General features: G+C 63.7%; 47 protein-coding genes and 5 pseudogenes. 37 read left to right on the top strand and 15 right to left on the bottom strand.

Annotated elements, in window-relative coordinates:
- Positions 1-286 precede the first annotated feature (286 nt).
- The 10 genes from AC1DKD_RS15445 to AC1DKD_RS15400 all read left to right on the top strand — a co-directional run bounded on the left by AC1DKD_RS15445 (position 287) and on the right by AC1DKD_RS15400 (position 10,895).
- On the top strand, positions 287-877 hold the full coding sequence (locus AC1DKD_RS15445; RefSeq protein WP_441629692.1) for a DUF2889 domain-containing protein: 591 nt from the start codon (positions 287-289) through the stop codon (positions 875-877).
- A gap of 111 nt (positions 878-988) precedes the next feature.
- Complete coding sequence (locus AC1DKD_RS15440) at positions 989-2,155, top strand: thiolase domain-containing protein (RefSeq protein WP_477143425.1); 1,167 nt, start codon at positions 989-991, stop codon at positions 2,153-2,155.
- 32 nt (positions 2,156-2,187) lie between these two features.
- The gene (locus tag AC1DKD_RS15435) at positions 2,188-2,586 is read left to right on the top strand and encodes a Zn-ribbon domain-containing OB-fold protein (RefSeq protein ID WP_441629690.1); all 399 of its coding nucleotides are present in this window, start codon (positions 2,188-2,190) and stop codon (positions 2,584-2,586) included.
- A gap of 46 nt (positions 2,587-2,632) precedes the next feature.
- Entirely contained in the window at positions 2,633-4,732 is a 2,100-nt protein-coding gene (locus AC1DKD_RS15430) for an acetate--CoA ligase family protein (RefSeq protein WP_441629689.1), read from the top strand.
- Positions 4,733-5,249: 517 nt separating this feature from the next.
- Entirely contained in the window at positions 5,250-6,080 is an 831-nt protein-coding gene (locus AC1DKD_RS15425; protein ID WP_042885517.1) for an SDR family NAD(P)-dependent oxidoreductase, read from the top strand.
- 87 nt (positions 6,081-6,167) lie between these two features.
- Entirely contained in the window at positions 6,168-7,157 is a 990-nt protein-coding gene (locus AC1DKD_RS15420) for a Bug family tripartite tricarboxylate transporter substrate binding protein (RefSeq protein WP_045238238.1), read from the top strand.
- A gap of 167 nt (positions 7,158-7,324) precedes the next feature.
- A complete protein-coding gene (locus AC1DKD_RS15415; RefSeq protein ID WP_441629688.1) occupies positions 7,325-8,257 on the top strand; it encodes an SDR family oxidoreductase in 933 nt (310 codons plus the stop codon).
- Positions 8,258-8,285: 28 nt separating this feature from the next.
- Positions 8,286-8,729 carry a MaoC family dehydratase N-terminal domain-containing protein gene (locus AC1DKD_RS15410; protein ID WP_045238236.1) on the top strand — a complete coding sequence of 148 codons (444 nt, stop codon included), beginning with the start codon at positions 8,286-8,288 and terminating at the stop codon, positions 8,727-8,729.
- A gap of 13 nt (positions 8,730-8,742) precedes the next feature.
- Positions 8,743-9,162 carry a MaoC/PaaZ C-terminal domain-containing protein gene (locus AC1DKD_RS15405; RefSeq protein WP_045238235.1) on the top strand — a complete coding sequence of 140 codons (420 nt, stop codon included), beginning with the start codon at positions 8,743-8,745 and terminating at the stop codon, positions 9,160-9,162.
- Between the two features lie 35 nt (positions 9,163-9,197).
- Positions 9,198-10,895 carry a long-chain-fatty-acid--CoA ligase gene (locus tag AC1DKD_RS15400; RefSeq protein WP_441629687.1) on the top strand — a complete coding sequence of 566 codons (1,698 nt, stop codon included), beginning with the start codon at positions 9,198-9,200 and terminating at the stop codon, positions 10,893-10,895.
- Positions 10,896-10,994: 99 nt separating this feature from the next.
- On the opposite strand, the gene AC1DKD_RS15395 is transcribed toward AC1DKD_RS15400, so the two are convergent.
- From AC1DKD_RS15395 to AC1DKD_RS15365, 7 genes and pseudogenes are all read right to left on the bottom strand, one after another.
- Entirely contained in the window at positions 10,995-11,513 is a 519-nt protein-coding gene (locus AC1DKD_RS15395) for an IS110 family RNA-guided transposase (protein WP_441629724.1), read from the bottom strand.
- A 6-nt stretch (positions 11,514-11,519) separates the two neighbouring features.
- Complete coding sequence (locus AC1DKD_RS15390) at positions 11,520-11,663, bottom strand: hypothetical protein (protein WP_441629686.1); 144 nt, start codon at positions 11,661-11,663, stop codon at positions 11,520-11,522.
- Positions 11,664-11,935: 272 nt separating this feature from the next.
- Positions 11,936-12,065 (bottom strand): annotated as a pseudogene (locus AC1DKD_RS15385) (IS110 family transposase); the annotation flags it as partial.
- A 52-nt stretch (positions 12,066-12,117) separates the two neighbouring features.
- A pseudogene (locus AC1DKD_RS15380) lies at positions 12,118-12,312 on the bottom strand (transposase); the annotation flags it as partial.
- 159 nt (positions 12,313-12,471) lie between these two features.
- Complete coding sequence (locus tag AC1DKD_RS15375; RefSeq protein WP_045242023.1) at positions 12,472-13,659, bottom strand: lipid-transfer protein; 1,188 nt, start codon at positions 13,657-13,659, stop codon at positions 12,472-12,474.
- A gap of 45 nt (positions 13,660-13,704) precedes the next feature.
- Positions 13,705-14,844: an acyl-CoA dehydrogenase family protein gene (locus AC1DKD_RS15370; RefSeq protein ID WP_042887778.1), complete on the bottom strand. Its 1,140-nt coding sequence runs from the start codon at positions 14,842-14,844 to the stop codon at positions 13,705-13,707.
- Positions 14,845-14,972: 128 nt separating this feature from the next.
- Positions 14,973-17,735: a winged helix-turn-helix domain-containing protein gene (locus tag AC1DKD_RS15365; RefSeq protein ID WP_441629685.1), complete on the bottom strand. Its 2,763-nt coding sequence runs from the start codon at positions 17,733-17,735 to the stop codon at positions 14,973-14,975.
- Between the two features lie 480 nt (positions 17,736-18,215).
- Here AC1DKD_RS15365 and AC1DKD_RS15360 point away from each other — a divergent pair.
- Positions 18,216-18,494 (top strand): annotated as a pseudogene (locus AC1DKD_RS15360) (IS6 family transposase); the annotation flags it as partial.
- Between the two features lie 107 nt (positions 18,495-18,601).
- Here AC1DKD_RS15360 and AC1DKD_RS15355 read toward each other — a convergent pair.
- Positions 18,602-18,852, bottom strand: a pseudogene (locus AC1DKD_RS15355) (H-NS histone family protein).
- Between the two features lie 240 nt (positions 18,853-19,092).
- Here AC1DKD_RS15355 and AC1DKD_RS15350 point away from each other — a divergent pair.
- From AC1DKD_RS15350 to AC1DKD_RS15310, 9 genes are all read left to right on the top strand, one after another.
- Positions 19,093-20,997, top strand: coding sequence for an AMP-binding protein (locus AC1DKD_RS15350; protein WP_477143424.1), 1,905 nt, complete (start codon positions 19,093-19,095; stop codon positions 20,995-20,997).
- Positions 20,998-21,071: 74 nt separating this feature from the next.
- On the top strand, positions 21,072-22,208 hold the full coding sequence (locus tag AC1DKD_RS15345; protein WP_441630881.1) for an acyl-CoA dehydrogenase family protein: 1,137 nt from the start codon (positions 21,072-21,074) through the stop codon (positions 22,206-22,208).
- The gene (locus tag AC1DKD_RS15340; protein WP_441630879.1) at positions 22,209-23,324 is read left to right on the top strand and encodes an acyl-CoA dehydrogenase family protein; all 1,116 of its coding nucleotides are present in this window, start codon (positions 22,209-22,211) and stop codon (positions 23,322-23,324) included. It begins immediately after the preceding gene.
- A gap of 127 nt (positions 23,325-23,451) precedes the next feature.
- Positions 23,452-24,282, top strand: a complete 831-nt coding sequence (locus AC1DKD_RS15335; RefSeq protein ID WP_441630877.1) for an SDR family NAD(P)-dependent oxidoreductase — start codon at positions 23,452-23,454, stop codon at positions 24,280-24,282.
- A gap of 81 nt (positions 24,283-24,363) precedes the next feature.
- Positions 24,364-25,275: a Bug family tripartite tricarboxylate transporter substrate binding protein gene (locus tag AC1DKD_RS15330; RefSeq protein WP_441630875.1), complete on the top strand. Its 912-nt coding sequence runs from the start codon at positions 24,364-24,366 to the stop codon at positions 25,273-25,275.
- Between the two features lie 141 nt (positions 25,276-25,416).
- Positions 25,417-26,349, top strand: coding sequence for an SDR family oxidoreductase (locus AC1DKD_RS15325; protein WP_441630873.1), 933 nt, complete (start codon positions 25,417-25,419; stop codon positions 26,347-26,349).
- 66 nt (positions 26,350-26,415) lie between these two features.
- Positions 26,416-26,706, top strand: coding sequence for an FAS1-like dehydratase domain-containing protein (locus AC1DKD_RS15320; protein WP_441630871.1), 291 nt, complete (start codon positions 26,416-26,418; stop codon positions 26,704-26,706).
- Entirely contained in the window at positions 26,603-26,842 is a 240-nt protein-coding gene (locus AC1DKD_RS15315) for a hotdog family protein (RefSeq protein WP_441630891.1), read from the top strand. Before AC1DKD_RS15320 ends, AC1DKD_RS15315 begins: the two co-directional genes overlap by 104 nt.
- Positions 26,843-26,876: 34 nt before the next feature.
- A complete protein-coding gene (locus tag AC1DKD_RS15310) occupies positions 26,877-28,580 on the top strand; it encodes an AMP-binding protein (protein WP_441630869.1) in 1,704 nt (567 codons plus the stop codon).
- Between the two features lie 192 nt (positions 28,581-28,772).
- Here the strand turns inward: AC1DKD_RS15310 and AC1DKD_RS15305 are convergent.
- Positions 28,773-29,144 (bottom strand): annotated as a pseudogene (locus tag AC1DKD_RS15305) (thiolase C-terminal domain-containing protein); the annotation flags it as partial.
- Between the two features lie 56 nt (positions 29,145-29,200).
- Here AC1DKD_RS15305 and AC1DKD_RS15300 point away from each other — a divergent pair.
- Positions 29,201-29,893 (top strand): IS6 family transposase, encoded by a 693-nt coding sequence (locus AC1DKD_RS15300; protein WP_441630867.1) that lies wholly within the window; start codon positions 29,201-29,203, stop codon positions 29,891-29,893.
- 322 nt (positions 29,894-30,215) lie between these two features.
- Here AC1DKD_RS15300 and AC1DKD_RS15295 read toward each other — a convergent pair whose 3' ends face one another.
- The 4 genes from AC1DKD_RS15295 to AC1DKD_RS15280 are packed head-to-tail and all read right to left on the bottom strand — an operon-like array spanning position 30,216 to position 36,519.
- The gene (locus AC1DKD_RS15295) at positions 30,216-30,950 is read right to left on the bottom strand and encodes an MgtC/SapB family protein (protein ID WP_441630865.1); all 735 of its coding nucleotides are present in this window, start codon (positions 30,948-30,950) and stop codon (positions 30,216-30,218) included.
- Between the two features lie 12 nt (positions 30,951-30,962).
- Complete coding sequence (locus tag AC1DKD_RS15290) at positions 30,963-32,327, bottom strand: TolC family outer membrane protein (RefSeq protein WP_441630863.1); 1,365 nt, start codon at positions 32,325-32,327, stop codon at positions 30,963-30,965.
- A 17-nt stretch (positions 32,328-32,344) separates the two neighbouring features.
- Positions 32,345-35,410, bottom strand: a complete 3,066-nt coding sequence (locus AC1DKD_RS15285; RefSeq protein WP_441630861.1) for an efflux RND transporter permease subunit — start codon at positions 35,408-35,410, stop codon at positions 32,345-32,347.
- On the bottom strand, positions 35,407-36,519 hold the full coding sequence (locus AC1DKD_RS15280) for an efflux RND transporter periplasmic adaptor subunit (RefSeq protein ID WP_441630859.1): 1,113 nt from the start codon (positions 36,517-36,519) through the stop codon (positions 35,407-35,409). Before AC1DKD_RS15280 ends, AC1DKD_RS15285 begins: the two co-directional genes overlap by 4 nt.
- A gap of 467 nt (positions 36,520-36,986) precedes the next feature.
- Here AC1DKD_RS15280 and AC1DKD_RS15275 point away from each other — a divergent pair, with 467 nt between their 5' ends.
- Entirely contained in the window at positions 36,987-37,607 is a 621-nt protein-coding gene (locus AC1DKD_RS15275) for a TetR/AcrR family transcriptional regulator (protein ID WP_441630857.1), read from the top strand.
- A 6-nt stretch (positions 37,608-37,613) separates the two neighbouring features.
- On the opposite strand, the gene AC1DKD_RS15270 is transcribed toward AC1DKD_RS15275, so the two are convergent.
- Positions 37,614-38,261 (bottom strand): TetR/AcrR family transcriptional regulator, encoded by a 648-nt coding sequence (locus AC1DKD_RS15270; protein ID WP_441630855.1) that lies wholly within the window; start codon positions 38,259-38,261, stop codon positions 37,614-37,616.
- A 564-nt stretch (positions 38,262-38,825) separates the two neighbouring features.
- Between AC1DKD_RS15270 and AC1DKD_RS15265 the strand changes: the two genes are divergently transcribed.
- The 15 genes from AC1DKD_RS15265 to AC1DKD_RS15195 all read left to right on the top strand — a co-directional run bounded on the left by AC1DKD_RS15265 (position 38,826) and on the right by AC1DKD_RS15195 (position 53,351).
- Entirely contained in the window at positions 38,826-39,464 is a 639-nt protein-coding gene (locus AC1DKD_RS15265; protein ID WP_441630889.1) for a paraquat-inducible protein A, read from the top strand.
- The gene (locus AC1DKD_RS15260) at positions 39,461-40,135 is read left to right on the top strand and encodes a paraquat-inducible protein A (RefSeq protein ID WP_441630853.1); all 675 of its coding nucleotides are present in this window, start codon (positions 39,461-39,463) and stop codon (positions 40,133-40,135) included. The genes AC1DKD_RS15265 and AC1DKD_RS15260 overlap by 4 nt, the downstream gene beginning before the upstream one ends.
- Positions 40,119-41,750, top strand: a complete 1,632-nt coding sequence (locus AC1DKD_RS15255; protein WP_441630851.1) for a PqiB family protein — start codon at positions 40,119-40,121, stop codon at positions 41,748-41,750. Before AC1DKD_RS15260 ends, AC1DKD_RS15255 begins: the two co-directional genes overlap by 17 nt.
- On the top strand, positions 41,747-42,355 hold the full coding sequence (locus AC1DKD_RS15250) for a PqiC family protein (RefSeq protein ID WP_441630849.1): 609 nt from the start codon (positions 41,747-41,749) through the stop codon (positions 42,353-42,355). Before AC1DKD_RS15255 ends, AC1DKD_RS15250 begins: the two co-directional genes overlap by 4 nt.
- A gap of 294 nt (positions 42,356-42,649) precedes the next feature.
- Entirely contained in the window at positions 42,650-43,474 is an 825-nt protein-coding gene (locus AC1DKD_RS15245; RefSeq protein ID WP_441630847.1) for a GntR family transcriptional regulator, read from the top strand.
- A gap of 187 nt (positions 43,475-43,661) precedes the next feature.
- The gene (locus tag AC1DKD_RS15240; protein ID WP_441630845.1) at positions 43,662-43,877 is read left to right on the top strand and encodes an SDR family oxidoreductase; all 216 of its coding nucleotides are present in this window, start codon (positions 43,662-43,664) and stop codon (positions 43,875-43,877) included.
- Between the two features lie 92 nt (positions 43,878-43,969).
- Complete coding sequence (locus tag AC1DKD_RS15235; RefSeq protein WP_441630843.1) at positions 43,970-44,464, top strand: YbhB/YbcL family Raf kinase inhibitor-like protein; 495 nt, start codon at positions 43,970-43,972, stop codon at positions 44,462-44,464.
- 448 nt (positions 44,465-44,912) lie between these two features.
- Complete coding sequence (locus AC1DKD_RS15230; RefSeq protein WP_477143423.1) at positions 44,913-45,461, top strand: 2,4'-dihydroxyacetophenone dioxygenase family protein; 549 nt, start codon at positions 44,913-44,915, stop codon at positions 45,459-45,461.
- A gap of 143 nt (positions 45,462-45,604) precedes the next feature.
- Positions 45,605-46,699: an SMP-30/gluconolactonase/LRE family protein gene (locus AC1DKD_RS15225; protein WP_477143422.1), complete on the top strand. Its 1,095-nt coding sequence runs from the start codon at positions 45,605-45,607 to the stop codon at positions 46,697-46,699.
- A gap of 177 nt (positions 46,700-46,876) precedes the next feature.
- Positions 46,877-48,130: a CaiB/BaiF CoA transferase family protein gene (locus AC1DKD_RS15220; RefSeq protein WP_441630887.1), complete on the top strand. Its 1,254-nt coding sequence runs from the start codon at positions 46,877-46,879 to the stop codon at positions 48,128-48,130.
- Entirely contained in the window at positions 48,123-48,890 is a 768-nt protein-coding gene (locus AC1DKD_RS15215; protein ID WP_477143421.1) for an enoyl-CoA hydratase/isomerase family protein, read from the top strand. The genes AC1DKD_RS15220 and AC1DKD_RS15215 overlap by 8 nt, the downstream gene beginning before the upstream one ends.
- A 10-nt stretch (positions 48,891-48,900) precedes the next feature.
- Complete coding sequence (locus tag AC1DKD_RS15210; protein ID WP_441630836.1) at positions 48,901-50,691, top strand: acyclic terpene utilization AtuA family protein; 1,791 nt, start codon at positions 48,901-48,903, stop codon at positions 50,689-50,691.
- Complete coding sequence (locus tag AC1DKD_RS15205) at positions 50,688-51,503, top strand: GntR family transcriptional regulator (RefSeq protein ID WP_441630834.1); 816 nt, start codon at positions 50,688-50,690, stop codon at positions 51,501-51,503. Before AC1DKD_RS15210 ends, AC1DKD_RS15205 begins: the two co-directional genes overlap by 4 nt.
- Before the next feature lie 40 nt (positions 51,504-51,543).
- The gene (locus AC1DKD_RS15200) at positions 51,544-52,305 is read left to right on the top strand and encodes a cupin domain-containing protein (protein ID WP_441630832.1); all 762 of its coding nucleotides are present in this window, start codon (positions 51,544-51,546) and stop codon (positions 52,303-52,305) included.
- Positions 52,306-52,358: 53 nt separating this feature from the next.
- Entirely contained in the window at positions 52,359-53,351 is a 993-nt protein-coding gene (locus AC1DKD_RS15195; RefSeq protein ID WP_441630830.1) for a Bug family tripartite tricarboxylate transporter substrate binding protein, read from the top strand.
- A 245-nt stretch (positions 53,352-53,596) separates the two neighbouring features.
- On the opposite strand, the gene AC1DKD_RS15190 is transcribed toward AC1DKD_RS15195, so the two are convergent.
- A partial coding sequence (locus AC1DKD_RS15190) for an AAA family ATPase (protein WP_477143420.1) occupies positions 53,597-56,814 on the bottom strand: 3,218 nt, incomplete at its 5' end.

Raw genomic sequence — 56,814 nt, 5'->3', positions numbered from 1 at the left:
ACCGCATGCAGGGTGCCGATCGGCGCGCGCGAATCATCTGCTACGCGTCGGCGGCGGACCTTGGCGTCCACGTTGAACTGGCTGCCGAACACGCCCGGCAGGCGATGACGGGGGGCTCGGGTTTCCGATGCGCGTGCTGTTCTGGGCCGCCTACCGACGTATGCAGTCGGGGCGGCAACGGCGGCCGGGCGCCTGGCCCCGGCCTGACTGAGAGCCAGAAGCGACAAGCGAAGACATTCACCGGTGGGCGCCTCATTGACTACACCGGCACAGGAGATACAGCCACATGACCCTTCCCACCCGCAAGCCCCTGCATAGGCGGCAGATCACCTGCACCGCCTACCTGCGCGACGACGGCGTGATCGACATCGAAGCAGAGTTGAAAGACGTCTCGCCCGACGGCACGCACCTGCTGTTCAAGCAGGTGCCGCCCGGCGGCGCCATCCACCATATGCACGTCTCGGTGACGGTGGACATGGACCTCGTGATCCAAGACATCACCGCCCGCATGCTGAGCGGTCCGGCCGGCAGCTGCCCCGAAGTGGAACCGGCCTACGATGCGCTGCGCGGCCTGGCGCTGCGCGCGGGCTTCCGGCGCATGGTCAAGGAGCGCGTGGGCGGCGTGAAAGGCTGCACGCACATGACCGACCTGCTTGGCCCGATGGCCACCACGGCCGTGCAGAGCCGCTTCGCGCTCGACCGTGCCCGGCGCAATGGTCGCATGCCTGGCGATGAAGTCGGCTTCATGCCTAAGCCGGCGCTGATCGAGTCGTGCCACACCTATCGCGCGGAAAGCGCCGCCGTGAAGGTCATCTGGCCGCCGCACCGCCGCGTGCGCGACGCCGACACCCCAACCCAGGACTGCGCGCCCGCCTGAAAAGCGCTTCGCCTGCCCCGTGACAGCGCGAGCATGGCCGTGCGGGCCGGGCCCGCTCTCGTCCGCAAAACGTTTCATCCCCCGCCAACGTTTCGATTGAAGGAATCAAACATGAGCATCAAAGGCAAGGCATATATCGTCGGTGCCTATGAACATCCGACCCGCAAGGCACCGGACAAGTCAGTGGCCCAGCTTCACGCCGAAAGCGCGCGCGGCGCGCTCGAAGACGCCGGACTGACGCTGGCCGACGTTGATGGCTACTTCTGCGCCGGCGATGCACCCGGACTCGGCGTGCTGAACATGGTCGACTACCTCGGCCTGAAGCTGCGCCACGTCGACGCCACAGAGACCGGCGGCTCGTCGTACCTGGTGCATGTGTCGCACGCCACGCAGGCTATCGCCATGGGCAAGTGCAACGTGGCGCTGATCACGCTGGCCGGCCGCCCACGCTCCGAGGGTTCGAGCGGCACCAAACCGCGCGCCTGGGGCGCCAACATTCCCGACTCGCCCTTCGAGTTGCCATACAGCCCGGCCACCGTCAATTCGTATGGCATGGTCGCCATGCGCCATATGCATGAATATGGCACCACGCCCGAGCAACTGGCCTGGATCAAGGTGGCCGCGTCGCACCATGCGCAACACAACCCCCACGCCATGCTGCGCGACGTGGTGACCGTGGAAGACGTGCTGAACTCGCCGATGATCTCAGACCCGCTGCGCAAGCTCGACTGCTGCGTGGTGTCCGACGGCGGCGGCGCACTCATCGTCGCCCGCCCGGAGATCGCGGCCAAGCTGAACCGGCCGAGGATCAAGGTGCTGGGCGCGGGCGAGCATGTGAAGGGCCAGCTAGGCGGCCATGTGGACCTGACGTGGTCGGCGGCCAAGGTTTCGGGCGCCGCGGCATTCGCCGAAGCGGGCGTGGCACCCGGGGACATCAAGTACGCATCGATCTATGACAGCTTCACGATCACCGTACTGATGCAGCTCGAAGACCTCGGCTTCTGCAAAAAAGGCGAAGGCGGCRGATTCGTCATGGACGGCAACCTGATCTCCGGCGTTGGCAAGCTGCCGTTCAACACTGACGGGGGCGGTCTGTGCAACAACCACCCGGCCAATCGGGGCGGCATTACCAAGGTAATCGAGGCCGTGCGCCAGTTACGCGGTGAAGCGCACCCGGCCGTGCAGGTCAAGAACTGCGACCTAGCCCTGGCCCAAGGAACCGGCGGCCTGCTTGGCTCCCGCCACGGCAGCGCCACGCTGATCCTCGAACGCGAGTAGTCCACCTCACACAATGCATCCGCGCAATCCATATGAGCACTCCATACACTCCCCAAGTTCTGACGTCGCCCGAACAATCGCCGGAGAACGCCGAATTCTGGGCGGCTGCCGGCGAAGGCCGCCTGCTAGTGCGCCACTGCGAGCGCTGCGAAAAACCGCATTGGTATCCGCGCACGCTGTGCCCGTTCTGCATGGGCGAAACCTATTGGAAGGCGGCGTCCGGCCGGGGTACGATCTATTCGTACAGCGTCACGCGCCGTGCGGGCCCCACCCCGTTCTGCATGGCTTATGTCACGCTCGAGGAAGGCGTGACGATGATGACGCGCATCGTCGATTGCGACCTCGATACCGTGCGCATTGGCCAGAAGGTGCAGGTGACCTTCACGCCCACCGACAACGGCCCCCCCATGCCGACGTTCAAGCCGCTCTGATGTCCGCCTCCAACCGCCCTCGCAGATACACGCACACAACGCAGCCATGACCACCCTGTCCATTCCAGATTGCCTGCTTCACCCGAATTCGGTCGCCGTGATCGGCGCTTCCGACGATCCGATCCGCATTGGCGGCAGGCCAATAGCCTCGATGCTTGCCAAGGGCTTCGCTGGCCGCATCCTGCCGGTCAACCCGAACCGCGCTACGGTGCAGGGCCTGCCGGCCTATCCGTCGGTGGCCGCGCTTCCCGAAGTCCCGGACGTGGCGATCATCGCCGTGCCCGGCGAGCATGCGGTCACAGCGGTCCAGGCACTGGCCGACCGCGGCACGAAGGCGGCCATCATGTTTACGGCAGGCTTTGCCGAGGTCAACGATGAAGGCGCGGCCACGCAGGCTGAGATGGTTGCCATCGCGCGCCGGGCCGGCATGCGGCTGCTCGGGCCCAACACGCTGGGCATGGTCAACATGCACAACGGATTCGTTGGCAGCTTCTCGGGCTTTGCATCGGCGACCGGGTCACGGCCCGGCCGCGTGGGCATCGTCAGCCAGTCCGGCGCCTATGGTAGCCATTTGGTCACGTCGGCCATGGAAGCGGGTGTATTCCCGTCCAGCGTGGTCATGACCGGCAACGAGGCGGACCTGAACGTGGCCGATATCGTGCGCCTGTTCGCCGCGGACCCCAACACCGACGTGATTGCCGTCTACGCCGAGGGCATCAGCGACGGCCCGGGCCTGATAGAGGCATTCCGCGCAGCGCATGCCGCGCGCAAGCCCGTGGTGATGATGAAAGTGGGCCGCAGCGAAGTGGGCGGGGCCGCTGCACGTTCGCATACCGCATCGATTGCCGGTGATGACGCCGTGATTAGCGCCGTCCTCGACGAGCTGGGCGTGGTGCGGGTGCGTACCACCGAGGAAATGCTCGACATCCTGCGCCTGGCGGGGCGCCGCATCTTCCCGGCCAACAACTCGCTGGGCGTGGTGACCGTCAGCGGCGGCGCCGGCGTGATCGTCTCGGATGCCGCCGAGGAACTCGGCATCCCGATGCCCGAGATGCCAGCCGCCGCACAAGCCCGCATGCGCAAACTGCTGCCGATCTGCGCCGCACGCAATCCGGTGGACGTGACTGCCCAGTTCATCAACGACACCACGCTGGTCACGCCGTTCACGGAGTCGATGATGGCTGAAGGGGGCTACGCCACGCTGCTGGCGTTCTTCAGCTACGCGGCGGCCGTACCGGGCGTGGCCGATTCACTGCTGCAGCAACTGGGCGACGTGCGCAAGCGCTATCCGGATCGGCTCTACGTGCTGGTGGCCCGTGGCGATCCGACCATCCTCGCTCGCTTCGAGGAAGCCGGCTTCACGGTGTTCGGCGATCCGAGTCGGGCCGTGACCGCCATCGCCGCGATGGGCCGCTTCGGTGAGGCATTCGCAGGAAACACGTTGGCACCGGTGCCCCGGGTGACCAATGTCACGCTGCCGCGGCAGGCGCCGACCGAAGCGGAGGCCAAGGCGCTGCTGGCGAAAGCCGGCATCCCGAGCGCGCCTGAACGCGCTTGTGCCGACATGGAGGTTGCTGTGGCGGCCGCGCGCGAGATCGGATTCCCGGTCGTGCTAAAGATCCTGTCGCCCGACATTATTCATAAGTCCGAGATTGGCGGCGTGCTGCTGAACGTGGCCAACGAAGGCGCGGTGCGTGAAGGCTTTGCGCTGCTGCTGGACCGAGCCGCCAAGGCCATGCCCGACGCACGCATCGAGGGTGTGCTCGTGGCCAAGCAGATGAACGGCGGAGTGGAGTGCATCATGGGTATCAACCGCGACCCGGTGTTCGGCCCGATCGCCATGTTCGGGCTCGGTGGTGTGTTCGTCGAGGTGCTCAAGGACGTGGTGCTCCGCCGCTGCCCGTTCGGCCCGGACGTGGCCGAACAGATGATCCGCTCGATCAAGGGCGCACCACTGCTGCTCGGTGCGCGCGGACGGCCCGTGGCGGACATTGCCGCGCTGGCCCAGGCGCTGTCGCAGTTGTCCGCATTCGCCGTTGCCGCGGGCCCGCGCCTGCAGTCGATCGACCTGAAYCCGGTGCTGGCCATGCCGCACGGCCAGGGCGTCTACGCTGTGGATGCGGTGATCGGGGTGGACCCTGAGTGATGAGTGGCCTCCTCTCCGGGGTGTTGAGCGTCGAGGGGAGAAATTGGCCGCGAGCGTCAGCGCTCGCGGCACCCGTTGTCAATCAGTTACGGCTCGTATCGAGCGCCTCTGCGTTAGCGAGGGCCGGCGATCCGCCATGCCGAACCTCCACCCATGCCTGTGGGCCGGCCGGTGGTCGGAGAGAGCACAGCAGCGAGCCCGTCCATGGAGACTGGCGAGCGGCCTGTCGATCACGCAAACGGGCAAGCCGCTCGGCTATGGCGAGGTCTCGAACCTCATTCGCGCCAATCGTCACTGAAAAGGCACCGCGCCGCACCAGCAGCGCAATCGGCTCCGCGAGATGCATTAGGCACCCAGAGTCTTGGCGACGCTGCCCTGCCGGGCCTCGCTTACCTTTTGGCCCGTCCTACACCGTTCCCGTTGCCCACCACTCGCCAATCCGGGTAGTGCCTCAGCGCGTCGCGCTTGCAATCATTAAGCCACGCGATACGCGGACCCCACACTACGGAGAGTGTTCATGAGCAGGAAGCTGGAAGGCAAGGTTGCCATCGTCACGGGATCGGGCCGGGGCATTGGCCGCGCGGTAGCGCTGAAGTTTGCGAGCGAAGGTGCCAGGGTGATCGTCAACGATCTCGACCAGGCACCGGCCGACGAGGTGGTGGCCGAGATCGTGAAGACGGGCGGCACGGCTGTTGCGTTCGCGGGCAGCGTGGTGGCACCGGACTTTGGTTCGAACATCGTCAAGCTGGCACTCGACACATTCGGCGCGGTAGACATCATCGTCAACAACGCAGGCTATACCTGGGACAACGTGATTCAGAAGATGAGCGACGAGCAGTGGGATGCGATCGTCGATTGCCACCTCAAGGCGCCGTTCATGTTGCTGCGCGCGGCACAGCCCTATTTCCGGGAGGCCAGCAAGGCCGAGGCAGACGCTGGGCGCGAAGTGTTCCGCAAGGTCGTCAACATTTCGTCGGTCTCGGGCACGCAGGGCAATGCGGGCCAGGTCAACTACTCTGCTGCCAAGGCGGGCGTGATCGGCATGACCAAGACGCTGGCCAAGGAATGGGGCCGCATGAAGGTCAATGTGAACTGCGTGGCGTTCGGCGCCATCGAAACGCGCCTGACCCAGTCGACCACCGAGGACAAGACCGTGCAGGTGGAAGGTCGCGAGATCAAGGTGGGGGTGCATCCGGACCGCATCGCGGCAGCCGGGCGCGACACCCCGCTTGGCCGGTTCGGCACCGCCGAGGAAGCGGCCGGCGCGGTATACATGCTCTGCATCCCCGAATCGAACTACGTCAATGGCCAGACCATCATCTGTGGCGGCGGACGCGGCGGCTTCTGAGCGCGCGAAAACAGCAAGACAGCACGCGACGTTCCCGGAGCTTCCGCGGCACGTCGCTACCATAACAACGACACGGAGACAACGCCCATGACGAATATCGACAGAGCCCGACGCGCCCTCGCCTGGCTGGCGACCGGCGTCGCCATCACGCTGATTCCTGCGGGCGGTAGCGCCCTGGCACAGGGCTATCCCGAACGGCCGGTAAAGATCGTATCGCCCACGAGCCCCGGCACGGGCGTCGACGATTTCTCGCGGTTGCTGGCGAAGCACCTGACCGAGAAGCTCGGCAAGCCATTCTATGTGGAGAACCGCCCAGGCGGCAATTCGATCATCGCCACCGACTCTGTGGCCAAGGCAGCCCCCAACGGCTACACGCTGCTGCTGGCACTGTCGAGCGCCATGTCGGCCAACCCATTCCTGTTCAAGCAACTCCCTTACAGTCCCACGCGCGACTTCGTTCCTGTTGCGCGCCTGAGTTCGCTTCCTGTCACTGTAGTCGTCCCGGCCACCTCGCCGTACCGCACGCTTGGGCAGTTGATGGCCGCTGCGCGCGCCCAGCCCGGCAAGTTGAACTACGGCACCAGCAGTTCAGGCTACCGTGCGATGCTGGCGGCCATTAACGATGCCGGGAAAGCCAAGGCTGTCGATGTGCCCTACAAGGCCATGAGCACGTTGCTGCCCGATCTCATCGGTGGCGTGGTGGACTACACCGTGCTCGAGATTTCGGCGGCCGTGCCGCTGATCCAGTCAGGAAAGCTGCGCGCGCTGGCGGTCTCCAATACTGCCCGTGTCCCGGTAATCGCCGACGTGCCTACGCTGGCCGAGGCGGGCATGCCGGAAGCAACGGTCATTGGTTGGGTTGGACTTGCCGCCCCCGCGGGTACGCCCGCCGCCGTGGTGGACAAGCTCGCGGAGGCGGCGCTCGCGTTCGTCAACACGCCGGAAGCCAAAGCGCATTTCGCACAACGAGGCACCAGCGCCTATCCGCTGGGCCCGAAGGCATTCGCCAGCGCACTGGTTAGCGACCAGGCACAGTGGCAGCGCGTGATCTCAATGGCGGGCATCCTCGCCGAGTAGCGCGCCAGGCGATGCCGCTCCCGGCACGCCAATCGACTGCTCCATCCGGCTAGTGCGCCCTGTCTTGCCGCTGCAAATAATGAGGCACTGCGTATGCCGCGGCCCGGTGCCGGCGGCGTGCGCAACCGCACAACCCAATCTTGTGTCAACCAATGAAAGGAAGAGCTATGCAACAACTCTGCAAGGACCGCGTCGTTGTCATCACCGGCGCCGGTCGCGGCCTGGGCCGCGAATATGCGCTGGAATTCGCCCGCCACGGCGCGAAGGTTGTCGTGAACGATCTCGGCGCCTCTGCCGACGGTTCCAGCGTGGTTGCCGGTCCGGCACAGGATGTGGTGGACGAGATCCGCGCCATGGGCGGAGAGGCCATCGCCAACAATGCCGACGTGGCTGACTGGGACGGCGCCGGCAGCATGATCCAGAGCGCGATCGACACGTTCGGGGGCCTCGACGTGGTGGTCAACAACGCCGCCATCCTGCGCGACCGCATGCTCGTGAACATGCCGGTGGAAGACTGGGACGCCGTGATGCGCGTCCACCTGCGCGGCACGTTCGTGCCGATGCGCCATGCCAGCACCTACTGGCGCGACGAATCCAAGGCCGGCCGCCAGCGCCAGGCGCGCGTGATCAATACGTCGTCGTCGGCGGGCCTGTTCGGCAACATCGGCCAGACCTGCTACGGCGCGGCCAAGGCTGGCATCGCCGCCATGTCGAATATCGCCGCCGAAGAACTGAGCCGTTACGGCGTGACGGTCAACACAATTTACCCGAGTGGCGCCACGCGCCATACCGAGCACCTGCTCAAGAGCGGGCGGCTCAGCGTGTCGATCGACGCCGTGGAAGGCTTCGACGCTTTCGACCCGGCCAATGTGGCCCCGCTGATCGTCTGGCTTGGCAGCGAGCAGTCCGAAGGCGTCACGGGCCGCGTGTTCGGCAGCCGTGGCGGACGCATCACAGTGGCCGAAGGCTGGCATGCCGGCCCCCGCATCGAGAAGGCCGGGCGCTGGGAAGTGGCCGAACTGGGCGAGCGCATGCACGAACTGGTCTCGCGCGCCGCGCCGAGCGCCAACCTCGACGGTGTCATCCCCGGCCGCGCCTGATGGCGCAACCAGACCCACGGAGAACAAAATGCTCGACAAAAACCTGATCGGCCACAGCTTTGGCCAGCGCCAAGTCAACGTGGAAGAGTGGCCGGTGCGCTGGTACGCGAACGCGATCGGCGAAACCAATCCGGAGTACAGCAACGTGACCGCCGCTCAGGCCGCCGGCTTGCCTTCGCTGCGCGTGCCGCCCACCTTCCTGTCGTGCCTCGAAGGCTGGCTGTTCAAGACCTTCGACCTGCTCGCGATGGCGAAGATCGAGCCATCGCGCGTGCTCCATGCGGAGCAGCAGTACGACTACCACGCCCCGGTGCATGTCGGGGACACGCTGACCTACGAGCCAAAGATCGTCGATGTCTATGACAAGAAGGATGGCGCGCTCGAATTCCTGGTCAAGGAAACGCGCATTACCAACCAGCACGGCGCCCACGTGGCGGACTCGCGTACCGTGCTCGTACAACGCAGAGTCTGAAGGAGATTCCATCATGACGCAACGCAACCTCGCCGGCCTGAAGGTCGGTGACAGTATTCCGGACCTGCAACTGCCGGCGGTCAGCCGCCGCACACTGGCGGTCTACGCCGGCGCCTCGGGCGACCATCATCCGCTCCATATCGATTCGGACTACGCTAAGAAAAATGGCCTTGGCGACGTGTTCGCACACGGGATGCTTTCTGCCGCCTACCTGGGCCGTCTGGTTACCGACTGGGCCGGCCCCGCGCGGCTGCGCGGCCTGAAGATGCGCTTCACGGGCATCACGCACCTCTATGACGAGCCACGCTGCACCGGCCGCGTCACGGAGTGCTTCGAACACGCTGGCGAAGCAAGGCTGCGCGTGGAGATGCAGTGCGTGAACCAGAAGGGCGAGCAGAAGATCGTGGGCGAGGCCGTCGTCGCCGTGGTCTGACTTCCGATCCAAGCATTCATTCAGCAATCGTCCCCATGCCGCAACTAACACGACATTTCGCGCACTGGCCCGCCGGCGTACCCCGCTCGCTGGAGGTGGCGGACTGCAACCTGTTCTGCCACCTCGAGGAGTCTGCAACGCGCGTCCCTGACAAGCCGGCCGTCGTGTTCTACGGCCGTCGAATGACGTTCCACGATCTGCATGCCGCCGCGATGGCCTTGGCCGGCTATCTTCAGCATCGACTGTCGGTTCGGCAAGGGGACCGCGTACTGCTATTGATGCAGAACTGCCCTCAGTACATGATTGCCTTCTATGCCGTCATGCGCTGCGATGCCGTGGTCGTTGCCATGAATCCCATGAGTACGCGGGAGGAAATGGAGTACTACGCGCGCGACAGCGGCGCGCGCGTAGTGATCGCGACCCAGGACCTGATAGACCCCGTTACCGGCCTGCTCGAACAGGATGTGCTCGACGGCTGTGTAGTGGGCCTGGCGGGTGAGTTCGCCGGCAGGCCCGAGGACGTGCCCTATCTCGCCATCCCCGGCTTCGTCACCGAACCGCGGCAAGGTGCGATGCATCCGCGCATGCATGATTTCTCGCGGGCGTTGGCCGCTGGCATCGCGCCGCTGCCCGTGCGCGCCCGGGGCCGCGACCTCGCAGTGATCGGCTACACGTCCGGCACAACGGGCAAGCCCAAGGGTGCGATGCTCAGCCATGCCAACTTCGCCTACACGCTCGCGCATCGTGAGCACTGGCAATCGGACCGCGCCGATGAGGACGAGTTGCTGACGCTGCCAGTCAGCCACCTGGCTGGCATGCGCGCGATGAACCAGGCGGTGCGGCTGGGCCGCACCCTCGCAATGCTGGCGCGCTGGGATGCCAACGCCGCGCTGGAATTAATCGCAAGGCTGCGGCTGCGCTCATGGGCGGCCGTGCCTACGATGCTCGCGGAGTTATTCGCACGGCCCGATATCGACCAGCGTGACCTTTCCTCGCTGACGCGCATCTACGGCGGCGCGTCAGCCATGCCGGAGGCGCTGGCGCGCAGGATGCAATCGCGGCTCGGCATTCCATTTCTGGAAAGCTACGGCCTCACGGAGTTTTGCGGCATGTCGCACAGCAATCCGCCGCAGGCCCCAAGGCGACAGTGTGCCGGCGTTCCCGTGATCAACTGCGATGCCCGCGTGATTAATCCCGAAACGGGCGTCGAGTTAGCGACCAACGAGCCAGGCGAGATCGTCATGCATGGGCCGACCATGTTTGGCGGCTACTGGAACAAGCCGGAAGCGACGGCCGCGGCCTTCATCGAGCTCGACGGCAAGCGGTTCCTACGCAGCGGCGACCTCGGCTACCATGATGAGGACGGCTACTTCTATATTACGGATCGGCTCAAGCGCATGATTAATGTATCGGGCCTGAAGGTGTGGCCCGCCGAGATCGAATCGATCCTATACGGGCACCCAGCCGTGCAGGAAGCGTGCGTGATCTCCGCCTTCGACCCGCATCGCGGCGAAACGGTAAAGGCGCTCGTGGTGCTCCGCCCGGCTTCGCGCGGCACGGTCCAGCCACAGGCACTGGTCGACTGGGCCCGAGGGTGCATGTCTGCGTACAAGGTGCCGCGCACGGTGGAGTTTGTCGATAGCTTGCCAAAGACGTCGACGGGAAAAATCCTCTGGCGCGAAATGCAGTTGGAGCAGGACGAGCGGGATCGGGGGGCGCGGGGGCAAGTTTAAAGGTTGGGGGCTGTTCCTGATGCAGAGGCCGGCGTGGTATTTGCCGGCCTTTTTTGGTTCTCATATGAACGCGCCTGGTCTTTCCAGGTGAACGCAAGGTCAGGCTCGACAGAGGGTTGGTTGCAGACTCATACATGGCCCCACCCCTCTTTGCCGTATCTGGCGAATCTTGTTGTCATATCGCGCGATCTGTTCATCGAGTTGCTTGAGTCGCCCGTACATGTCGCACAGCGTTCCCTTGGTGAGTTCCGTCAACTCTGTGGTCGTGTCCGCGACGATCTCGGGGAGGTGCCGCTGTATTTGCAGCGAACTTTGAGCAATGACGATGCCGTATTCGGCAAGCAGGCCACGAATCTGATTGATCTGCGCGATGCGATCTCGCATCGGCAAGCTTCGGATCCGGTGCATGCATTGAACGTCTTGCTGTTCGATGCCATTGATTGCCACGTAACGCATCGTCGGACGAGAGGCCGCTTCGACGATTGCCTCGGCGTCATTGCAGTCGTTCTTCAGAGATTTGACAAACGGCTTCACGAACTTCGGAGCAATCATCTGGACCTGGTGTCCCATAGCCATGAAGCGACGCGCCCAGTAGTGGGCGCCGCCACATGCTTCCAGGACAATTCAACAGGCTGGCAGACGGACTATTGTCTCCCGCAGCTTTGAACGACTTACCCGGCGACGCAGCACCGGCTTGCCATGCTCGTCTACTCCATGGATTTGAAAGACGTTTTTCGCAAGATCGATACCAACAAGCGCGATGCTCATGATGGACTCCCAAGTAGCCTAATAGCTACGTTTCCATGCCCCCGTCTCTCGAGACTTCATGATCGCATGGAGTCTCGAGAGACGGGGGAGGGATGGGGCCATTCCAATATATCCGGCCTCATCGTGCAGGCCATGCCTGCGGGTCCTGATGGAATTCGCCGAGAGCCCTCTCACACCAAAGCAGGCTTGCGCTCTTGCAGTCCACCCTGTCACGCCATCATCTATCCGCTTCCCATCGCAACTTGCTGACGAGGATTCGTCAGGCGTACAAGCTACACCGGCTTCACTGACACGTGGTTCTTTTCAAATGTGGTTCCATGCACTAGCAGCGCACCAGGCAGTGCGAACCATTTTGTTGGCTAAGGCCACGGCGGCGACGTTGGTCGGTCGTCTCTGGCGCAGACGATCGCACCAGATTCCCTTCTCTTTCGATTGGAATTGCATCCGTGCGCGAGCGCTGGTAAACATCGCGGCGGATGCTAATGCCTCCGAGCTGCACCTTGCCCGCTGTAYCGGTCTGGCGAGGTACCAGGCCGAGGAAGGCGGCCAACTCTCTTCCTGACTTGAAGGCTTTGGCGTCTCCGGCGGTAGCAATTGGGGCAGTGGCCGTGAGCCTGCCAATGCCCGGGATGACGGCGACCGTTTGACAGTCCACCTGGCGCTTCTTGCAATCAGTCAATTGCCGTTCCAGCCGGTCATCTACCAGGTCTGTTCCCAGTACAAGCCTCCAGTGTCACCCTAGGCAAAAGAAAAGCCGCCGGACGCATTCAAGCGTCGCGGCGGCCGAAGTCCGACTCTGTACAGAAGCTTAGTTCTTGCCGTAGAGCGTCACCACGCAGGCGCCGCCCAGACCGATGTTGTGGGCGAGTGCGAGTCGCGCACCCTCCACCTGGCGCTTGTCGGCGCCGCCGCGCAACTGCTGCGTCAGCTCATAGCACTGCGCCAGGCCGGTGGCGCCTAGGGGGTGCCCCTTTGACAGTAGGCCGCCCGAAGGGTTGATGACGACCTTGCCGCCATAGGTGTTATCGCCGTCGCGGACGAACTTCTCGGCACCGCCTTCGGGGCAGAAGCCCAGCGTCTCGTAACTGATGACTTCGTTCTGCGCGAAGCAGTCGTGCAGTTCGCACACGTCGATATCTTCGGGACCCACGCCCGCTTTTTCGTAGACATTGCCCGCAGCGGCGCGCGTCATGTGCGAGCCAACCCAGCTCAGCATCGAAGGCGGATCGAACGCCTCGGGCGGATCGGTGGTCAGGGACTGCGCGAGAATCTGCACATCGGTGCGCAGGCCATGCTTGCGCGCAAATCGCTCCGAGACGACGATTGCCGCCGCCGCGCCGCAGGTGGGCGGGCACGCCATCAGCCGCGTCATGACACCGGGAACCATCACGGTGTCGGCCATCACCTCCCCGACGGTCAGTACCTTGCGGAACAGCGCCAGCGGGTTGTTGGCGGCATGCCGGCTCGCCTTGGCGCGCACCGCTGCGAACGTTTCCATGCTTGCGCCGTACTTCTCCATGTACTCGCGCCCGGCACCGCCGAAAGAGCGCAGCGCCTGGCCGAGGTGGCTCATGTCTTCGGTCAGCGACTTCAGCACGGGCAAGAAGCGCGTGCGCGGGGGCGGACGGTCGTCCCAGTGCATCTTCAGCGCGCCCGGCTGCATCTGTTCGAACCCGAGCGCCAGCACGCAGTCGGCGTCGCCCGATGCAACGGCCTTGCGGGCCAGGTATAGCGCCGTTGAGCCAGTGGAACAGTTGTTGTTGACGTTGACCACCGGGATGCCGGTCATGCCAACCTCGTACACCGTGGTCTGGCCGCAGGTGGAATCGCCGTAGACGTACCCGGCGTAGGCTTCTTGCAGTTGCTCGTAGCCGATGCCGGCGTCGGCCAGGGCCAGCCGCACGGCATCGGCACCCATCTCGAAGTAGTTCTTGCTGGCGCCCGGCTTCAGGAACGGGATCATGCCCACGCCGGCGACTATGACTTTCTCACTCATGGTTCAACCTGTTATTGAGATGGATTGCGGGAAATCGGTGGCGGTTCACAGCTTGCGTGAGATAAGGTCGCGCAGCACTTCGCTGGCGCCGCCCGCGATGCGGCAGACGCGGTAGTCCGTGAACGCGCGGGCGATCGGGTACTCAAGCATGTAGCCGTAGCCGCCATGGAGCTGGACCATGTCGTCGATGCATTTCCACAGCGTCTCAGTGGCGAAGAGCTTGGCGATAGCCGCTTCCTGGACGGTGAGCTTGCGCTTCATGTGCTCGCCGATGTAGTAGTCGACCATGGTCCGCACAGCTACCGATTGGGCCTTGACGTCGGCTAGCTTGAACTTGGTGTTCTGGAAATCCCAGACCGTCTGGTTGAAGGCGCGGCGGTCCTTGACGTAGTCCACCGTAATCTGCAGCAGCCGTTCGATGGCAATGGCGGCATAGATCGAGATCAGCAGGCGTTCCTGCGGCAGTTCCTGCATCAGGTATGCAAAGCCGCCGTTCTCGTCGCCGAGCCGGTTTTCCACGGGCACGCGCACATTGTCGAAGAACAGTTCGGCCGTGTCGGCGCCGGGCTGGCCCACCTTGTCGAGCTTGCGGCCGCGCTTGAACCCCGCGCGATTGGCCTCGACCATGATCAGGCTGACACCTTTGGCGCCCGCCGCCGGGTCCGTCTTGCAAACAAGCATGATCATGTCGCAGTTCAGGCCGTTGCTGATGAACGTCTTGCTGCCGTTGATTACGTACTCGTCGCCATCGCGCACTGCGGTGGTGCGGATGGCCTTGACGTCGGATCCGCCGCCCGGCTCGGTGATGCCCACCGCCATGATGGTCTTGCCAGCGCAGATATCGGGCAGCCATCGCTTTTTCTGCGCTTCGGTGCCTAGACGCACGATATAGGGCGCGATAATGTCCGAGTGGATCGAGAAGCCCGCACCCGAGATTCCTGCGCGATGCATCTCCTCCATGACCACCGCCGAGTGGCCAAAATCGCCGCCGCCGCCGCCGTATTCCACGGGGACCGACACGCAGAGCAGCCCTTCGCGGCCTGCCTTGAGCCAGGTATCGCGGTCTGTCTTGCCGGCCTTGTCCCACTCCGGCTGGCGCGGCGCGCACTCGCGCTCGAAGAACCTTCGCGCCATGGGACGCAGCATTTCATGGTCTTCCCGGAAGACCGTGCGATTCACTTCCACTGTCAAGCTCCTTTCCATGAGTAAGGTTCCGGCGGCGCGCTCCGATCCAGGCGCGCCTCTCGGATACCTCTCATGATGTCCAATCCAGCGTTGCAATTCACTAGCCGGATTGGGCAGCAAGGCGGCCGTCAGTGGGGTCTCGACGCCGAATCCATCTCAAGATCGCGCATGCGGGCCACCGCTTCGTCCCGCTCTGACACGCCGAGCTTGCTGTAGATCTTGCGCAGATGCCATTTGACCGTGTGGGACGTGACGCCCAGCACGCGCGCAATCTTCTTGTTTGGCATGGCCTGGGCGACCAGCGCCAGCACTTCGCGCTCCCGGACGTTGAGCACGTCCGTCGTGCCACCGGCATCGCGCAGGGCCGGCTGCGCGGCCGCTTCGCGCGTGCTGGCCGCCGCAGCCACGAGGCGCTTGGCGTAAAACGCCAGCACCGGGTCTAGCGCGTCAGGAGCCTGGGCTTCGAGCATGGCCGGGATCTGGTCCGACACGTCGAGCAGGCTGCGCATGAGGCCGAGCTGGTGGCCAAGCCGCAGTGCCTCGAGCAACTGCCGGCGCGCCGCATCGGCGTCTCCGCGTCCGTGGTAAGCCACCGCGAGCGCTGCGTGGGCGGCAGCCACCGCCGCGCCCCGCCCCGCAGCCCTGGCGTCTTCGAGCAGCGGCTTCAGGCAGGCAATAGCACCGTCGTAGTCCTCCCAGTGCAGGTCTGCCGCTGCACGTGCGGCGTCGGCCACACGCCGGATTTCGGCGCCGGTACCGCGTGCCGCCGTGGCGTACCGCCGGCCGAGCGCGGTCAGCGATTCCAGAACCTCGATGGCCTCGGTGGTCGCGCCCTGCTCCAGTAGCATGCGCAGCCGCAGCGCCAGCGCGTGGGCCTGCATGCGGTCGAGCCCGCGCCGGCTGGCATAGTCGTCGAGACGATCCAGTTGCTCGAGTGCCTCAAGGCGGTGGCCGAGCCGCCAATGCGCCGCCGCCACGGCCAGGAAGCCGCGCAGCGCCGCGTCAGGTACCGACGTCCGCTCCACCATGTCGAGGCATGGCTCCAGCTGCGTACACACTGCGTCGAGTTCGTTGAGCTCATAGATCACTTCGCCGAGCATCCCATCGACAACGGCGCCCACGTCGATGTAGAGCGTGTCGTGCCGGCCCACCTCGTGCTGCACCGCACGCAACGCGCGCTCGGCCTCCACAATGCGCCCTTCGAGGGACAGGCTCATACCAGACAGCGCTTGTCCCGTCATTCGGCGCGCCGGCGCCACGTTGCGCTCCGCGCCTTCCTGCAGCAGCGCGCGAGCCGCATCGTAGTCGCCATGGTGCATATGCATCCACGCCAGCAGGTGGGCGCGGCCGGCGAACGCGAACGCCTGGGCATCATCGGGGATCGCTTCGAGCAAGGGTGCGATAGCATGGATCGATTCGGAGTCGTCGCGTTGCAGCGCCAGCGCTGCCTGCAGGACGCGCACAGCAAAGCGCTCGCCCACGCCCAGCGCATCGAGGTCCGACTCGAACCGGCGCAACGCCGCATCGACTGCCCCAAGGTTGCCGGCGTACATGGCGAGATAGGCTGTTACGAGCCGCAGCGGAAAACGAGCCTGCACCTGCTCCGCGGGCAACCGGCGCACCAGGCTAGACACCTCGGACAGTTCGCCACGGCCCATCATTTCCACCGCGCAAGCCTCAACGATATCGGCCGCTGCCTGCACCTCCCCGGCTTGCACGGCATGGCGCACCGCGTCGTCGATGTGGCCGCGCGCGCCAAACCAGCGCCACGCGGCGCCATGCAGCGCGAGCCGGTCGGCAGGTGGCATTTCGTCGAGGCGGTGCGACAGCACCTCGCGCAGCAGCGGGTGTACGCGATACCAAGTCTCGCGGTCCTGGCTACGCACTTGGCTGATAAAGAGATTGTGGTCGTCGAGCCGCGTCAGGCGCGACGTCATGGCCGCTACCGCCTGCGGCACGCCGAGCAGCGTCGCGCAGAGCGACGCACAGAACTGGCTGCARGTTGCCGCAATGGTCAGCAGCTGCAGGTCTTCCGGCCGCAGGTTGTCGAGCACTTCGCGCTCGAAATAGCTCGCAAACGCCTTGGCATCGCGCACGCGCACACGTGCATAGCCACCGCCCTGCTTGGCATGCATGTCCACCGCGAACAGCTGCAGCCCGGCCACCCAGCCATCGGTCAGATCGTGCAGCACGCGCGCGTCGCGCCGATCGATGTGGCCCAATTGCTCGCGCAGGAAGCGCTCGGATTCCTCGGGAGTGAAGCGCAGGTCGTGAAGGTCGAACTCAACCACAAGCGACTGCGCGCGCAAACGCGCCAGCGATAGCGGAAACGCGCTGCGCGAACTGAAGACCAGATGCAGATTGGGCGGAGCGTAGTCGAGCAGGCATTGCAGCGCCTGACAGATCTGCGGACTGTTCAGGTATTGCAGATCGTCGACGATCACTGTCAGATCGCGCTGCCGGGCGGCAAGCGCCTCGACCAGGGACACGACCCAGTGTTCAAAATCCGTGCCATCGCTATCGCGCCGCATCAGCAGCGCCGCGTCGCGCACCACTTCACCGTCCACCATCCCAATGCCGGCCAGCAGGCAACTGAAGAAGCGCGTGAGTTCGTTGTCTTCTGCGGCGAGCGAGAGCCAAGCGACATCGAAATCAAGTGTCAGCAACGCTTGCCGCAACGCCACCAGGCTGCACGTCTTGCCACTGCCGGCCGGGCCTTGCAGAACGATGCAACGCTGGCGCCGCGCATCGAGGAGGCGCTGCTGTAGCGCATCCCGTGAAATTAGGCGGCGGGTCGCACGCGGGGGAACCAGTTTCGTACTGGCGACGGCCTCGATGGCAAGACCCGGGGACTGGTCTGCCGCCCGGGAGTTGGTAGCGTGCTCGTGCATGTCTAACGCTGTTATTACTATCCAGGCAGCACGGGGACAGTGCTGCAGAAGTTCGTCTCACCTTATAACGTACGCCGACAAGGCAGTCGAGCGCCGACTCTGCGCCGCCTGCTGGCCGGAAGTTCCTGTGCCTGCTCAGGCACCCCTAAAAAGCAGCACCGACCGCACATGCATTTAGCCTCGCATGCCTGCGATAGGACGGATGAATCGACCGTGGACACGGGTTAAGCGATACGCGTGAAATCTGTACGTATGTACAGTATTCAGATCGACGCTGCAAATAACGGCGCTTCGGTAGCATGTTTTCACTATTTTGTCAAAGCGAGGTTGAAAAGTCCGCGGGTTGGAACGCTGCCCGCTCGGTCTTGGATCCGGTCATTTGGGCTCTCGAATGTGGTGATAGAAGGATAGGGGGCTCTGGTGCAAATAGGGGCGGCGAATCGGTTAGAGTTGTCGGGGTAAACGAACTGATGGCCGGTGATGAGCAAGCTGGAGAGTCTTGAGGGGTTGTTCGATGGTCGACATTTTGATCGGGAAATCATCATTCTGTGCGTGCGCTGGTACCTGCGCTACAAACTCAGCCTACGCGATCTGGTCGAGATGATGGCGGAGCGGGGCTTGGCACTGGTTCACACTACGATCCTGCGCTGGGTGAGGCGCTATACGCCGGAGTTCGTCAAGCGCTGGAACCGTTTCGGCAAGCCCACAGGGCGCTCATGGCGTGTTGATGAAATCTACCTGAAGATTCGTGGTAAATGGGTCTGACCTTGAAAGCGCTCTATCGCCTGATGACGCGGCGCAGCAACTCAGAGGGAAGGGGCCGCATCCGCGCGCGTCAGTTCACATAGAGTGCCCCAGTCGCCCCATCAGACCCGAAAAATCTCCACGCTCTGCCCCGCATTGACCGCCCGCCGCAGCCAGTCGGGCATCTCGCCGGTCCCGTCGCCAGCTCTGCCCCGCGGCGTTGCGGCAGCAGACCACCGGCGGCGGCGCTGGCGGCGCTGGCGGCGCTGGCGGGGGTGGCGGTGGGCGGTGGGGGCGGCGGATCAAAGCACCCCGCCGCCTGCAGTTCCTTCATGGTCAGGTCGTAGTCGAGGGTCGGCCGGGATTCGCAAATATCTTAAGCTTCAGATAGTCACGAATCCCGGCCGACCCTCAAGGAAGAAGGGCTACGTAGCAGGAGCGTGCACGACGGCACGTTTTCACCGCCCGCTTCATCAAAACTGAAGTGTCGTTTGATCACCTGGAAGGGGGCGGCTCTAAGGGGATACCCTGAACTGGCCTCCCCGGCTAGTGATTGCAGCGCGCCGGCAATGCATGCTTGGTCTCCTATAAGCCATCCCACGGAGACCGACACATGTCTGGCATTACCACGATTCCGGCCGCGACGTCGCGCACCCAAACCGAAGCTGCACCCTGCTACCGACAATCCGGCCTGTCGCAACCCGGCGCCGCGTACGGACGTCGTGAGGACGGTTCGTTGCTGCTATGGTCGACCGACGCGCCGCTGCAAGGCGGCCCCTTCGCCTTCAGCAGCTTCCTGGCGCGTTGGGCCGAAACGCGGGGCGCGCTGCCCGCCATCAGCGAACGCGCCGGCGACGCATGGCGCACGCTGACGTGGTCGGAGCTCCACCGGCAGGTGCTGTCGGTAGCGTCGGGACTTCTGGCGATGGGCCTGTCGCAGGCGCGTCCGCTGATGATCCTGTCCGGCAATTCGCTGGAGCAGGCCGTCCTGCTGCTGGGCGCCGAGTATGCGGGCATCCCTTCGGCAGCCGTCTCCCCGTCGTATTCGCTGCTGAGCCAGGATCACCAGCGAGTCCGCGGCATGCATGCGCTGGTCGAGCCGGGCGCCGTGTTCGTGCAGTCGTCGGCGCCGTTCTCGCGCGCGTTGGACGCGCTTGGCGTGCCGGCCGCTGCGGTCATCGCGGTGGACAGCCCGCAGGCAGGCCATACCGCGTGGGCCGCGCTCGCCGGCRCCGCGCCGACTGCCGGACGGATCGCCGACCTGCAGGCCGCGCACGCCTCCATCGATCCCGTGCGCGATGTGGCGCGAATCTTCTTTACCTCGGGCTCAACAGGCGAACCCAAGGCGGTGCCGATCCGCTACGACAACGTGGCCGCGATGATCGGGCAGTACCAGTACCTGCATCGCGCCATTGCGGACGAACCTGTCGTCATGCTCGACTGGCTCCCCTGGCACCACATCTTTGGCGGCATGGGCAACCTGGGCCGCGTGATGACGCTGGGCGGCTCCTACTATCTCGACGACGGCCGTCCGCTGCCGGGACAGTTCGCGCGCACGGTACAGAACCTGCGCGACGTATGCCCCACGTTCTATGCCACCGTGCCGTCCGCGTGGGCGCTGATCGCCGCCGAACTGGAGCGCGACGAATCCTTCGCCCGCTCGTTCTTCTCTCGCCTGCGCTTCGTCGCCTATGGCGGGGCCAGCCTGCCGCGCGATGTCTGGGAACGCTTCCAGAGCGCCGCCGTCCGTACGGTGGGCGAGCGCATCGGGTTCGTCGCGGGCTTTGGCTCGACCGAAACCACCGGCCAAGGTGCGATCTATACGCTGCCCGGTGGCGACCTCGGCAACGTGGGCGTGCCGATCCCGGGCGTCGAGATCAAACTCGTACCGCTCGATGGCGGCGACGACCGCTATGAAGTCCGCCTGCGCGGCCGGCCCGTGTTCCATGGCTATCACAAGCGCCCGGATCTCACCCAGGCGGCGTTCGACGAGGAAGGCTTCTACCGCATGGGCGATGCAGTGCGCCTGGCGAATCCGGAAGATCCGTTGCACGGCCTGCGCTACGCCGGACGATGCGTCGAAGACTTCAAGCTCGCCAACGGCACCTGGGTACGCACCGGCTCGGTCCGGCTGGGACTGGTCGAGCATTGTGCGCCGCTGCTGGCCGACGCCGTGATCTGCGGCCACGACCGCAACTATGTTGCCGCCCTGGCATGGCCCAACGTGGCCGCCTGCCAGCGCCTTGCGCCGGAACTGGCAGCCCTGCCGCCGGAGGAACTGGTGAAGCATCCGACGGTCATTGCCGCCCTGCGTGACGCGCTTCGCGCGCAGGCGGCATCCGGCGCCAGCCAGCAGGTACGCCGGCTGCTGCTGATGGCGGAGCCGCCCTCGTCCGAGGCCAACGAGATTGCCGACAAGGGCTACATCAACCAGGCCGCTGCGCGCCAGCGACGCACGCCACTGATCGACGTGCTCTACGCCGAGCTTCCCCCCGCCTTTGTCGCCTGCTCGCGCTAGCGCCAGGACACTTCAGGCAAGGCATCGCGCGCAGCGCGCGCTTCAAGCTCCAAGCATCAACAGAAAGGACATGTATGGATTTACTTGGCACACCCGAAGACAAGCGCTTCAGGGAAGAGGTACGTGCTTTCCTCGCAGCCCATCTGCCGGCCGACATGCGCCAGCGGATACGCAGCACCGGCTTTGTCAGCTACCAGGACCAGCGCCAGTGGCAACGTACCCTCGACGCACATGGCTGGGGTGCGCCGGCATGGCCCGTGGCGCATGGCGGCACCGGCTGGAATGCCGGCCAGCAAATGATCTTTGCGGACGAATGCGCGATGGCCTCGGCGCCTACCCCGCATATTTTCAACATCACGATGCTCGGGCCGGTCATTATTCACTTCGGCAACGACGCGCAACGCGAATTCTTTCTTCCGAGACTGCTCAACGGCGGCATCCTCAGTTGCCAGGGCTTCTCCGAGCCGAACTCCGGCTCGGATCTCGCGTCGCTGCAGACCAGCGCCAGGCGAGTGGACGGCGGCTATGTCGTCAATGGCTCGAAGATCTGGACGAGCCAGGCCCACGCATCCGACTGGATCTTCTGCCTGCTTCGAACGGATTCAGCCGCCGCCAAAAAACAGGCGGGCATCTCCTTCGTCGTGATCGACCTGAAGTCGCCCGGCGTGACGATTCGCCCCATCATCGGCATCGACGACCGGCACAGCCTGAACCAGGTTTTCTTCGACGATGTGCTCGTCCCGCAGAGTGGGCTTATCGGCGAGGAAAACAAGGGCTGGGACTATGCCAAGTTCCTCCTCGGCCACGAGCGAACGTACGTGGCCGGCATCGGGCGCACCCGTGAGCGCATGAGCTACGCGCGGGAATTGCTCGCCAGCCGCGAACGCGCCGGCCTTCCGGCGAAGACCGCCGCGGCATGGCGAGGCCGCATCGCGCTGATCGAGACCGACGTGCATGCCCTCGAGATTACGCAATTGCGGCTCATGCATGCCGGTATCGACCAGAACATGGCGTCGCTGCTGAAAGTGCGCGGCAGCGAGCTGTACCAGGAAATCGTGGAACTGGCGATGCAGATCGGCGGTGCGGCGTCCCTGCGCGGCGACTGCGGCGAACTCACCACCGCGTATCTGTACTCGCGCGCTGTGACCATCTATGGCGGCAGTACCGAGGTACAGAAGAACATCCTGGCTTCCACCGTAATAGGGTTGTAAATGGATCTCAAACTGAACGACATTCAGCTCCAGCTCAACGACGCACTCTCGCGGTTGCTGGCGAAGGAGTACACCTTTGAGGCGCGCCAAGGCCTGCTGCAAAACTCGCCTGGCCCACGCGCCCGCGTCTGGGGGCAGCTTGCCGAGATGGGTGTTCTTGGTGCTGCCATTGGCGAGGAATATGGCGGCTTCGGCGGCGACGCCGTCGACCTGTCGATGATCTCCGAAGCCCTCGGCAAGGTGCTCGCCCTGGAACCGTATCACTCGACGGTGGTCATGGCATCCACTGCTCTGCAGGCCATGGGTTCGCCCAAGCAGAAGTCGGAATGGCTGCCCCGCATCGCAATGGGCATGTCTCGCATGGGATGGGCGCACCAGGAACGCCAGCACGGCCGCATCGAATGCGCGGCGAAGCATGACAGCGCCGGCTGGTTCCTGACCGGCTCGAAGGAGATGGTGCTGGACGCGCCGAGCTGTCAGCAGTTCATTGTGAGCGCGACGACGCCGGACGACGGTATTCAGTTGTTCCTGGTGAACGCCGCGGACATCGGCCTGCATCTGTCGCCGTACCGACTGGTGGACGGCTCGCCCGCGGGGAATATCCAACTGGAAAATGTTCAGGGGAAGCGGCTCGGCGGTACGCAGGATACCGCCGCGGCGCTCGAGCATGTGATGCGCACCGGTATTACATGCGCGTGCGCCGAAATGCTCGGCGCAATGGAAGGCGCCAGCGCGATGACGTTCGAGTATCTGAAGATTCGCCGGCAGTTTGGGCGGCCGATCGGTAGCAATCAGGCGCTTCAGCACCGCGCGGCCGACATGCTCGTCGCGCGCGAGCAAAGCCGCAGTCTTGTCATGTCGCTCGCCCTCACCCTGGCCGGACGCAATGATTTCGCGCGTGGCGATGGTCAGTTCCACGCGGCGAAGGTGCTCATCGGCCGCAATGCGCGCCGGATTGCCGAGGAAGCCATCCAGATGCACGGCGGCATCGGCATGACGCACGAGTGTGCCGTCGGCCATTACCTCAAGCGCATTCTCGTGCTCGATCAGTTGCATGGCGAAACGCAGTACCACCTCGGCGTGCTCGAGGAACCGCATCGCCGGGAAGCCGCATAAGGCGAGCCGGGCACCCCGATCGGAACCGCTGCGTCGCACTCGCCAACAGGAGTAGTGCCGTCACGTGGTGGCATGGCCATCATGAAAGCCTGCGGCACGCGGATTCACACATTACGAAGATATTTTCATGAGCAGAAAACTGGAAGGCAAGGTCGCCATCGTTACGGGCTCCGGCCGCGGCATCGGCCGCGCGGTTGCGTTGAAGTTCGCCAGCGAAGGCGCCATCGTCGTGGTCAACGATCTCGACCAGGCGCCGGCCGATGAAGTCGTAGCGGACATCGTGCAGGCCGGCGGGAAGGCCGTTGCCTTCGCGGGCAGCGTGGTGGAAGCGGATTTCGGCACGCGCATCGTCAAGCAGACGGTCGATACGTTCGGCGCACTCGACATCATCGTCAACAACGCCGGCTATACCTGGGATAACGTCATCCAGAAGATGACTGACGAGCAGTGGGATGCCGTTGTCGATTGTCACCTCAAGGCGCCCTTCATGCTGCTGCGCGCGGCCCAGCCGTACTTCCGCGAAGCCAGCAAGGCAGAGGCGGAGGCCGGCAAGGAAGTGTTCCGCAAGGTCGTGAACATTTCCTCGGTCTCGGGCACGCAGGGCAATGCCTGCCAGATCAACTATTCCGCGGCCAAAGCCGGGGTGATCGGCATGACGAAGTCGCTGGCGAAGGAGTGGGGACGCATGAAGGTCAATGTCAACTGCGTGGCTTTCGGCGCCATCGAGACCCGCCTGACGCAATCGACCACCGAAGAGATGACCGTGCGGGTGGAAGGCCGCGAAATCAAGGTCGGCGTGCATCCGGACCGGATCGCCGCGGCGGGCCGCGACACCCCGCTCGGCCGCTTCGGCACCGCCGAGGAAGCAGCGGGCGCGGTGTACATGCTCTGCATTCCCGAATCCAACTACGTGAACGCTCAGACCATCATCTGCGGCGGAGGCCGCGGCGGCTTCTGACGGCAGGCATGTTGCAGGCGGTGCGCAACAGGACTCAGGTTGCGCGCCGATCCCAGAAAGACAACATCGGAGACAAGCTTCATGACTGCTTCCAACAAAGCCCGACGCACCCTCGCCTGCTTCGCTGCGGGCATGGGCGTGACCCTGCTGTTTGCCGGCCGCGCCGCACTGGCCGACGGCCATCCCGAACGGCCCGTCAAGATCGTCTCCGCCACCAGTCCGGGGACGGGCGTGGACGACTTCTCGCGCCTGCTGGCCAGCCATCTCACCCGGAAGCTCGGGAAGTCGTTCTACGTGGAGAACCGGCCCGGCGGCAACACCATCATTGCCACCGATGCCGTGGCGAAGGCGGCGCCGGACGGATACACCTTGCTGCTGGCACTGTCGAGTTCCATGTCGGCCAATCCCTGGCTGTTCAAGCATCTGCCGTACAACCCGACCCGCGACTTTGTTCCCGTCGCGCGCCTGAGCGCGCTGCCGGTGACGGTAGTCGTCCCGGCCACCTCGCCAAACAAGTCGCTCGCCGAACTGGCAGCCGCAGGCAGGCGCCAACCGGGCAAGCTGAACTTCGGCACGAGCAGTGCCGGCTATCGCGCCATGCTGGCAGCGATCAATGACCCGGCCAAGGTGCAGGCGGTGGACGCGCCCTACAAGGCGATGAGCACACTGCTGCCAGACCTCATCAGCGGCGTGGTGGACTATACCGTGCTCGAGATATCGGCCGCCGTGCCGCTGGTCAAGTCCGGGAAGCCGGGCGCGACGCTGACCGGCTGGGTCGGCCTGGCCGCGCCTGTCGGAACGCCCCCCGCCGTGGTGGACAAACTGGCACAGGCGGCACTGGAGTTTTTCGACCCGCCGGAGGCCGCCGCGCACTTCGCGCAACGCGGCACCACGCCCTACGCGCTGGGCCCGAAGGCATTTGACGGCGCACTGGCGAATGATCAGGCGCAGTGGAAGCGCGTGATCGCGCTGGCTGGCATCCAGGCCGAATAACCGCCCGCTGGCCGGGACTGACTCGCAGAGCGTCCCGACCGCCTACCGAATTCCGAAGCGGCCCGATCGCTCCCGTCATGCGCCGGGACCAATACGCCCGCACATTTCCCACGCTGTTCAAATCGACGAAAGGAAAGCTCAATGCAACAGCTCTGCAAAGACCGCGTAGTGGTCATCACCGGCGCCGGCCGTGGCCTTGGCCGCGAGTATGCCCTGGAGTTCGCCCGTCACGGGGCCAAGGTTGTCGTGAACGACCTCGGCGCGTCCGCCGATGGCACCAGCGCCGCGTCCGGCCCGGCCCACCAGGTGGTGGAAGAAATCCGCGCGATGGGCGGCCAGGCGATCGCCAACGAGGATGACGTGGCCGATTGGGAAGGCGCCGGCCGGATGATCCAGGCTGCCATCGAGACGTTTGGTGGACTGGATGTGCTGGTCAACAACGCCGCGATCCTGCGCGACCGCATGCTGGTGAACATGCCGGTGGAAGACTGGGACGCCGTGATGCGCGTCCACCTGCGCGGCACGTTCGTACCGATGCGTCACGCGAGCACCTACTGGCGCGACGAATCGAAGGCGGGCCGCCAGCGCAAGGCGCGCGTCATCAATACCTCGTCGTCGGCGGGCCTGTTCGGCAATATCGGCCAGACCTGCTACGGCGCGGCCAAGGCCGGCATCGCGGCGATGTCGAATATCGCCGCCGAAGAGCTTGGCCGCTATGGCGTGACCGTCAACACCATCTATCCGAGCGGCACCACGCGCCACACCGAGCATCTGCTCAAGAGCGGCCGCCTGCAGGTGTCGACCAACGCCGTGGAAGGCTTCGACGCGTTCGACCCCGCCAACGTCGCCCCGCTGATCGTCTGGCTCGGCAGCGAAGAATCCGACAGCGTCACCGGCCGCGTGTTCGGCAGCCGTGGCGGCCGCATCACGGTGGCAGAAGGCTGGCGCGCCGGCCCCAGGATCGAGAAGGCCGGACGCTGGGAGGTGGCTGAACTTGGCGCGCTGATGCCGGATCTCGTGGCCGGCGCCGCGCCCGCGGCCAACCTCGACGGCGTCATTCCCGCCCGCGCCTGAGGCCGGATCAATTTCCTGCAGCGCCCCGGGGCGGACGCGGCAGGCCAGTCCCATGGAGAACTAGCAATGCTTGACAAGAACCTGATCGGCCACAGCTTTGGCCAGCGCCAAGTGAACGTGGAGGAATGGGCCGTGCGGTGGTACGCGAATGCCATCGGCGAGACCAACCCCGAGTACAGCAACGTTGCCGTGGCGCGTGCCGCCGGCCTGCCGTCGCTGCGCGTGCCTCCCACCTTCCTCTCGTGCCCACGGCATGCTGTCGGCCGCCTACCTGAGCCGGCTGATCACCAACTGGGCCGGGCACACACGCCTGCGCAGCCTGAAGATGCGCTTTACCGGCATCACGCACTTGTATGACCAGCCGCATTGCACGGGACGCGTCGCCGAACGCTTCGAGCAGGATGGCGAGCCGCGGCTGCGCGTGGAAATGCAGTGCACCAACCACAAAGGCGAGACCAAGATCGTCGGCGAGGCCATCGTCGCAGTGGCCTGATTCCCGCCCGTCCCCATTCATTCAGCTATCACACATGCCCCAATTGACACGACACTTCGCGCACTGGCCTGCCGGCGTCCCCCGCACGCTGGAGGTGGCGGACTGCAACCTGTTCAGCCACCTGGAAGACTCGGCAACCCGCGTGCCGGACAAGCCCGCCGTCGTGTTCTACGGCAGGCAGACGACGTTCCGCGCGTTGCACACCGCGGCCCTGTCGCTGGCCGGTTACCTCCAGCATCACCTGTCGGTGCGTCAGGGCGACCGCGTGCTGCTGCTGATGCAGAACTGTCCGCAGTACATGATTGCGTTCTACGCGGTGATGCGCTGCGACGCCGTCGTCGTCGCCATGAATCCGATGAGCACGAGCGAGGAGATTGAGTACTACGCCAGGGACAGCGGCGCGCGGGTCGTCATCGCGACGCAAGACCTGGTGGACCGGTTGCAGGGCTTGCTGGAAGGCGATGACCTGGATGGCTGTGTAGTGGGGGCGCCGGCCGAGTTCGCCGGCAGACCCGGCGAGGTGCCCTATCTCGATGTGCCCGCGTGCATCAGCGAACCGCCGCGCCAGTCGGCGGACCCGCGCATGCACGACTTCTCGGGCGCGCTGGACGCCTGCATCGGTCCCCTGCCGATGCAGGGCGGCGGCCCTGACCTCGCGGTGATCGGCTACACGTCCGGCACGACGGGCAAGCCCAAGGGCGCGATGCTGAGCCACCGGAACTTCGTCTATACAATGACGCATCGTGAGTACTGGCAATCCGATCGCGCGGAGGAGGACGAACTCCTCACGCTGCCGGTGACCCATCTGGCGGGCATGCGGGCGATGAACCAGGCCGTGCGCCTGGGGCGCACCGTCGCGATACTCGCGCGCTGGGATGCCGATGCGGCGCTGGAACTCATCGAGCGGCTGCGCCTTCGCACCTGGGCCGCCGTCCCTACCATGCTGGCGGAACTCTTTGCACGTCCCGACATCGACCAGCGTGACCTGTCTTCGCTAACGCGCATCTACGGCGGCGCGTCAGCGATGCCCGAGGCGCTGGCCCGTACGTTGCAGGCGCGGTTGGGACAGCCCTTCCTGGAAAGCTATGGCCTGACCGAATTCTGCGGCATGTCGCACAGCAATCCGCCGCAGGCCGCCAGGCGCCAGTGCGCCGGCGTGCCGGTCATCAATTGCGATGCCCGCGTGATTGACCCGGAGACCGGCGCCGAACTCGACGCGAACCAGTCCGGCGAGCTCGTCCTGCACGGCCCCACGATGTTTGGAGGCTACTGGAACAAGCCCGACGCCACTGCGGCAGTCTTCATCGAGATCGACGGCAAGCCGTTCCTGCGCACGGGCGACCTTGGCTATCACGACGATGACGGCTACTTCTACGTCACCGACCGGCTCAAGCGCATGATCAACGCCTCGGGCCTGAAGGTGTGGCCCGCGGAAGTCGAGTCTCTCCTGTACGGGCACCCTGCGGTACAGGAGGCGTGCGTGATCTCGGCCCATGACCGTCACCGTGGCGAGACGGTGAAGGCGCTGGTCGTGTTGCGCCCTGGCGCCCGTGGCACGATCGAGCCCCAGGCGCTGGTGGACTGGGCCCGGTCATCGATGTCGGCCTACAAGGTTCCCCGCGTCGTGGAGTTCCTCGATAGCCTGCCCAAGACGTCGACAGGCAAGATCCTGTGGCGCGAGCTGCAACTCATGCAGAACGAGCGCGATCGCAACGCACGGGAAGCGGACCCGGCGTAGGCCATCCGGACCATCATTCCCTTCCCAGGATTGGGGCCAGCACGGGCATCTTGCCCTGCTGGCCATTTTTCGATGCCCGTCGAAGGCGGATGGCGGGCCACAGGATTGGGTTGATGCGCCATGGCAACGACAAAAAAAGCCGCCGGACGCATGACGCGTGCCGGCGGCCAAGACATGATCCGCGCTGGYGGCTCAGTTCTTGCCGTAGAGCGTCACCACGCAAGCCCCGCCGAGCCCTATGTTATGCGCCAGCGCCAGCTTCGCGCCTTCGACCTGCCGCTTGTCGGCCTGCCCGCGCAATTGGTTGGTCAACTCGTAGCATTGCGCGAGCCCGGTGGCCCCAAGCGGATGCCCCTTGGAAAGCAGGCCGCCGGACGGGTTGATGACGACCTTGCCGCCGTAGGTATTGTCGCCGTCGCGCACGAACTTTTCCGCACCACCCTCCGGGCAAAAGCCGAGCGTCTCATAGGAGATGACTTCGTTCTGCGCGAAGCAGTCGTACAATTCGGACACGTCGATGTCCTCGGGACCGACGCCTGCCTTCTCGTACACGGGTTTTGTCGCAATAAGCTTCCGGTAGAATGAGCCGGTATCGAATTCAGGCAATGTGGCCAGTGGTGATGAACACGGAGATTGCGAAGGTATTGAAGCGCTTGCACTATCCGCTGGAGGTGATGCTGCCCTGCGTGCGCTGGTATGTCGCCTATCCGCGGAGCCTGCGTCATCTCGAGGATATGATGGCCGAACGTGGCATCTCGGTTGACCATTCGACCGTGCATCGCTGGGCGCTGAAGTTGCTACCGGCGCTAAGCAAAATCTTTCGCCACTCCAAGCGTCCGGTGGGGAAAAGCTGGCGCATGGACGAGACCTACATCCTGGTACGCGGCCAGTGGAAGTATCTGTACCGGGCGGTCGACAAGGCGGGCAATACCATCGACTTCCTGCTGTGCGCCCAGCGTGACAAGGCCGCAGCACGGGGGTTTTTCGAAACCGCCATCGCGCAGCACGGCCAGCCTGACACGGTGACCATCGACGGCAGCCCGGCCAACCTGGCCGCCTTGCACGACATCAACGCCGAACGTGAAGCGCCCACCGTCATCAGGCGGAGCAAATACCTGAACAACATCGTCGAGCAGGACCATCGGGCCATCAAGCGACTGACTCGACCGATGCTCGGCTTCAAGGACTTTCGCTGCGCACGCATCCTGCTGGGCGCCATCGAGCTCATGCACATGATCGCAAAGGGCCAGATGAAGTGCCCGGATGGGAGCGCTACGTCCGCAGCAGAGCAGTTCTATTCGCTGGCCGCCTGACCCCGATTCACGTGGTAGGCCCGGCTGTTCCACCACGTCCTTACTGCGACAGAACCCGAAGACGAGCATCACCATGAGCGCCGCGAGGCCGCGCGGCGTGCGATGGCGCACCAGCCACTCGAAGCCCGGCTGCAACATGTATGCGATGAGCGCACCGAACAGGAACGGTGTGAGGACGGGACGCAAGATCCAAAGCAGGCTGCCGAGGCCGAATGCGACGGCAATATTTCTGTGTATCCACTGCACCTGAGTCAACTCGTCTATCCGCGCGCTGCTGCTAAACATCTTGGTTGTCTTGAATAGATGTGTTCGCTTACCCGAATCAATTGCGCACCGGTACGATGCTGAACCGGGAGACACCCTGGGTTGCAGCCATCTCGGCCGCCAGTCCCGCCGGCGATAGCGCGCGCGCCTTGTCCGGTGCGACCAGGCTGACTCGCCACACGGCCTGGTTGTCGGCAAACGTGATGGTAAGGCTGTCGTGAAGCACGCGATAGCCGCGAGACTTTGCCCTGTCGATCAGCAGATCGAAGTCAGGGGCTTCGCCGGGTTGGAAAGTCAGCGACACATCAAGCGTCATGCGCCCCGGAAGCCTGGCCTCCAGCCGGTGCAACAGGGACATCGAGCCCACGCATAGCACGGCGAGCAGCAACGCGGCGGCATAGAAGCCAACGCCGAGCAACACGCCTATGGCCGAGGCAGCCCAGATGGATGCCGCGGTCGTGAGGCCGCGGATGCTCATGCCGTCCTTCATGATGACCCCGGCGCCAAGGAAGCCGACGCCGGTGACCACGCCCTGGATGGTATGGGTCGGATCTGCCTGGATGTGCGCTGTGGCACCGCCGTACCAGAGCGACGTGTGACCGACGAATACCGTCAGCGCTGTGGACGCCATGCACACGAGGCCGTAAGTGCGCATGCCGGCGGCGCGGCCATTGTACGAGCGCTCGTAGCCAACCAGCATTCCCAGCAGCAACGCGCCCACCATGTTCAGCCCGATGAACGCGTTGGCGGCGAGAAAGGCGCCGCTCCAATAGTGCTGCAGATCTCCTAGCATAGGATTTCTCGATCAGGCTGCGAGCCAGGCATTCAACGAGCGCAAGGTTTCCTCGCTCAGTTCCCCCGCCGCGGCGGCAAGCCGCAGACGGCCAAGGAGGTAGTCCAAGCGTGCCTGAACCAGGTCAAGCTCAGCGGCGAACACGCGCTGCTGCGCGTCCAGTACGTCGGGTTCCGTACGGGTGCCAACGTCCCGGCCAAGCGTCGTCGCCGCGAGCGCGCTACGCGCCGAAGTCAACGACTGCTCGAGCGCGGCGACGCGCGACACGCCCGTTTTCACCGAGAGGAATCCATCCTGCACATTCAAGCGCACGTCTCGCCGGGCGGCGGCAACCTCCTGCTCCGCCTGGCTCTTCCTCGCAACGGATTCCCGCTCGCGCGAATCCAGTCCGCCGCCCGCGTACAGCGGAATGTTGAGCTGCAAGCCGATCGTCGCGGTGCGGGTGTTGCTGGCCGCAACCCAGGGAGCCAGATTGCCGGTTTGGCCTTGGGCGCCATAACGTGCCACGAGCGCGACGGTCGGGCGACTGCTGACGCGGTACTTGTCGATCTCCGCGCCGGCAATGTCGAGCTCCGACTGCTTGGTCTTCACGACGTAGCTCTGATCTTCACCCCTTGCCTGCCACGCCATGAGATTGTCCGGTTCCGGCGGTCGCGGCGCGAAATTTGGCGCCAGCCCGCTGAGCTGATCGGGCGGCATGCCGACCGTTTCCAGGAATCGCGCGCGTCGTTGCTCTAGCGCAGACTGCGCCGTGACTTCGCGACTCTCCACCCCATCCAGGCGGGCCTGGGCTTCATGAAGATCGGTGATTTTGCCCTGGCCGATGTCGAAGCGCGCCTTCGCGCGGTCCCGTTGCTGTCGCAAGGCCGCCTTCTCGGCCTGTACCACACGGAGCGTTTCCTCACCCAATACCACGCCGAAGTATGCCTCCGCCACCCGCAAGGCCAGATTCTGGCGAGACTGGTCGAACTGCGTTTGCGCCAGGTTCGATTGCTCGCGCAACTGCTTCCTCGTGGCTACTGCGGTCCTGTCGTACAGTGGCTGAATGAGCATCACACCGGCCTGCCGCGCAGTGCCTGAACTATCGGCGGATACCAACGGTGCGGCCTCGGCCGGCGGGTTGCCGGAAGAACGATTGTTGATCCGGTCCAGTGCCGCTTGCAGGCTTACGCGGGGACGCAGCAAGGCGTCGCCCTGCACAGCCATCTCCCGCCCTGCCGTGAGTGCATCATTTGCAGCTAGGCTTGTCGGATCATGCGCCAATGCCTGCTGGTAGGACCCCACGAGATCGATAGCGCCCGACTCCCCAGCGTTCAGGAAAAGCATGCAGCCCAAAGCCACTTGCCCGGCCCGCAGGGCCATGCTCAAACCTTTCATCGAAATAACTCTCATCGTCATATTTGCGATCGGACGGTCGCGGGGCGCTTGGCCCGGTACCAGGTCGCATACAAAGCGGGAAGGAAGACCAGCGTCAGCACCGTGGCAACGGCGAGCCCTCCCATGATTGCCCACGCCATTGGGCCCCAGAACACGGAGTGTGTAAGCGGCACCATCGCCAGAATTGCCGCCAAAGCAGTCAGCACGATCGGACGCAGCCGTCGCACCGCCGCCTCGACGATGGCCGTCCACAGTGCGACGCCCGCGCCCACGTCCTGATCGATCTGTACGACCAGGATCACCGAGTTGCGGATGATCATTCCAGCGAGGGCAATAACGCCCAACATGGCGACAAAACCGAATGGAATCTGGAACGCGGCCATGATCGCGCTGACACCGATCAGCCCGAGCGGCGCGGTCAGCAGGACCATCGCCATCTTCTTCATGTCCTGAAGTTGAATCATCAGCAGCAAGAGCACCGCGATAATCGTCACGGGCATCACCGCGAAAACAGAACGCTGGGCCTTCCCACTCGATTCGTAAGCGCCTCCGATCTCGATGCCATAGCCGAGCGGAAGCGCCTTTTCCAATGCCTCGATCTTCGGCTGTAGCGCACGCGTGACGTCAGGTGCCTGCGCCCCCGCGATGTCGGCACGAACGGTCAGCGTTGGCACGCGATTGCGCCTCCAGAGTTCGCTGTCCTCACTGTCAAGCGTGAGCCGGGCCACCTGCGAGACGGGCACAAATTTGCCGTCGCGCACATAGATCTTGGCGTCCTTCAGGTTGTTCAGGTCCGTGCGCTCCACCGCGACGAGGCGCGAGACCACGTCGACTCCCTGGTCCTCCTCACGGTACTGCGTGATTGGCGTGCCCGACAACGAGGCCTCGAGGGCTTCCTTGATCTGGCCTGAACTGATGCCCAGTGCACGCGCCTTATCCTGGTCCACGTCGACCTGCACGCGCTTGATACGTTCGCCCCAGTCCTGGTTRACCTGGCGCACGTGCGGCTCTTCGCGCATGATGTCCGCCACCTGCTGACCGATCGCACGAACCTTGACGTTGTCCTGCCCGTACACGCGGAACTGCACCGGGTATCCGACAGGCGGACCGTTCTCCAGTCGATTGACGCGGCCCCGCACATTCGGGAATCTTTCGTCGAACAGCTTCTCGAGCTTCTCCTTCGCCCGCTCCCGTGCCTCACCGCCCTTCGTCATCACCAGCATCTCGCCCAAGTTCAGATTGGGCGTCTGCACATCGAGCGGCAGGTAGAATCGTGGCGTACCGTTTCCAACGAAGCTGGTCACCGCCGCAATGTCCGGATCGCCCTTGAGCAGCCCTTCCAGCTTCTGGACCTCGCGCTGACTCGCCTCAAAGGTCGAGGCCTTCGGCATCCACAGGTCCACAATGAGTTCGGCCCGGTCAGACGCCGGAAAGAATTGCTGGGGTATCGCCTTGAACAGCACCAGTGCGCCTACGAATGCCGCGAGCGTGATGCCGAGTACCCACACGCGCTGCTTAAGGCAGAAGTCGATGAAGTGGCGGAACTTGACATAGAATCCGCGCTGGTAGACCGCATCCTCGTCATGCGACGCGTGCGCATGCTCCTTCAACAGCTTGAAACCGATATATGGCGTGAAGAGGACGGCCACGATCCACGACAACAACAGTGAAATGCCCACCACCTGGAACAGGGAGTACACATATTCGCCAGTGCCCGACTTCGCAAAGCCGACCGGAAGGAAGCCCGCCGCCGTGATCAACGTGCCGGTGAGCATCGGGAAGGCCGTGGCCGTGTAGGCGTATGTGGCGGCGCGGAACTTGTCCCAGCCCTGCTCGAGCTTCAACGACATCATTTCCACGGCAATAATGGCGTCGTCGACCAACAGTCCGAGCGCAATGATCAGCGCACCCAGCGAGATGCGCTGCAAGTCGATGCCCATCACGTACATCGCCAGGAATGTCATGGCCAGCACGAGCGGGATGCTGAGCGCGACGACCAGTCCCGTGCGCAAGCCGAGTGAGAGGAAGCTCACAACGAGCACAATGATCACCGCCTCGGCCAGACTCTTCTTGAACTCGAACACGGAGTGCTCAACGATATGTGGCTGGTCGCTTACGGCGTGGATCTGCACACCCACCGGCAAGTGGGACTCGATGCGTTTTACCGTTTCGTCCAGCTTTGTTCCAAGCCGGATCACGTCGCCGCCCTTGCGCATGCTCACCGCAAGTCCAATCGCCTCGTTGCCGTTGAAGCGCATCCTCGAGGTGGCAGGCTCCACAAAGCCACGACGGACGTCGGCGATATCGCCAAGGCGGAAGGTACGCTGGCCGGCACGGATGCCGATGGCGCGAATCCCTTCGACCGAGTCAAACTCGCCACTAACAGCGAGCCGCACTTGTTCCGCGGTGGTTTGCACTGTCCCGCCCGATGTCACGGCATTGGTTTGTTGGAGCGTCGACGCAATTAGTGCCGGGTCGATCCCCAGCGAAGCGAGCTTGGCGGTGGAGACTTCCACATAGATCTTCTGTTCCTGCTTGCCCACCAAGTCGACCTTGTTGACGTCGCCGACACGAAGAAACTCGTTACGCGCGGCATCCGCAATCCGTCTCAGATCGTCATAGTCGAATCCGTCACCAGTGATGGCATAGAGGTTACCGAAGGTGTCCCCGAACTCGTCATTGAAGAAAGGGCCCTGTGTGCCCTGTGGCAGGGTGTGCCGGATGTCGCCCATCTTCTTCCGAACCTGGTACCACACGTCCGGCACTGCACCTGGTGGTACGTCCTCGCGCAAGTTCACCTTGACCTGCGTTTCGCCCGGCTTCACATAAGTGGACGTATAGTCGATCTCCGCCACCTCTTGGAGCTTGCGCTCGATCTTGTCGGTGACCTGATCGGCCATCTGCTGCGCGGAACTTCCCGGCCAGTACGCCTGGACGACCATGGTCTTGATCGTGAACTCCGGGTCTTCCTTCTGGCCCAGGCTGCCATATGCCAGCACGCCGGCCACGGACAACAGCAACAGCAGGAACGCGATCATCTGCTGGTGCTTCAGTGCCCATTCGGACAGGTTGATGCCTTTCACTTCACACCCCCCGCCTTGGCGACAGCTACCGCCTCGGCCACCTTTACCTGCTGGCCAGGCTGCAACATATGCACGCCGGCACTCACCACGGTTTCTCCGCCCACCAGGCCCCCAACCACGATGACACTGTCGTTCTGCGCGGCGCCCAGCTTGACCTCACGCGCGATAACCCGAGACGTCTTCGGGTCAACCACCCACACCTGACGGCTGCGTTCATGATCGACAATGGCGGTCAACGGCACGCGGACAACGCCACTGCCGTCCACGTCGGGTGCGATGACAGACGCTGTCATGCCTAGACGCAGCAGCTCCGGATCCGCCTCCTGAATGGAGATTCGCGCCGAGTACGTCCGCGTGATACTGTCCGCGTCCGGAGCAAGCTCCCGGAGTTTGCCCGTCCAGGACTTGTCCGGATGCGCCCACACCGTAATCGTCAGCGTCGGCGCCTTACGCAGTTCGTCGACTCGCGACTCCGGAATACTGATGGAGACCTCGCGTTCACCGTCAGCCGCGACGGTTGCGATCGTCTGCCCGGCTGAGACCACTTGGCCGGCTTCCGCGTTGATCGCGCTGACCACGCCATCGCGGTCGGCCACGAGCGTGGTGAATCCGCGCATGTTGGCATTCAACTGCTGCCGCGCCAGTGCCGAACGCAGTTGTGCTTCCGCCTGGTTGAGCGCCAGCCGCTGCTGGTCCAACTCGGCTTGCGAGGCAAAGTTCTGCGCGAGCAGTTGCTCGGTACGCTTAACGTCCACCCGCGCCTGGGCTACCCGGCTCCGCGCCGCATCTGCCTCCGCTCCCGCCGCGGCCACCTGCAATGTTTCCTGCGTGGGATCGAGCTGGAACAACGGCTGACCGCGCTTGACATGACTGCCAACTTCCACCATCCGCGCGACGATCTTGCCGGCTGTGCGGAATCCCAACTGACTTTCGTAACGCGCACGAATCTCGCCTGAGTAGGTCGCGCTGACCGAGCCGGCGGCACGCCCGGCGATCACTGTCCGCACCGGCCTGACGTCCGTGTGTTCGGATGCTGGACCCGGTGTACAGGCGGCCAGCAGGTGCGCCGCGATGATGGTAAGAGCTGCCGCTCGATGGTTCCTGTTCAATTTCTGCCCTCCAATAAGGTCCTTCGCTCGCCTGCGAGTCATCAGCGGTCCACGCCACCGAGCCGCTCCACGGACTCGTGCTGGCATCAGCAACGGCAGGCCTGTTAGGGCTTTCGCCCTTTCCGATAGCCCGAAATATACATCATAATGACTTGTACGTCATGATGACGTACAATTTATTTTATGTGTGGAACGGGACGACTATGACGTACCGGATTCCACATGAGACGAATAAGGTGCGTGCGACCGCAAGATGTGGACGCGCAGAGACAAGCACTGGACGCGGAGTGATGTGATGGGCATAGACCGAAGGCGCAGGAAGTGCTGTGCGCGCGGCCATGTCGACTCATTGACCATGAGGAAAAAACAGATCAATGACCCCGATACAGAAGAGATTGGCAGCTGAAACAGAACCGTGGGAGACTCGCGACCACCGTCAGCGAGTTGCGGCAAAGCGGCGACAGCGTATGCGCTCGCTGTTGCTGAACAGTGCGATGCGCTTGATGGTAGAGAACGGCGCCACGACGCCTTCCATCGACGACATCATTTCGGCAGCACGGGTGTCACGTGGAACGTTCTACAAGTACTTTCCGTCGGCTGACGCGATCGTGCGGGAGCTTGTTGGGAATATTGCTGAACAATGGGTGCGGGCCGCGGACCCCATTGTGCGCGGCCATGACGACCCGGCCGAACACATCGCCAGGGGAATACGGCTGGCGTCGATACTTGCGATACGCCAGCCGGGTGTGGCTGGAATCCTTGGCCGGCTTGGCTGGGCTGGCTACCAGGCACCCAATATGCTGGAGTTCGTCCGCAGGGACATAGAGGAAGGTGTTCGACGCAATCGATTCAAGCGCATGCCGACCGCCCTGGGGTTCAATATCGTTGCCGGCGCGGCAATGAGCGCAATGCACCGCATGCTTGAAACCGAATGTCGCGAAGATTTTTCGGAGCTTGCCGCCGCCGTGGCATTGCGCGGCTTAGGCGTGGAGGAAGCGGCGGCTGATGCGATATCCAAGTCGCCGCTGGATGCGAGCGAAGTGCTATTCGATGGCTTGCTCGCCGAAGCGAGCGGCGAAGTGCCGTAGCGTTGGCTACGCTCGAAAGTTGGAGGGCTCGGCCATTTCGGCGAGCTTTTCCTGTGCCTTTTCGAGCAGTGATTCCGGCGGAGCGACCAGCATTGGCAAAGGCGCAGAGGTCAACTTTGTGGCACTCGATGCAGACACGCCGAGCGACCGCAACACCGCCCGGACTATCCGCTCGGGATAATCCTTGGTCGTTTTTCCCTGGGCCATACGGTGAACGGCGATCACCCCTGCGCCTGCCACCATGTCCAATGCAACATCGGCCGAAGCCTCGTCAAACGTGCCCGTCTTCAGGCCTTCCTTGATATCCGAGGGCAGGTACTCGTACACGGCACTCTTCTTGCCGACCAAGGTCAGGCCTGTGCCGGAAAGAAACTGCGCCACCACAGGATAGGATCGCGCAAGGTGCAGATACAAGCGAATACCCGTTGCAACACGCAACGCCGGGTCTTCGATATCGCCGACCACGCTCTCGATCATTTGCACCATGTCGTGACTGAGCGCTTCGCTGACAGCCGCCAGCAGATCGTCGTTAGTACGGAAGTAGTTGTAGAAGGAACCTTGTGAGACGCCAGCTGCCGCGATGACTTCCGGAATCACGCTGACTCCGATACCTCTTTGCGCAAAGACGATCATCGCGCTTTCAATGAGACGCATGCGCATCCGTGCACGCCGTTCGGCTGCAACGCGAGGGCGATGGTCTTTAAGATCAGGGGCGGCAGGCATCTTCAATTTGAGGACCTTATGTGATTGGATGATTATATCAATACACCGCTACAACGCCGACACCATGGCGTAGGCCACGTCCCGCCCTCCTTGATACGAACAAGCTCAGTGCCGTCCTCGGCTCGCACCGAGTGCGCAGCGTCTGCGCCGCGGCAACCAGCCGTTCGGCCGCGGCAAGGATGTCATGCGGCAGGCCATCGCGCATTTCGACTTCGCACACAACTTTCATGGACATCGTTCTGAGGAAAGAAGGAGCCTGCATGCAGCTGGAAACGGTGGGACAAGGAGGCGTTTTGCAGCAGACGTGCTCGTTGCAATCCTTATAAGATACTTATTGTCATGATGACATTCAAGTCATTTTGTAGCAGAATGCGGGAATCTCGAAAGATTCCGGTGCGCTCGAAGCACTGCTTGCCTCATGTAACGAGGCCGATAACCATCCCAGGACACGTCGTGCATCAGAACCACATCCCGCCGCCAGATCCACCACAGGCCATGCACCGGCTGGTTGCGTGCGAGCATTGCGACGCACTCCATATGCGCGTGACACTGCAACCGGGCGAACGTGCCACCTGCCTGCGCTGCGGCGGTGGGCTCTATCGCGACAGTTCGCTTACCTATCGCCGCCTGCTGCCGCTCGTGGTGACTGCTCTGATCCTGTTTCTGATCTCGAACGCGTACCCGATCGTCGCTATGGACCTCAAGGGCTCGCGCATGGAGACCACGCTATGGGGTTCCGTACAGGCACTCTACGCGGACGACATGTCGCCGGTGGCGATGCTCGTGTTCGCCACGACGATCCTGCTTCCGCTGGCCGAGTTACTCATGATGTGCTACCTGCTCGTGCCAATGGCGCAGCACCGCATGCCACCCGGGTTCGACCTCATCGTGCGCAGCATTCGCCAGACGCGGCCGTGGGGCATGATCGAAGTGTTCATGATCGGCGTGCTGGTCACGGTGGTGAAGCTGTCCACCATTGCGCAGGTGCTGCCTGGCGTCGCCCTCTGGTCGTTCGGTGCCCTTGTGGTCGTACTTGCCGCCATCTTGTCCTTCGATCCGCGCGAACTGTGGCATTACCTCGTTGTCCATGATGCAGATGACGTGCCACCCCGCTCACCGGGTGCCGCGTCATGACCACGCCTCAATCGCCAGACGCTACCGCCACTTCGCTCGGACTGCTGTCGTGCCACGCCTGCGACGGGCTCAGTCCGATGACGCTCGAGGCCGAACCGTGTCCGCGCTGCGGCGCCGTACTGCATCATCGCAAGCCGGCAAGCGTGGCGCGCGCCTGGGCCTTCCTGCTGGCCGCCTACCTCCTGTATATCCCGGCCAATCTGCTTCCGGTGATGGTGACGCAATCGATTTTCGGCACGCAGCGCGACACCATCATGTCCGGCGTGATCTATCTGTGGCTGTCCGGCTCGCACATGCTGGCCCTCGTGGTGCTGATCGCCAGCGTTGTCGTCCCGCTGCTCAAGATGATGATCCTGACATTGCTGCTGATATCGGTGCGCCGCAGATCGACCTGGCGCATCCGAGAACAGACCCGGCTCTACGCGCTGGTCGAGGTCGTCGGCCGGTGGTCCATGCTCGACATCTTCGTCGTGGCACTCCTGGCCGCGCTGGTGCAGGTCGGGGCACTGGCCACAATTACGCCCGGGGGCGGGGCCCTGGCCTTTGCCTCGGTTGTCGTACTGACCATGCTCGCGTCACTGAGCTTTGATCCCCGTCTGCTGTGGGATGCGCTTGAGACGTCGCCTCCTCTCATCGAATTTCCGCACTCCGACCATGCCCGAACACACTAATCATCCCCCACATCAGGGTGTACCGCAGCCCGGGCGCGCCCCTCGCGCGCGTTGGCTACCCTCGCTCGTCTGGCTGATCCCCATCGTTGCGGCGGTAGTCGGGCTTTCCTTGTTGATCAACACGCTAGCATCGCGCGGGCCCGAGATCACCATCACGTTTCGCACCGCCGAAGGCCTGACGCCGGGCAAGACTCCCGTCCGCTACAAGGACGTCAATATCGGATTGGTCAAGACGGCACGGCTGGCAGCGGACCGTTCGCATGTGATCGCGACGATCGCGTTGACCAAGGATGCGGAGACCTTCGCCGTGGCCGACACACGCTTCTGGGTGGTACGGCCACGCTTTGCAACCAGCGGTGTGTCGGGGCTCGAGACGCTGCTATCGGGCGCATATATCGGCGTGGATGCCGGCAAGTCAGGCGAGACGACGCGCAGCTTCACCGGGCTCGAAGTCCCGCCGACTGTCACTGCCGACGCCTCTGGTAGGCAGTTCGTGCTGCGTGCGCAGGACCTGGGCTCGCTCGACATCGGCTCACCGGTCTACTATCGTCGCGTGCAGGTCGGCCATGTCGTAGCGTATCAACTCGAGCCGAACGGCCACGACATCACGCTGCGGGTCTTCGTCAACAAGCCCTATGACAAGCTCGTCTCCGCCGATACGCGCTTCTGGCATGCCAGCGGCGTCGACCTCAAGCTTGACGCGAACGGGCTGAAGTTGTCCACGCAGTCGCTGGTCACCGTGATGCTTGGCGGCCTGGCTTTCCAGGCGCCGGAGCACTCGACTGCGCACGCCACGGCCGCCGAGAACACAGAGTTCCTGCTTGCGGCGGACCAATCGGAAGCCATGAAGGAGCCGGAGGAACTCGCGCCCGCACTGGCAGTGCTCAACTTCGATCAGTCCGTGCGCGGCCTGTCTCCAGGTGCGCCAGTCGATTTCCGCGGTGTGACCGTCGGGCAAGTGCGCTCGATCGGTATCGAATACCAGCGTGACAAGAAGGCCTTCCGCATGCCCGTGGTGGTGGAACTCTATCCGTCTCGCATGGGGCTGCACGAGAAAGACGTGGCTGACGACGCGCGCAAGCTCGCCATCGTGCATAGCCTGATACAGCGCGGCATGCGTGCGCAGTTGCGCACCGGCAACCTGCTGACCGGCCAGCTCTATGTGGCACTCGATTTCTTTCCGAAGGCACCTCTGCCGGCTGATCTGGACCTGAACGGGTCGCTGCCTGAGTTCCCCACCACGCCGGGCACCTTCGACGAGCTGCAAGCCAAGCTTGGCGACATTGTGACCAAGATCGGCAAGGTGCCGTTCGACCAGATCGGGCAGGACGCGCGCACGGCGATGGTGTCTATGAACAAAATGCTCGTCAACGCTGACAAGCTCGTGGCACAGGTCAATGGCGATGTGGCACCAGAAGTGCTCGCCGCGCTGAAGGATGTGCGCCGCACGCTCGCCACGGCCAATGGCGCGCTGGCGCCCGACGCATCGCTGCAACAGGATACGCGTCGGATGATGCAGGAACTCACGCAAACGGCGGTCTCGCTGCGCACGCTGACCGATTATCTCGAGCGGCATCCCGAAGCGCTACTGCAAGGCAAGAGGGAAGAGAAATGATGAAACGTCTGACGATGCTCTTTACACTGGCCGCCGCGGCCACGAACATGATGAACGGCTGCGCGTCGCCCGAGGCGCGCTACTACACGCTGGCAGCCAGTCGCTCCAACGCCGCGCCGGCCGTGACAGGGCGAGCCAGCCGTAGCGGCGACCCGTTATGGATCGAGGTCACGCCGGTGCGCGTGCCCGAGCGGCTGAACCGCATTCAGCTGGTGGTGCGTGACGGCACCAGCGGGGGGGTGAAGCTGTTCGACACATCGCGCTGGACGTCCCCATTACCCGACGAGCTACGCGATGCGCTGTCGCAGCAACTGCAATCGACTCTTGACGCGGTGGATGTCTACCGGCACGGCCTGTCGGCGGCGCAGCCGGCCTTCCGGGTAACGACCGAGGTGGTAAGCCTCGACGCCAATGTCGGCAAGTGGGCAGCGGCGACCATCGCCTGGACCGTGCGGCGACTGCCGGACGGCAAGTTTCTGAGCGGCCGCACCGAAACAGAGGTGCCCGCGCCCGGGCAGGTGGAGGGCGTGGTGAATGCGTATCGGGAGATCCTGGCGGCAACCGCGGCCGATATAGCAGTGGGCGTGCAGTCGCTTAATCGCTAAATATGCATCATGCATCACCTTTAGCGATGTGGCGCGGCGACCAACCCGGCATATCGCACCGACTAGGTGTGCGCGACATAGCCAGATTTGCGAGGGGCATCGCCCGACCAAGGGCGTGGCCAGGCGTTCTAGCTCGCGTTTCAACTAGTTCAACAGACAAATCAATCCTACGGCCACCGCGCCACATCTCGACCCTTTCCGATTCCAGCCGAACAGGCGTGGACGCCTGCTCGCTAAGGGCCGGTCCCGTTCTTCTAGTGCATACTCCTATGATCTGAATGTTAGGCAATTAGAATGACGGACGATCGAACGACGGGGATTGAGCGGCCGGAGCTGTCGGCTGAACGGGGCGTTGCGCAATATCAGCGGCTGGCTTCGGTGCTGAGGTACCGGATCGCAAAAGGCGAGTATCCGCTCGGCATGCTGCTGCCGCCGATCACGCAGCTCGCGGCTGACCTGGGCGTGGCCGTCGTTACCGTTCGGCAGTCGTATGAGCTGCTTTCCAAAGAAGGGCTGATTCGTAGCCAGCGAGGCATCGGGACCCACGTGGCGGCCCTGCCCGCCGCCACGGGCGACCTCGAACTGGCGATCAACGATCCGTTCGCCGCGCCTGAGGCGCTCGCCTTTGACGTACTCGAAGTCCGGCGCCACACCAGGGTGCCGCAGGAACTGCTCGGACCGGGCGAACAGTCGAACGGCGAATACGTCTGCGTCCGCAAGCTGCATACCTATTCCGGCGAGCCGTTCTGCTACGCGGAGATCTATGTGTTGACCCCGGTCTTCGAATCCTTGCCCCAGGACACCGCCAAGAACAAAAAACTACTCGCTGCGGTGCTCGATGAATTGGGCTCGCGGAGCAAACGTGTGCGACAACGCATGACCGTGATGCCGGCGGATTTTCCACTGTGCGACATGCTGAAGATCCCGTTCGCCTCACCCGTCGCGAAGATGTCGCGGTGTCTTCTTGATAGCAAAGGCAGCGTGCTGTACGCAGGCGTCACTTGGTATCGGGGTGACCGCTACGTCTCAGAGATCGACATCCCCGCCTCCGCATTGAAAACGGTACCCGCCATCACCGAACCCCAACGGCGGGCAGCTAGCGAGCGCAAGCAAGGCTGAAGGCCCTCCTCGTTCAGCCTCCAGGGTAAACAAGAGGCAGAGAAAACTTTCCGCAGCCTCTAAACTTCCAACATTAGAATGTTAGGATATGCAGTGACATGTAGATCCAGCAGCGCGCTGGTTCTACGCCGTCGTGAGGTCCGAAGGCAAGCGGGCTCACGACTCCATGGGATGACACGCGGAACCGTTGGCACCCACGGCTGGCACCGACCACGTTGTGCGCTGTGTGGTGAACGAGTTCGGCCAATTCGGTATTCGCGCCAATTCGATCTCGCCGGGCATCACTCGCACGTCGATGCCGGGTGACGCCCTGAACATCCCCAAGATATTGCAGGCCTTCGAGGCCTGCTTTCCGCTCGGACGTATTGGCACTGTGGACGACGTCGCCGAAGCGGCGCTGTAGCTGGCAAGCGACGCCTGCTTTCGTCCGGCGGCCGCAGGCACCTCCAAACGATACGGCTTTCTGATTATCGAAATCAAGTGAAAGGAAAGGGCATGAGCAACTTCACATTAACATCGCCTGAATTCAAGGATCAGGATCCATTGCAACTGGTGCATGAGTTCGATGGCTACGACGGCACCGGCCAGAACCGTTCGCCCGCGCTGCAATGGCGGGGCGCGCCGGAAGGCACCAAGAGTTTCGCGCTGACGCTGTACGACCCGGACGCGCCCACCGGCAGTGGCTTCTGGCACTGGATCCTGTTCGACATCAATTCGTCCGTCACCCAGCTCGCCGCAGGCCCGCGCTCCAGCGACGGCACTGACCTGGGCGCCAGTGGTACCCAGGCCGCCAACGACTACGGCGCCATCGGCTACGGCGGCCCCTGCCCGCCCAAGAGCTTGCCCGCGCACCGCTACATCTTCACCGTGCACGCCCTGGGCGTGCCCAAGCTGGGGTTGCCGGCCAACCCGACCAACGCTGTGGTGCGCTTCTTCATCCACCAGAACACGCTCGCCACGGCCACCCTGACCGGCCTCTACAAACGCTAGCTGTCGCGGCGTGCGTAGTCGACGGCAGAGGCAAATGCTGTACGCCGGCGTTATCTGGTATCGGGGTGACGGCTACATCTCAGAGATCGTCATCCCCGCGTCCGCATTGAAAACGGTACCCGCCATCATCGAACCCCGACGGCGGGCAGCTAGCGGGCTGCAAGCAAGGCTAAAGGCCCTTATTCAGTCAGTCCCTAGGGTAAACAAGGGGCAGAAAAAACCTTCCTCAGCGCCTAAACTTCCAACATTAGAACTTTAGGAGTATACAGTGACATGCAGGCCCGGCAGCGGTTAGCCAGGCTTCACCTTTTGCGCTGGACGCTTCTATTCCTCCGGCGCGTTGCCGSCGYMGCTCTGAGTTTSCCGCCGKWCCGGCGTGCCTCTTCTGCCTCATCAAAGGACACTTTCCGTCCACTGTTTCACCTCCTCTAACAAACGGAGACAACTCATGAATGCAAGAATTCTCGCGCAGCCCACCACGTCTACCGGCGCCCTCCTGCCGCTGCCCGCCCTGCCGCAGGACAAGCTCCTGACCGTCAACATCGAGCAGATCCCGCTGATCAAGGATGTCTTTCCGGGCATCCACATCAAGCCGCTGCGCCTGGACCCGGAGCGCGGAGAGTGGGTCTTCATGGCCATAGTGGAACCCGGTTGTTCCCTGCCGATTCACTACCACACCGGAACGGCGCAGGTGTGGACGATCCAGGGCTGCTGGAAGTATCGCGAGTACCCCGACCAGCCGCAGACGGCGGGCTCCTACCTGTACGAGCCCGGCGGCTCGGTGCACACCTTCTACACCCCCGAGGACAACACCGAGGACACGATCACCATCGCCTGGATCGAAGGCGCGCAAGTGAGCTTCAACGAGGACGGCACGTTCCACTCGCTCAATGACGCGCTTTCGATCCAGTACGCGATCCACGCTCTCGCGGCGGCGCGCGGCATCGGACCGGTGCCCTACGTCYGCGGCAACGGCGCCGACGTTGTCAAGGAATAAAAAGCGACTTACACCATGGCAGGCCGCTCGTCGGCCTGCGCGGTGCCGTTCCTCTGCTCCTTATAGACCAGCGTGTACGACACCGATCAGATCAATCAGTGACGATCCATCAATCCGCGAGATTGAGAGAGTGCAACATGAGAATGATCAAAGCCCAGAGGATGCCGATACTGCCGATGCTGATGTTCCTCGTGTTGCTGGCGACGCCGCTAGCCGCAAGAGCCTGGGAACGCGGCAAGGTTGAGACATTCGCCACTTTGCCCTCGGGGGAGGCGCATCCAGAGGGGATCGCCGTGGACCGCGAAGGCAACGTCTACGTCGTCACGGTGGCGGTGGAAAAACCCAGGACGAGCGAGGGTGCGCTTCTTGTGTTCGACCCGCAGGGCAAGCACCTGCGCACTGTCAGCATCAAGGGCTCGAGCCGATTGTTGCTTGACCTCGGCTTCCATCCTCRCACGGGCCAGTTGCTCGTCGTCGACTACAAGGGCGCGAAGGTCCTGAGCGTCGATCCCAGAACGGGGGCCTCGTCCGTATTCATGACGGTCACCGGYAAGAACCCCGGCCTCGACGGATTGACGTTCGACCCCGCCGGAAACGTCTACGTGACCGACGCCCACCAGGGCATCATCTGGAAGGTCGGACCCGACGGCGGCGAAGCATCGGCATGGGTCACCAGCGCGCTGCTGAAACCCACGCGGATCCCACCGACCATCGGCGCCAATGGCTTGGCGTTCAACAACAAGAATACAGCCTTGTTCGTCGCCAATACGGCGAACGACATCGTTGTCAAGATACCGCTGACAGGCTCGACGCTTGAGCCGGGCACGCCTGAAGTCTTCGTCAACCGGGTCGGCGGCGGACCCGACGGTGTGAAGATCGATGAGCACGACAACCTCTGGATCGCGTGCAACCAGTCCAACGAGATTCTCGTGCTCGAGCCGACGCAGGGCCGGGTGATTGCCAAGCTCGGCGACTTCGGCGGTATCGATCGCGAGGGGGCACCCAAAGGCTTTCTCTGGTCGAACAGCCTCGTCTTCCATGGCGGCGACGTTCTTGTCACCAACCTCTCGCTCGATATCGAGACGTCCCTTCCGCTGCTCAGTGACGAGCTTGGCCTGGCGCATCTCGTGGGCAAGAATCTGCGCACCATCGATGGTCCCTGGGCGCAAAGGGTGAAGATCCACACAATCTCGAAAATCAAGAAGCGGATACCAGAACTCGACGGCGGGCCCCAGTAGACCATCGGCCAGATGTCTCCCCCGTCAGCCAGCGCGCGGCACTTGACCTACCTTCCGCCTATTCGATAGGTCGACTTATAGAACGATGTGCTCGGCTGCCGGTTCAACACCGGCCAGGCAGGGAACGGCGGCCTCGGGGCCAGCCGTCATACATTGACCCACCGAGATGAGATGGATATGAAGAAAGACGAGACAACGGGGCCGCTGGCCGGCGTGAAAGTGGTTGACATCACGTCAGTATTCATGGGGCCCTCTGCTACCCAGATGCTGGCCGACCTGGGCGCCGACGTGATCAAGGTCGAGTCTCCGACCGGAGATAGTACGCGCGGCATAGGTCCTTGCGGCGATGAAAAGCTGGGGCCGCTCTTCCTGGGCCTGAACCGCAACAAGCGCAGCATCGTACTTGACCTGAAGGCGCCCGAGGGGCGCGAGGCCCTGCTTTGCCTGGTACGGGATGCTGACGTGCTGGCCTACAACGTGCGCCCACAGGCCATGCAGCGGCTGGGGCTGGACTATGAAACGCTATCGGCCATCAATCCGCGCCTGGTCTATGTCGGCATGTTCGGCTTTTCGCAGCGCGGACGCTACGCGCCCCAGGCTGCCTTCGATGATCTGATCCAGGCCGCAACCGGCCTGCCGCAGGCCGTTTCGCTGGGCAGCGGCGACAGTCCTCGATATCTGCCAATCACCATCGCGGATCGCTCGGTGGGGCTCTATGCTTTCGGCGTGATCTGTGCCGCCCTGTATTCGCGGAGGAGCACCGGCAAGGGCCAGCGCGTTGATGTCCCCATGTTCGAGACCATGGTTCCCTATGTGATGGGAGACCACCTGTATGGCGAGACCTTCGTTCCGGCAAAGGGCGGCTTCGGCTATCCGCGCCTGCTCTCGCCCGAGCGGCGCCCATACAAGACGAGGGACGGACATGTCTGCTGCCTGATCTATCACGATCATCATTGGCGCGCCTTCCTCCAGGTCATTGGCAAGCCGGAGTTGTACGACACCGATCCGCGCTTCGCCAACATGAACACCCGCACCGCCAACATCACCGAATTGTATGCGATGGTCAGCGACGAAATGGCCAAGCGCACCACCGAGGAATGGCGCACCCTGCTAAAGGAGGCCGATGTTCCGGTCTTCCCGATGCACACGTTCGAGTCACTGCTGGACGATCCCCATTTGCGGGATATCGGTTTCTTCAGCGAATCGGACCACCCAGCCGTCGGGCGTATCCGGGAGATGGCGGTGCCCAGCGAATGGCATGGCACCCCACCGACAAGCCGCCGCCATGCACCCGGCCTGGGTGAGCACAGCCGTGAGGTACTGCGTGAGGCCGGCTACGACGAGGCCTCCATCGATACGCTGTTCGCGTCAGGCATCTCCAGGGATGGGTCAAAAGCGCAACGAACCGAAGGAGAAGCTCCCCATGAATGATGAACTGCTGTGCGAGGTCCGGGACGCAGCACTCTACCTGACCATCAACCGGCCGGAGCGCCGCAATGCCATCACGCCGGGGGTGCTGCAGGGACTTCGCGAGGGCATCCTGCGCGCCGATCGCGATGCCGACATCCGCGCTGTGGTCATTACGGGAACGGGCGAACAGGCATTCTGTGCCGGCGCCGATCTGCAGACCGGTAAATCGTTCACGTTCGAATACGCGGATCCCTACCAAGGGATGGCCGACCTGTTCCGCTGCGCCAGGCAGTCAACAGTGCCGCTGATCGCGCGGGTCAACGGGGCCTGCATGGCGGGTGGCATGGGACTGATGGCGATGTGCGACCTGGCGGTCGCGAGCGAAGGCGCCTTCTTCGGCCTGCCGGAGGTCAATGTGGGCCTGTTTCCGGCGCAGGTCCTGAGCGTGCTGCAGCATCTGCTGCCACGTCGCAGGCTCACCGAACTCTGTCTGTGCGGCGAGCCGATTTCGGCGAGGGAAGCGCTGGCCGCCGGACTGGTCAACTACGTCAGCGACGATCTCGACGCGGAGATGGACCGTTTGCTGGCCCGCATGCTGAACAAATCGCCCGCCGCCATCCGTCGCGGGCTGTACACGCTCAAGCATATGGAAACCATGTCGTTCGAGCAATCCATGGCGTTCACGGAAAGCCAGATAGGGCTGTTTGCACTGACCGAAGACGCGCGCGAAGGCCAGTTGGCATTCCGCGAGAAGCGCCAGCCGATGTGGACTGGCAGATAGGGAGATAAGCATGAACACGAAAAGGGTACGCATTGGCGGTGCTTCGGGCTTCTGGGGCGACAGCAGCGTCGGCGCGCCACAGCTTGTGCGGCACGGCGATATCGATTACCTGGTGTTTGACTATCTGGCCGAACTGACCATGTCGATTCTGGCCGCTGCCCGATTGCGCAAGCCGGAACTGGGTTACGCCACCGACTTCGTGACGGTGACAATGAAGGCCCTGATCGGAGAGATAGCCGCACGCGGGATCCGCGTGGTCAGCAACGCCGGCGGCATGAACCCGCACGGGTGTGCGCAGGCCATTGCCGCTCTGGCGGCGGAACAGGGCCTGACGCTGCGCATTGCCGTGGTGGAAGGCGATGACGTGATGCCCCTGCTCCCACAGCTGCGCGAAGCCGGTGTGCAAGACATGCAGCAAGGCCGCCCCTTGCCAGAGCACGTGGTCAGCGCCAATGCCTATCTGGGCGCGTTGCCGATCAGGCAGGCGCTGGACCAGGGGGCCCAGATCGTCATCACCGGACGCTGCGTGGACAGTGCCGTGACACTCGGGGTGCTGATGCACGAGTTCGGCTGGCGTGCGGACGACTATGATTGCCTGGCCCAAGGCAGTCTGGCCGGCCACATCATCGAGTGTGGGTGCCAGGCAACGGGCGGCTTGCATACCGACTGGGAAAGCGTCCCGGACTGGCACGACATCGGCTACCCGGTGGTCGAGTGCCATGCCGACGGCACCTTCGTTGTCGGCAAGCCCCCCGCCACCGGGGGACTGGTCAATACCGCCACGGTCGGCGAGCAGGTGCTGTACGAGATCGGCGACCCGGCCACCTACCTGCTGCCAGACGTCACCTGCGATTTCACGCAGGTAACCCTTCGGCAGGCCGCACCGGACCAGGTGGAAGTAAGCGGCGCACGCGGGCGGGCCCCGAGCAATGCCTACAAGGTCTGTGCCACTTATGTCGACGGCTTTCGCTGCAACGCGCAGCTTTCCATCGTCGGCGTCGACGCGGTCGCCAAGGCGGAACGCACGGCTGAGGCGATCCTTGCCCGCACGCGCAAGCTTTTCGGGGAGAACGGGTGGGGGGACTACAGTCGCACCCGGATCGAGGTGCTGGGAGCAGAGTCCTGCTTTGGGCCACATGCTGCCGTCCGGCACACCCGCGAGGCGGTGATGCGGCTGGCGGTCATGCATCCCGAGAAGGCGGCGCTGGAACTGTTCGCGCGGGAAATTGCAGCGGCGGGGACCAGTTGGGCGCCGGGCACCACGGGCTCGACGGGTGGGCGTTCCAGTCCCTCGCCATCGATCCGCCAGTATGCATTCCTGCTCGACAAGAGCGCCCTGATCCCGGCGGTGGTGATGGACGGCGCACGCAGCGGCGTCACCGTTCCTTCGGGCAGCCCGGCGGCATCGGTCGCGCCCGCGGCACCTGCAGTCGCTGAACAAACGGGCGCCGGCCCTGCGGAACACGATACCGTCGAAGTTCCGCTGATACGGCTCGCCTATGGCCGTAGCGGCGACAAGGGGGATACCTCGAACATCGGGCTGATCGCCCGCCGGCCGGCGTACCTGCCCGTGCTCCGGGCCGAAGTGACGGTGGCGCGCGTGGCGGACTGGCTTGGGTACCTGGTGAAGGGGCCGGTGACATGCTACGACCTGCCCGGCTTCGACGCCATGAACTTTGTCTGCGAGTCGGCGCTGGATGGCGGCGGCATGGCCTCGCTGCGGAATGATCCGCTCGGCAAGGGCATGGCGCAGATCCTGCTCACCATGCCGGTAAGCGTGCCGCGGGGGCTGTTGTCATGACGAGGAATGCGCCCAACGCAGCTGCCAACGAGAGTATCATCCTCGCCGACGACGGCACTGGCGGCGTGACGCGATATCGCCAGCTGGCCAGCGTCATCCGACACAAGATCGTTTCGGGGGAGTACCCGGTGGGCATGCAGCTGCCAACCGTGGACAGCCTAGCGCAAACCCACGGGATCGCCAAGGTCACCGTGCGCCAGGCCTTTGCCGCGCTGACGGAAGAGGGACTGGTCAGCAGCCAGCGCGGTCGTGGCACGCACGTCATCAAGCAGCCACCAGAACCCGGACAAGGGCTGCGCTCCGCCATCAATGACGAATCGGCCCATGGCAGCGAGTTGGAAATCCGCATCCTGGAAATGCGCGAGGGCGTGGCCTTGCGGCCGGGCCTGGTCCGGCGTGGCACGCCGCTGGACAGCTATGTAATGGTGCGCAAAATGCATATACATGGCGGGACGCCATTCTGCCTGATCGAGATGTATGTAGCCTCGTCGGTCTTTGCCCGCTTTCCCCGCGGTGCCGAAAAGCACCACAAGCTTGGTCATCTGCTGCGCCAGGTCGAAGGTGACCGCCTTGGCATGATGCAGCAGACCATGACGGTTGAGCCGGCCGACTATATCCTGGCACGCGATCTCGCCTATGGCTTCGGGGCGCCAATCGCCAGGATCATCCGATCGACGCTGGACGTCGACGGCAATGTGCTCCTGGCAGGGCAGTTCTGGTATCGCGGCGACCGTTTCATCCTGGATGTGGAGATGCCAGCCAAGCTGACCGAGCACTACCCGGCGCTGGCCATCCCTGACAGCCGCCGCTGAGCGCAACAGACCTTCACCATTCGAACAAGGAGACATCGGAATGACATCATCCTATGTACGGAGGGCCACCGACGTGGCCGCGTACGCGCCGGCCAACCACACGGGAACGGCAAACCAGCGCATCATCGGCAAGGAGACTGTCGGCGCGCGCCGGCTCGAGGTCCTGCTGGGCACGATTTCCCGGGGCCACGGCGCGTTGCCGCACGCACACCCGGACCTCGAACAGGCGTCGTTCCTGCTCGCCGGCGAGGGTATCGGCGAACTACCCGGTAAGCAGCGCATCTTGCGCGCAGGGGACTGGAGCTTCAACGCGGCTGGCGTCTTCCATCGCTTCGAGGTCATCAGCGACGAACCGGTGCAGGTGATGGTGGTCTACGCTCCGCCATATAGCGAAAACCCGAACGCAGCAGTGACCGCGAGCGGCCCGGACGACCCGCGCCTTCAGGCCGGTGCCGCCGATGTCCGCGACGTTCCAACCAGCACCGAAGCGATCGCGCTGGCGCACTACCGTGCCGCGCTCGTCAGGCCGGTCATCACACGCCAGACCGTCGATTCCCGGTATCTCGACATCTACATGGTCGACCTTGATCCAGATGGCGGCGCCGAGCCGCACAGGCTTGGCGAGACCGAGCAGGTGCTCTTCGTGCGCAGCGGCACGCTCCATGGGCGCATCGAAGGGGAGCGCTTCGCCGCCGGGACTGGGGAGTGGGTCTACGTTCCCGACGGTGCGGAGCTCAGCCTCGAATCGGCGGACGAGATGCGCGAGCTGATTGTCATTCGCGCACACGATCCGCTGACCTGACGCAAGCTCGGCCAAGTGAATCAATCAGATCCCAAGATGCGGGAGGAGACAAGATGATCCAGCGATTTCCCCGGCGACGCGTGCTCGCCCTGCTGTTCGGACTAGCCGCTGCTTGCGCGGCGTCGCAGCTGGTGTGGGCAGCTGGCCTGAACGAGTATCCGGACAAACCGATCCGTGTGGTGGTGCCGTTCCCTGCAGGCAGTGGCACGGACAACACCGCGCGCTACATCGCGCGAAACGTCACCGCCCAGACCGGCCAGTCCGTGGTCGTGGAAAACCGCCCCGGTGCCAACGGGTTCATCGCGGCCACGGCGGTCGCGAGAGCGCCCGGAGATGGCTACACGATGCTCATCACGACAAATACCACCCACGCGGCCAATGCGTCCCTGTTCAGGAAGCTGCCCTATGATCCCATCAAGGACTACGCGCCGGTGTCGTTGATCGCCAAGAGCGGATTGGTCTTGGTGGTGCCATTCGACAGCCCCGTGCAGAAGGTGGCCGATCTGACCACGCTGGCGAAAAGCCGGCAAGGCAAGATGACCTTCGCCAGCGGCAGTTCCTCCACCCGGGTCGCCAGTGAGCTCTACAAGATCATGAGCGGCGCACCGGCACTGCATGTGCCCTACAAGGGCGTGCCGCAGGCCCTGACCGACTTGATGGGCCACCAGGTCGACTTCATGATTTCCGACATCAATCCAGCCCTGCCCCTGATCCAGAACGGCAAGCTGCGCGCAGTCGCCGTGACCACGTCCAGGCGCCATCCCCTGCTCGACAATGTCCCGACCATGGCGGAAAGCGGCCTGCCGGGGTACGAGATGACGGCTTGGGTTGCTGCCTTCTTCCCTGCCACTACGCCAAAACCGGTCATCGCGCGTATGAGTCAGCTGATTCTGCAGGGGCTGACCAGCCCGGCGGCTACCGAACACTTCAGCCAGACTGGAGGCCAACCCTCCCCATCGACGCCAGAAGAGTTGGCGGCGTTCGTGCGCAGCGAAACCGCGAAATGGGCTGAGGTGATCAAAGCCGCCGGCATCCAGCCGGAATAGCCCGCACCTTCGGCGGCCCGAGAATACTCGGCCGGACAGTCCGGGCAGTGCTGGTATTGCATGGACCAGGACTTCGAAGGTGACCCGATCCAACTGATTGGCACTTGTCACGACCAGCGCCAGGGGAACACCGCGCCAATCTGCGACCGTATCGGACGCCTCACCAAGCGCCTGAGCACCTGCAGCGATCCGAAGGGCCAGCCACGTGTCGTCGGCAAACGCCTCCGCGAGCCTGGTCAGACTGCTTACGTCAGCTCTTCCAACAGTACTTTGGCATCTTGCCAGTCGACGGTATCGAACCCCTCGGTGAATGTGCCATGAATACCGGCCAGGATCGAGCGCGCAGCATCCGTCTTGCCGCAGCGTTGCCATAACCGGGCCACGCTCAGCGCGCCTTTCAGCTCGACTGACCTGGCTCCCTGGTCATGAGCAGTGGCAATAGCCGCCTGAAAACATGCTTCGGCTTCTTTGGCCCTGATGGACGAGCCGGCTTTGTCGCCGGACAACATCAGAATCAGTTCCCCCTTGAGCCGAAGCAGAACCGGCTCAGCGAACCGCTCGCCCGTGTTCTTCACCAGAGCCAGCGCCTCACTCAGCACAGCAAGCCCTGCCTCGGCTTGCCCTGCCTTTTCATAAGCGTTGGCGAGCAGTCCCAGAAGCCTYGGCCGACCCAGTGTCGCTCCGGTGGCTTCGTGGGCGCGGAGGCCTTGTTGTATTTGCGCGATGCCCTCCTCATGACTACCCTGCTCGGCCAGCGCCCAGCCGCGCAGGATCGTTCCCCAACCCAGATAGAGGGGGAACCCCTGGTCGCTTGAAAGCGCGATGGCGGCGTCTGCGTACTCCCGCGCCAGTTGCACATCGCGCCGGTACTGGTGCAATTCGGCCGCGAAGATCAGGCACAAGGCAAGGCCGAACGGATCAGAGGACTTTCTGGCCAGCGCCAGCACTTCCTCGCTGCGCGCACGCGACTGGTCCGGCAAGCCCAGAAACCAGAGCGTCCAGCTTAGCGTGCTCCCGATATGAAGGGCGAGGTTCGGCGCATAACGTAGAAGTTTGCTGTATGTTTTCCGATCGGGGCGGTGCAGTGCCAGCGCCTGCTCCATGTGGGTCCGGGCCATCCTGATCTCGCCCAGACGGAACAAGGTGGCGCCGAGAATGCGGTGCGCCTCCGCGAGCTGTTCCGGATCTTGTTTATCCTGCGCGAGACCGAGCAGCCGCTGCGCCAAGGCGTGTGCAGTACTGAGTTGCGCACGCAATAGATAAAACGACCACAGTCCTAACTGCGCCGAGAAGATCTGCGGTATTTCCCCGCCCTGTTCGCACAAGGCCAATGCACGCGTGTAGGTCTCCTCCACCTCTGGCGCACCATAGCCTCGAGCGGCCATCCAGGCAGGACCGAGGGTCAGCAGCAGGGTGAGTTCCTCGCGTGCGCGTTCGGGGGTGTCTGCCAAGGACTTGAGCAGTTCGAGGGCTGCACTGAGATGATGAATCGCTTCAAGCTGTGCTGAACGCTGCAAGGCTTGCTGGCCCGCCAGATGCAGGTATTCGATGGCCTTCGGCACATTGCCACTCTTGCTGTAATGGTGAGCCAGTTCGCTGCAATAGTCCTTCAGCCGGCCTGGAAACAGTGTCTCGATGGCCCGGGCCGTGCGTTCATGCAGCACACTGCGCTGAGCGGTCAGCAGGGAGTTAGCGGCCACCTCCTGGGTAAGCGCGTGTTTGAACGCGTATTCCACTTCCGGGAAAGCGGGACGCTCGTAAATGAAATCGCCGGCCTGGAGGTCACCCAGAAGCGGGCGCAGTTCCTCTTCCGGTTGCGCTGTGACATGCTGGATCAGACTTAAGGGAAACTCTTTGCCGATGATCGCAAGGGTCTGCAGCAAGTCCTTCTGGGCGACGGGGAGCCGGTCGATACGGGCGGCGAGCACGCCCTGCACGGTCGTCGGAATATGAAATGACAAAGGGGCGTTCTCGATCCGGTAGCTGCCGGGCTGACCAAGCAAGACGCTCTCCTCGGCCAGCGTCTTGACGACTTCCTCAATAAAGAACGGGTTGCCCTCCGTCTTCGCCAGGATAAGCAGCTTCAGGGGCACGAGCGAGGGATGGTCTCCCAGCAGGGCCGTGAGCAGGCCCTGTGCCTCCGCTTGCCCCAGCGRTTCCAGTTGCAATTGGGTGTAGTAAAGTTTCCCGCCCCAATCATGCACGTATTCCGGACGGTAGTTGACGAGCAGAAGCAGCCTGGTACGCTGCACATGCTCGATGAGGATATTGAGAAAGGCCTCGGTCTCGCTGTCCAGCCATTGCAAGTCTTCGAAGAAGACCATCAGCGGCTGATTCTGGCTCTCACGCACCAGTAGCCGTGCAATGGCTTCGAAGGTGCGGTGGCGCCGGATGGTGGCATCCATCTTGGGCAGCGCCGAGCCCGCTTCGCTGATACCGAGCAGGTAAAGCAGATAGGGCAGATGGTCCTCCAGTGTGCGATCCAGGGTCAGCAACCTGCCGGTGACTTTCTCGCGATACAGCCGTTCGTCATCTTGCGCGGTGATCTGAAAATAGTTTCTCAACAGGTCGATCAAAGGCAGATAGGGAAAGGCCTTGCCATGCGAAACCGAGAAGGTTTCGAGCACCATGCAGCCCCGCTGCGAGCGCGCCTTGAATTCGTGGTACAGACGCGACTTGCCGACACCCGCCTCGCCCACCACCCCGACGATCTGCCCTCGCCCAGCCCTGGCCGACTCCGACGCCTCCTGCAAGCGCTCCAATTCGGCCTGGCGGCCGACAAACCGCGCCAGACCGCGATGGGCCGCCACTTGCAGGCGCGTGCGCATGGCGCCGAGGCCGAGCACCTCATAGACCGCAAGCGGGTCCCGAATGCCCTTTACGTGGGTGGTCCCGAGGCCCTTGAACGCGAAGTACCCCTCGGTCAGCTTATGGGTCGACTCGCTAACGAGGATCGACGACGGTGTTGCGACGCCTTCCATCCGGGAGGCGATATGGATCGTGTGCCCCACCGGGTCGTAGTCCGCGCGCAAGTCATCCTTGCGGATCGAGCGCACCACCACTTCGCCGGTATGGATGCCAACCCGGATCTGCAGCGGGACCCCCTGCTCCAGACGGTACCGGTCACCATGGCGGCGCATCACTTCCTGCATGCGCAGCGCCGCGTACAACGCCCGCAAGGGGTGGTCCTCGTGGGCAATCGGCGCGCCAAACAGCGCCAGGATGCCGTCGCCCAGGCATTTGGCAACGTATCCCTCGTAGTGATGCACGGCCTCCATCATCAGCGCGATCACGGGGTCGATCAGCCCGCGTGCCTCTTCGGGGTCCAGGTCCTGGATCAAGGCGGTCGAGCCGGCCATGTCCGCAAACAGCGCCGTAATGGTCTTGCGTTCGCCGGCAGCCTGTCCCCTGGCCTCCATCGCGGCTTGCTCGGCGAGGATGCGTTCGGCGAGATGGGGCGGCG

The organism is Cupriavidus sp. 05T313 (assembly GCF_056396665.1).
The sequence above is the reverse complement of the archived record's forward strand: the minus strand, read 5'-3'. Positions and strand labels throughout refer to the sequence as shown.

Bases quoted from the DNA above. Each gene is read 5' to 3' on its own strand.
- AC1DKD_RS15445 (WP_441629692.1), top strand. From the start codon at position 287: ATGACCCTTCCCACCCGCAAGCCCCTGCATAGGCGGCAGATCACCTGC.
- AC1DKD_RS15435 (WP_441629690.1), top strand. From the start codon at position 2,188: ATGAGCACTCCATACACTCCCCAAGTTCTGACGTCGCCCGAACAATCG.
- AC1DKD_RS15195 (WP_441630830.1), top strand. From the start codon at position 52,359: ATGATCCAGCGATTTCCCCGGCGACGCGTGCTCGCCCTGCTGTTCGGA.
- AC1DKD_RS15235 (WP_441630843.1), top strand. From the start codon at position 43,970: ATGAGCAACTTCACATTAACATCGCCTGAATTCAAGGATCAGGATCCA.
- AC1DKD_RS15220 (WP_441630887.1), top strand. From the start codon at position 46,877: ATGAAGAAAGACGAGACAACGGGGCCGCTGGCCGGCGTGAAAGTGGTT.
- AC1DKD_RS15215 (WP_477143421.1), top strand. From the start codon at position 48,123: ATGAATGATGAACTGCTGTGCGAGGTCCGGGACGCAGCACTCTACCTG.
- AC1DKD_RS15420 (WP_045238238.1), top strand. From the start codon at position 6,168: ATGACGAATATCGACAGAGCCCGACGCGCCCTCGCCTGGCTGGCGACC.
- AC1DKD_RS15265 (WP_441630889.1), top strand. From the start codon at position 38,826: ATGCACCGGCTGGTTGCGTGCGAGCATTGCGACGCACTCCATATGCGC.
- AC1DKD_RS15300 (WP_441630867.1), top strand. From the start codon at position 29,201: ATGAACACGGAGATTGCGAAGGTATTGAAGCGCTTGCACTATCCGCTG.
- AC1DKD_RS15275 (WP_441630857.1), top strand. From the start codon at position 36,987: ATGCGCTCGCTGTTGCTGAACAGTGCGATGCGCTTGATGGTAGAGAAC.
- AC1DKD_RS15295 (WP_441630865.1), bottom strand. From the start codon at position 30,950: ATGCTAGGAGATCTGCAGCACTATTGGAGCGGCGCCTTTCTCGCCGCC.
- AC1DKD_RS15390 (WP_441629686.1), bottom strand. From the start codon at position 11,663: ATGAGCATCGCGCTTGTTGGTATCGATCTTGCGAAAAACGTCTTTCAA.
- AC1DKD_RS15400 (WP_441629687.1), top strand. From the start codon at position 9,198: ATGCCGCAACTAACACGACATTTCGCGCACTGGCCCGCCGGCGTACCC.
- AC1DKD_RS15375 (WP_045242023.1), bottom strand. From the start codon at position 13,659: ATGAGTGAGAAAGTCATAGTCGCCGGCGTGGGCATGATCCCGTTCCTG.
- AC1DKD_RS15405 (WP_045238235.1), top strand. From the start codon at position 8,743: ATGACGCAACGCAACCTCGCCGGCCTGAAGGTCGGTGACAGTATTCCG.
- AC1DKD_RS15200 (WP_441630832.1), top strand. From the start codon at position 51,544: ATGACATCATCCTATGTACGGAGGGCCACCGACGTGGCCGCGTACGCG.
- AC1DKD_RS15270 (WP_441630855.1), bottom strand. From the start codon at position 38,261: ATGCGTCTCATTGAAAGCGCGATGATCGTCTTTGCGCAAAGAGGTATC.
- AC1DKD_RS15205 (WP_441630834.1), top strand. From the start codon at position 50,688: ATGACGAGGAATGCGCCCAACGCAGCTGCCAACGAGAGTATCATCCTC.
- AC1DKD_RS15250 (WP_441630849.1), top strand. From the start codon at position 41,747: ATGATGAAACGTCTGACGATGCTCTTTACACTGGCCGCCGCGGCCACG.
- AC1DKD_RS15340 (WP_441630879.1), top strand. From the start codon at position 22,209: ATGGATCTCAAACTGAACGACATTCAGCTCCAGCTCAACGACGCACTC.
- AC1DKD_RS15290 (WP_441630863.1), bottom strand. From the start codon at position 32,327: ATGAAAGGTTTGAGCATGGCCCTGCGGGCCGGGCAAGTGGCTTTGGGC.
- AC1DKD_RS15415 (WP_441629688.1), top strand. From the start codon at position 7,325: ATGCAACAACTCTGCAAGGACCGCGTCGTTGTCATCACCGGCGCCGGT.
- AC1DKD_RS15315 (WP_441630891.1), top strand. From the start codon at position 26,603: ATGCTGTCGGCCGCCTACCTGAGCCGGCTGATCACCAACTGGGCCGGG.
- AC1DKD_RS15410 (WP_045238236.1), top strand. From the start codon at position 8,286: ATGCTCGACAAAAACCTGATCGGCCACAGCTTTGGCCAGCGCCAAGTC.
- AC1DKD_RS15345 (WP_441630881.1), top strand. From the start codon at position 21,072: ATGGATTTACTTGGCACACCCGAAGACAAGCGCTTCAGGGAAGAGGTA.
- AC1DKD_RS15425 (WP_042885517.1), top strand. From the start codon at position 5,250: ATGAGCAGGAAGCTGGAAGGCAAGGTTGCCATCGTCACGGGATCGGGC.
- AC1DKD_RS15255 (WP_441630851.1), top strand. From the start codon at position 40,119: ATGCCCGAACACACTAATCATCCCCCACATCAGGGTGTACCGCAGCCC.
- AC1DKD_RS15320 (WP_441630871.1), top strand. From the start codon at position 26,416: ATGCTTGACAAGAACCTGATCGGCCACAGCTTTGGCCAGCGCCAAGTG.
- AC1DKD_RS15310 (WP_441630869.1), top strand. From the start codon at position 26,877: ATGCCCCAATTGACACGACACTTCGCGCACTGGCCTGCCGGCGTCCCC.
- AC1DKD_RS15330 (WP_441630875.1), top strand. From the start codon at position 24,364: ATGACTGCTTCCAACAAAGCCCGACGCACCCTCGCCTGCTTCGCTGCG.
- AC1DKD_RS15260 (WP_441630853.1), top strand. From the start codon at position 39,461: ATGACCACGCCTCAATCGCCAGACGCTACCGCCACTTCGCTCGGACTG.
- AC1DKD_RS15210 (WP_441630836.1), top strand. From the start codon at position 48,901: ATGAACACGAAAAGGGTACGCATTGGCGGTGCTTCGGGCTTCTGGGGC.
- AC1DKD_RS15325 (WP_441630873.1), top strand. From the start codon at position 25,417: ATGCAACAGCTCTGCAAAGACCGCGTAGTGGTCATCACCGGCGCCGGC.
- AC1DKD_RS15335 (WP_441630877.1), top strand. From the start codon at position 23,452: ATGAGCAGAAAACTGGAAGGCAAGGTCGCCATCGTTACGGGCTCCGGC.
- AC1DKD_RS15245 (WP_441630847.1), top strand. From the start codon at position 42,650: ATGACGGACGATCGAACGACGGGGATTGAGCGGCCGGAGCTGTCGGCT.